The organism is Pseudoalteromonas rubra (assembly GCF_005887115.1).
Classification (GTDB): Bacteria; Pseudomonadota; Gammaproteobacteria; order Enterobacterales; family Alteromonadaceae; genus Pseudoalteromonas; species Pseudoalteromonas rubra_F.
This window is the reverse complement of record NZ_PNCJ01000014.1, coordinates 1-57,671: the sequence shown is the minus strand read 5'-3', so window position 1 is coordinate 57,671 and position 57,671 is coordinate 1. Positions and strand designations below refer to the sequence as shown.

The following is a 57,671-nucleotide window of genomic DNA, read 5'->3' as shown; positions in this document are numbered from 1 at the left end:
AGGCATCGAACGTAGTGTCGGGAAGCCCATGGGCAATTGCAACAACATGGTAGGCAAAAAAATCCTGAACTTTGTGCAATACCTGAAAGTGCAGGTGTACCACTTCACACCCCAGTAACTCAAATAATACCTTCAGTCTCATAGCCAGCACACTGCTGCTATCAATAATCAATACCTTGTTGTTTTCCATAACTAAACCCTGTTTTGGTAAACCAATTTACCGGAGCAATTTCGTCATTCAATGCATTCAGTTTAGCCAATAAATACCAGTACGATACTCTGTACGCTTGAATCACGCTGCTCAACGGATAAACTGTGAACTGAACATCGTCGTACCGCGTATACACAGTCATTGAATTTAAAACAGTTTCAGGGAGTCCCCAATGATAAAACCGTTAATGATCTCTTTAGCTCTGCTCACCAGCGCCAGCATTCATGCCAGTGATGCCCCTAATTTCTCAAAGAGCACAGCATGCGATGACTTCACGGGCTATGAGTTTAGAAAGTTGAGGTCGAAAGACACGGTTGACTTGTGTGCCTTCAAAGGCAAACCCTTGTTGGTGGTTAATACCGCCAGTAATTGCGGTTTCACGGGTCAGTTTGACGGCCTGGAAAAACTACACAAAGCCTATGCAGATAAAGGCCTGGTTGTACTAGGATTTCCTTCGGATGATTTTTTCCAAGAAGAGAATGACGAAAAAGACACAGCCGAAGTATGCTTTATAAACTACGGTGTTACCTTTACCATGATGGCAACCGGCGCGGTCCGAGGCAGTGATGCCAACCCTGTCTTCCAGCATCTCGGTGAACAAAGCGGGGCACCTATGTGGAACTTTTATAAGTATTTGATTTCCGCTGATCGCAAGACAATTCAACAGTTCAATAGCAGAACCAAGCCTATGTCAGAGCCGCTTATTGCCGCGATTGAAAAAGAACTTGATCTTAAATAATGCGCTTTAAATCCAATTATATTAGAATAATGTATGAGCATTAATTAACCACCCATGGAGAGACAATGACACTAGCCAGCGCAAGACATATTTTAGTCGATAACGAAGCCCAATGCCTTGAACTCAAGCAACGCATTGCATCAGGCGAAGACTTTGCCGACATTGCCAAACAGTATTCAAGTTGTCCGTCCGGTCAGGATGGAGGAGAGCTGGGCGAGTTTGGACCAGGCATGATGGTCCCCGAGTTCGACAAGGTGGTTTTTTCTGCACCGATCAACGAAGTACAAGGGCCAGTTCAAACTCAGTTCGGTTACCATCTGCTTGAAGTAACAAGCCGAGTAGATTAAGCCTCTTGAGCTACCGACAGTGTAACTGCATCGGTAGCTTCTCCTGTCTCAACCGGAATCTACCTTCTCTGTTTCTACCCACATAAAAGTAGTGCTATAGTCATTGCGCATCCAACTAAAACATAAGGATTGAGTGATGATCTTATACGGCTCAGATACGTCTCCGTACGTCAGGCGCATTCGCATCTACTGCCTTCGCCATGACATTACCCTGGACTATCGAAAACTGGATATCTTCAGTGAAGAAGGCAGAGCAACGCTTCACCAATACAACCCGGCACGAAAACTACCGTTTCTGCTGGCTGACGATCAGGCGGTATTAGACTCAAATGTCATTGCCCGTTACTTACAACAGAAATTTTCCCTTCCCCACCTCAACTGGTCGCAGGAAAATCTCTTAACGATCCTTAATGCCTGTAACGATTCTCTGGTAGAGCTTTTACTATGCCAGCGTTCAGAGTTTGATACCAACGAAGACAGACTATTCTTTAACCTCCAACGTGGCAGAATAGCTGAAACTCTAAAAGTATTAGATCAGCGTTGCCAGGAAAACGTATTTTTAAACTGCGAGTATCTTCAGATCAGTTTATACTGCCTGCTGGATTGGATCCGCTTCAGAGACTTGTTCGACTTAACTGCGTACAGTGCCCTGGAGCAGTTTTATGACCAATGGCGGTCTCTTGATGAGATACGTCTTACAGATCCCAGAGCATAAGCTCGATAACTTTGGAAATACACCATGAGTGACATCGAAATAGAATCGGAAGTAGTCAGTTTTGTCGTAACAGCGAAAGAACAGGAGCAAGTTTGGGCATTGGGCTCAGAGGATGGCGGCCTGGTTGTCGTTGACTCTAACCAGTTTGAAGAATCAGACGTGTTACTGCTGTGGGATAACGAAGAAAACGCGCAAGCACAATGTCGTGATGAATGGGCTGATTTTAAACCTATTGCTATTGGCCTGAACGAACTGCTTGACGAGTGGATTGAAGACCTGCGCGACGATAATGCACTGCTCGGCCTTAACTGGAACGATGACAACGTCTGTACAGAAATAGAGCCTGTAGGCCTTGCCCGGGCGCTATCTGAGTAATCTCGCTTAATCGGCGCACACTAAGGCAACAAGCGTGCCTTCTATTGAGCGCACATATGCCTGTGTGTGCTCTCCTTTTTGACAGGGCGGCGACAAAGGCTCAGCGCCTGCCTCAACCGCTCTGTCATAGCTTTTTGCAACATTATCACAACCCAATGTCAATTCGAACCCCAGTGCGGGCTGCTTTGGTTGGCTACGAATATAGCTTTGCTTGAACTGCGCCTGAGCGACAGGATGTGTGGCGAAAGCCAGCAGAACTTCACCTGTATCCAGTTCACCATAATCCCCGTCCTCGCTGAGACCACAGGCACTCAGACCAAATGCCTGATAATAAAAATCCAGTACCTCTTCAACGCTGTCAACGTAGATCACGGTTTTCAGAAACTGCATGGCTAATATTCGTGCTAAATAAATATAAATAAAGCATATTTTTCGTTCAGCGTAAACCGGTTTAGCAGCAGATGAAAATTAGATGGGCAGTAAAAAGGGCGCCATTTGCGCCCTTTCTCAAGCAATTACTGCTTGTTTTTTTGTTCTTTGGTAAACGCTCTGAGCTTACGTTTTTGCGACAAAGTCATTTTATTGGTACGGCCAGCGTATGGGTTATCCCCTTCGCGGAACTCAATCTTAATAGGTGTACCCATAATATTTAGCGCTTTGCGATAGTAATTCATCAGATAACGCTTATAGCTATCTGGCAGATCATGTACCTGGTTGCCATGAATCACGATGCGCGGTGGGTTATAACCCCCAGCATGCGCATATTTCAGCTTAACACGACGGCCTCGCACCAGAGGTGGCTGGTGATCGGCCTGAGCCATGTCCATGATACGTCTGAGCATTGCGGTACTGACACGCTTAGTCGCCGACTCATAGGCTTCTTCAACCGATTCAAATAAGTGACCCACGCCAGTGCCATGTAATGCTGAAATAAAATGCAGGCGCGCAAAATCGATAAAGCCAAGACGGCGATCCAATTCAGATTTAATGCGCTCTTTTACGTAGTCATCCAGACCATCCCATTTGTTCACCGCAATCACTAGAGAGCGACCCGCATTCAGTGCAAAACCCAGCAGGCTGAGATCCTGGTCAGAGATACCATCACGGGCATCGATCACCAATAAAATAACATTGGCGTCTTCAATCGCTTGTAGTGTTTTAATTACTGAAAACTTTTCTACTACATCACTGACCTTCTTACGTTTACGAACACCTGCAGTGTCGATCAGTACATAATCGCGTTCATTACGGGTCATCGGGATATAGATGGAATCCCGTGTGGTGCCCGGCATATCGTACACAATGACCCGCTCTTCACCGAGAATACGGTTGGTAAGTGTTGACTTACCAACATTAGGACGACCAATAATGGCAAGCTTAATGGGCTTGTCTTCAAAACCGGTTTTACCGTCTTCCGGGGCTTCTTCCCCTTCCAGATAAAGCTCGGTTAGCAGTTCATCGTCTTGCTCAATTTCATCTTCTTCCCCTGCCAGCTCGGCAATCACCGGGCCTAATGTGGCTTCAAGGAGTTGTGTCACGCCACGACCATGCGCTGCGGCAATATGGTATACCTCTCCCAGTGCAAGCTGGTAAAACTCAGCACAGTTAGAATCAGCATCAATACCGTCTGTTTTATTGGCAACAACAAAACTCTTCTTTTGTTGCTTGCGTAAATGCTGCGCAATGGCTTGGTCGGCTGCGGTCATGCCAGCACGGGCATCAACCAGAAACAGCACCACGTCGGCTTCTTCAATGGCCAGCAAAGACTGCTCTGCCATTTCCGTTTCGATACCTTCTTCACTGCCATCAATACCGCCGGTATCGACCACGATAAACTCATAGCCATCATAGTTTGCCTGGCCATATTTACGGTCACGTGTTAGGCCCGGAAAGTCCGCCACCAACGCGTCACGCGTGCGGGTCAGACGGTTAAATAAAGTGGATTTACCCACATTGGGTCGCCCGACGAGAGCGATCACAGGAAGCATAGACTACCTCTTTTAAAAACAACAAAAGGCTTCGCACCGCGAAGCCTTACTTCTATTTATACCGTGTAGAATGATTACGGAATTTTTACCGCACTGACTTCACCATCACGGGTGTACAGGATCAGTTTGTCGTCTACCACGATTGGCTCGACGAAAAAGCCTGAACTATCAAATTCTTCGCGAGAAACCAGTTCACCAGTTTGTTTATCTAACCAATGCAGGTTTCCTTCCTGATCTCCAACCACCAGATAGTTTCCTGCTACTGCTGGGGTAGTCAGGTACCAGCCACGTAGCGCAGACTGACTCCAGCGCTCGATACCTGACTCTCTATCTAGAGCATAGAGTACGCCCTCACTATCTACCAAATAAATGGTATTCAGTTCAATACTCAGGTCTCGGTAACTGCTATATTCCCGGTCCCAGATCACATTACCGTTGCGCACATCTAATGCCGCTAGTTTACCATTATATGCGATGGTATACACGGTACTCCCAATCACAATAGGCTTAGTATCTACATCAACCAGACGCTCAAACTCAGAAGCCCCTTTTGCGAGGGCAATATCTGAACTCCAGGCCATAAACCCGTTTTCTGCAATCAATACTGACAGTTTGCCGTTTTCTTCACCGACTAGCACACCGCCATTCGCTGATGTGGGTGAACTCAAGCCACGCAACGTCAGTGCTGGGACTTCCTGCTCAAACTGCCAACGTTCTTCACCCGTATCAGGGTGCAATGCCAGCAATTTACCTGACCCCAGATTTACGTATACCAGACCGTCTCCGGCAGCAGGTGTAGAAAGGGCTTCACCGGGGACTGACTTTCGCCACACTACATCACCGGTTTCGCGATCAAGAGCAACAACTTCGCCATGTTCTGAGCCGATATATAACTTGCCATAGGCCTGCAAAATACCACCGGATAATTTTGCACTGTCATCATCTTCCCAGGGCCAAAAAGCAGGGTCTTCACGGGTATCAATTTCCCATAGCGTATCACCACTACTGACATCCAGTGCAGCAACAAGGCCATTTCGCTCTGCCACGTACACCGTATTTTGGTAAAAAGTAGGGGTCAAACGAGAGAAATAATGCTCAACGCCATTACCCACAGACTCCTGCCAAACAACGTCCGTTTCGAACTGATTTACAATCTCTGGTAACACCAACTCTTCTTCTTCATCATCACTTGAGGAGCACCCAAGCAATGACGCCATACACAGCGCCAAAGTGGCCATAGTCAACTTCTTCATGGCTACTCCTTACAGTGCTGCTGTGCCAGCCAGGTCGTCCAGTTTAATTTGTAACAGTGGATTATTATCGCTGCCACCGGCTGTCACGGCCTTTTGATATTCATCGCGCGCGGCATCTTTTTTGCCTTGTGCTAAAAGAATATCACCTTTCACTTCAGCCAGCTGAGCAGCAAAACTTGCAGGCATTTGATTGCCTAATGTGGCCATTGCTGCACTGTAATCTTGTTGTGCTGCCTGAACACGTGCTAAGCGCAGATAAGCGGTAGCTTTTAGTTCTGGTGCTTTCACTGTGTTTGCTGCAAAGACTAGTTTTTCTTGTGCAACATCCAGTTTGCCCTGCTCTACCGCTTCTTTTGCTGCAACAAATGCCGCTAATACTGCGTAGCTAGACTCACCATTGCTTGTTAAAAACTCATCGCTTTTGGTCAGAACGTCACCACTATCAACCAATTGATTGTAGGCTTCAGAACCTGCTTCTGCGCTATCGATTTGATGCTGATTATAAGCTTTCCAACCATACAGACCGCCCAGGCCCAGCACCGCGCCGATAATCAAAGATGTTCCATTTTCGCGGAAAAATCGCTTTATTGCTTCGGCTTGTTGTTCTTCTGTTGAATAAATTTCCATTCTGACCTCTTTATTAATAGCGTAAAGCCAGTACCCAACCTTAGAGTAACCCGGCTTTACTGCGCATCAGCGCTTATTCCACCAACGTTGACAACAGGCTCATTGCCTCTGCCAGTGTCAGGGTAACTTGTTCTTTATGCTCACGGAGATACTTTACGGTTACCTTACCCTCGGCCAATTCATCTTCGCCAAAAATCAGAGCAACCTGGGCATCACTTTTGTCCGCACGTTTTAATTGTTTCTTGAAGTTGCCACCACCGGCATTGACCAGTACACGCAGACCCGGGATTTCACTGCGTAGTTGTTGCGCAATGACCGGAGCCTGAATGCTAGCCTGCTCGCCCATAGCTGCAACGAACACATCGGCATTACGGCGTAATGTGCCGATACGCTCAAGCTCTTGTAACATCAGTACAAGACGCTCCATACCCATTGCAAAGCCAACAGCCGGTGTTGCTTTACCACCGACTTGCTCCACCAAGCCATCATAACGCCCACCGGCACACACCGTACCTTGAGCGCCTAAGCTATCCGTTACCCATTCGAATACGGTGCGATTATAATAGTCCAGGCCGCGTACCAGTTTTTCATTAACCTGGTATTCGACGCCAGCAGCGTCCAAACGTTCACATAAATTTGCAAAATGTTGACGCGACTCTTCGTCCAGGTATTCAGACAGTTTTGGCGCATCAACTAAAATGGCCTGCACGTCAGGGTTTTTGCTATCCAGAACGCGTAACGGGTTGCTGTGCATACGACGTTTAGAATCTTCGTCAAGGTGTGACTCGTGCTGCTCCAGGAACGCAATGAGTGCATCACGATAGGTTGCACGCGCTTCGTTTGAGCCTAAGGAGTTGAGTTCCAGACGAACAAATTCACTGATCCCAAACTGCTGCCACAAACGGGCTGTCATCAGGATCACTTCAGCATCCATGTCAGCACTGGCTACACCAAAGGTTTCCACGCCAAACTGGTGGAACTGACGGTAGCGGCCCTTTTGCGGACGCTCGTGACGAAACATAGGCCCCATATACCACAAACGCTGTTCCTGATTATACAGCAAGCCGTTCTGGTTACCGGCTCGCACACAGACGGCTGTCCCTTCAGGGCGCAAAGTCAGGAAATCTCCATTGCGGTCTTCAAAGGTATACATTTCTTTTTCAACGATGTCAGTGACTTCGCCAATCGAGCGTTTAAACAGCTCGGTGGACTCCACGATAGGGAAGCGGATCTCCTGATATCCAAAAGATGCCACTGTGTCACGTAAGATAGATTCTACCTTCTGCCAGACTTGCGTATCACCCGGCAGACAATCGTTCATACCTCGAATTGCCTGAATTTGTTTTGCCACTGAAAATCCTAGTAATCTAATTTTTTACACGAAATGGGTGGCTATGCCTGATGGCTTAGCCATTCCTGATAAACCCGTTATTATACCCAGCTAGGCTAAAACGTAAACGCTTAGTTTGCCTAGTCTGTACCGGTTATTCGACTATCTTGACATCGATTTTGGGTTCGTTTTGTTGTTTTTCAACATAACTGCGCACCTGCTCTTCCAGCTGCTCGACGATATGATCGTTATCAATACGCAGTTTCTGGCGCTCGCCATTGATGTATAAACCCGAGCGACGGTTTGCTCCGGCCAGACCCAAATCGCTCACCAAGGCTTCACCCGGACCGTTCACCACACAGCCAATCACAGAAACAGAAATGGGCGCAGTAATATCCTCGAGGCGCTCTTCCAGCTGGTTCATCGTATTAACCACATCGAATTCCTGCCGAGAGCAGCTTGGACAAGCAATAAAGTTGATACCGCGTGAACGGATCCGCAAAGACTTCAGAATATCAAAGCCCACTTTGACCTCCTGAACAGGATCGGCCGCTAAAGATACACGCAGCGTATCACCAATCCCCTCTGCCAATAGCATTCCCAGGCCCACAGCAGATTTGACCGAGCCCGCACGCATCCCGCCAGCTTCGGTGATCCCCAGGTGCAGAGGCTGATCAATCTCTTTTGCCAGCAGACGATAGGCACCCACAGCTAAAAATACATCTGAGGCTTTAACCGAGACTTTAAACTGGTCAAAGTCGAGTCGCTGGAGGATTTCGACATGCCGCATAGCCGATTCAAGCAAAGCTTCTGGCGTCGGTTCGCCATACTTTTCCTGTAAATCACGCTCCAGTGATCCACCATTGACGCCGATACGAATGGGAATATTTTTATCCCTTGCGGCATCGACTACAGCACGAATACGCTCTTCGTTACCAATATTTCCAGGATTGATGCGCAGGCAATCCACGCCATATTCCGCTACTTTCAGGGCAATACGGTAATCAAAGTGGATATCCGCGACCAACGGAATGTCGGATTGCTCTTTGATACTCTTAAACGCTTCTGCGGCTTCCATGGTTGGCACGGATACTCGCACAATGTCTGCGCCGGCATCGGCAATCGCCCGGATCTGAGCCACAGTGGCATCTACGTCCAGGGTGTTGGTGTTGGTCATCGACTGCACGGCGATCGGTGCGCCATCCCCGATTGGGACATTACCCACATTAATGCGCGTGGATTTTCTACGTTTTATCGGTGATTCTGAAAACATGACGATTACTCTGCTAACGGTAAATTAAATTTGGCTAAACGGTTGCGCGGCAGCCCTGAAATATCCACGGCTTCGCCATCAAGTGTGATGCTCACAGCACGATGTTTGCCCAATACGACTGAAAACGGGGCTACACCACTGACGGTCATGGTATACCCTGCTTTTTTAACGCCAAACGCAACCCGTTCCTGGCTGGCGTCAAAGATCTCAACCCAGCTGTCTTCTTTAAACACCATCACTATGGTGCTCTGTGATAATTCGCTTTGTGTCTTGTCAGGCTCTGGGGCTGTTACGGGGGCTGACGAAAACTCAGTTGCAGCAGTGTTTTGTGATTCTTCCGTGTCCACCTGTGCAGCCTCGTTTTCAGGTGCAGCCGATGCCAATTGAGGTTGTGCCGCGCTGACATCACCTGACTGCACAGCTGGCTCTGCGGTAGAGTTCAACTCACCGCCCTCGCTCATATCCTCACTTGGCGTATTCTCTTGTGCGCTTTCATTTGGTGCCTCATTTGGCACACTGTTGACTGGCGCACTGACCTGAGGAATATCCAGCGCATCTCCTGGCGTGATCTCGTTTTGTGTGCTGATAGTTTGCCAGAACCAAATTGCTGAGCTACCGATAACCAGTGCCAGGACTGCGTAACTAAACCACATCAGACGATTATCATGCGCTTCTTTTTCGGTTCGACGCGAAAAGCTCTTCATCTTTCCTTTTTGCTCAGGTACGACTGGGGACTCATATAACCTTAGGGTTTCCTGTGCATCCAGGCCCAGTAAGCCACAGTAGCTTTTAATATACCCTTTCACAAAAGTTTCTGGGCCCAGCTTGTGATAGTCGTCCTGTTCCAGCTTGTTGATCTGGGATTCACTGAGCTTCAGCCGTGCGGTGATCTCCTCAAAGCTGACGCCTTTGTCGTGTCTGGCCTTTGCCAGTGTTTGTCCGAGCGACAATACGTCGCTGCTGGTATCTGTGTCTAATTCTGCTTCGTTCATAAAGTATAGTTATCTGGATCCACGATTAAGAGATGTCGTCCTGGTTTTAAGACGATACCCGGTGTCAATTTGTTCCACCGCATCAGGTCGTCAATCTGTAAATTATATTCCATTGCAATGTCGAACAGTGACTGGCCTTCACCAATAGCGTGAACGATTTTAGGGTCATTTAAATACACCACCTGGCCAATCGAGAGTTTGTCTGACTCGCGTAAATTATTCCATGCCATCAGTTTTTCTAACCTTAGGTTGTACTTCACTGACACACTAAACAGGTTTTCTCCCAACCTAATCGTATGCTGAGGGATGCTGGGAAGCATAATATCTGTGTTCAATAAGCCACCTACAACGCGATTCGATGTCCCTGCGGAAACAGGTTCATCCGGCAGTTGTGCCAACCAACTGTCTTCAGGCTCCGCCTTTGGGCGGGATGAAGACGCTGAAAATGAAATATCCTCAGGGTCAGGCTCATAAAACACCACTTTCCCTTGCTGCGTTGAAGTCACAGGCTTAACCACAGTCGAGGTCGCTTTTTGCGGTGTTGTCGCGGCGCTCACTGTAGCCTGTGCAGGTGAATTCTGGGTGAATTGCTGAGTACGCAACGAACGTGCAGGCGCTTTTATCTGCGACTGCTGAGACACAACAGAAGATAACTCTGGCACCTCAACGCGAGTGTTGGCTGCCTCCACTTTCCGGCGTACCTTGATCTTAGGCTCTGCCACTAAATGGGTCGGCGATTTATGAGTAATCTTAGTTAACTGGGCTTGACGGTATTGCTCCTTAAGACGTTCAAATTCGCTGTCTTTCAAGCGCTGTTGGATCACCAATGCAGCCTGAGGAGACTCAGGGTAAGTTTGCAATAACAAGGTGGCCGTTTCTTCCGCTTGTTGCAAATGACCTTTGCGTAACTCCAGTAGATGAGACAGCAATAACCCACGTGCCGAAACAAAACCCCGATCACCGTAGACCTGAAGTACTTCCTCTGCTCTATGCAGTTCACTCTTTGCATAGTGTAAGCCAGCCATTAATAATAAGGTCGACTGACGCTGACCATTGTGTTTCTCAGCACTACCCAGGTACTCGAGCGCTAACTCGAAATTATCCTGACGCAATGCACACAGGGCTAAGTTTTCATAGCTTTGTGCCACACGAATGTAGCTTGGGATCTCTATGGCTTTAAACAGCTGTTCCGTCGCTTCATCATATTTGCCGATACGGCATAAAAAGGTGCCATAGTTATTGAGCGTGTTTGGGTCTTTCGGCGCAAGTGCCAGTGCTTTTTGATAAGCCTGCTCAGCACGGGCATTCTCGCCTACCTGCTCGTAGTAATATGCCAGAGAATAGTGGGCTTCGGGGAGTTGCGGCGCCAATGTCAATGCGCGCTCAAGATTATACTTGGCCTGGGTGTTATTGCCGTTAGCCAGGTATTGCAGGGCCAGCGAGATGCGGGTTTTAGCCGCGTCTTCGCGACTTGCCTTGCTTTGCACGACGGGCTTATCGCTGTTGGCATAGCGGGTTTCGGTCACACAGCCACTAAGCACCACGCCCATTATCATCAGCAACCCGGCTCTAACAGCCACAGTGCGCTTTGAGACCTCAAAGGAGAAACTTTTTACCAATGAAAACATAGCTAAACTAAACACTTTAGTTAAAAGCGCGCACTGACAGGTGACAGTCGGCGCAAGGCCGCAGGCATAGCTCACCAGAGCGCTGTTGATCTATGCCCATATATTACCCGAATGCGTTCGAGTTTCACCCTTTTTTTAGCCAACCTTCACCGCTATCGCGTTGTCTTCCAGCTGCTTTTTCTTCGCCAGACGCTTGGTTCTGTCGACCACGTCTCCTACCAACTGACCACACGCGGCATCAATATCATCACCTCGGGTACGGCGCACGATACAGGTTAACCCGGCTGCCTGAAGTACTTTAGAGAAACGGTCGATACGACTGTTGCTCGAACGTCCATACTCGTTGCCCGGGAACGGGTTGAATGGGATCAGGTTGATTTTAGACGGCGTACCTTTCAATACCTGAACCAGCTCATGGGCATGGTCGGTGCTGTCGTTCACGCCTTGCAACATCACATACTCAATGGTGACGTCTTTATTGGCCTTTGAGCCATCGATATAACGACGACAGGCCGCCAGGAACTCTTCAATCGGGTACTTTTTATTGATAGGCACCAGCTCATCACGCAGCGGATTGTTTGGCGCATGCAAGGAAATCGCCAGTGCGACGTCAATTTTTTCTTTCAGGATATCCAATGCTGGTACCACGCCCGAGGTACTCAAAGTAACACGACGCTTAGACAGGCCGAATGCCCAGTCATCCATCATCAGTTCCATCGCAGGCACTACGTTATTGATGTTAAGCAACGGCTCACCCATGCCCATCATCACCACATTGGTGATGGGACGCTTAGTGCTGTCACCATCATGCAAGCCGATGTCTTTGGCTACGCGCCACACCTGGCCGATGATCTCACTGACTTTCAGGTTACGGTTAAAGCCCTGTTGGGCTGTTGAGCAGAAGGTACATTCCAGTGCACAACCCACCTGAGAAGACACACACAAAGTGGCGCGGTCTTTTTCCGGGATCCATACGGTTTCTACTTCCTGTCCGCCATCCAGCACAAGGGCGTACTTGATGGTGCCATCGCTGGCCTGCTGGCGTACCGAGATTTCCGGTGCACGGATCTCACACTCCGCCTGCAGCTTAGCGCGCAGCTTTTTATTGATGTTGCTCATATCATCGAAGTTATCGATGCCGAAGTGGTAAATCCATTTCATGACCTGATCGGCGCGAAACGGCTTTTCACCGTATGATGCAAACAACTCGCGCATCCCCTCGCGATTTAAATCAAGTAAGTTAATTTTTTTCTCAGTCGTAGTCATGAAACAACCCCAGATCAGATGACGGCCAGTGCAAATTTAATAAAACGCCGAATTGTACAAAATTTAATCGGCGCTTTCAAATCTGAATACTTTGCTAAGCCTGCTGTCTGTCGCATTCAGGCTTAGCAAAGTGCATCAGGGACGAAAAAAGGGCGCTAAGGCCCTTCTTTGATGTCACCGTGCTCGAATTAACGAGTACGTGCGCACAGCTCTTCTTCAGTGAAGAAGTAAGCGATTTCACGTGCAGCAGACTCTGGAGCGTCTGAACCGTGTACCGCATTTTCGTCGATGCTGTCAGCGTAATCAGCACGTAGCGTACCCGCTAGCGCTTCAGCTGGGTTAGTTGCACCCATGATTTCACGGTTTTTACGGATTGCGTCTTCGCCTTCAAGAACCTGAACCATTACTGGACCAGAAGTCATGAACTCAACCAAAGCACCGAAGAAAGGACGCTCTTTGTGCTCTGCGTAGAAACCTTCCGCCTTCTCTTGAGAAAGGTGGATCATTTTAGCTGCAACGATCTTCAGACCAGCAGACTCGAAACGGTTGTAGATTGCACCGATGTGGTTTTTAGCGACCGCATCAGGCTTAACGATTGAAAAAGTACGCTCTAAAGCCATCTTTTTTGCTCCAAAATGAAATTAATGAATTTATACGGGCGCGAATTATACGCGTTTTAGATGTAAAAACCTACTATTTCTGTCCCGCGATGATTTTGTGTGAAACCTGGCCTTATGGGACCGCAGATTGGGCAATTTGTCAGGGACCCCACAAAACCTGATCCAAGTCAAAAAACACCTCGGCGGCTTGCCCTATACTGCGCCGCTTTTTGATTTAACCCAATCGTCCGGTTCACTGCAATGCAGGTCGCGCAGACGATTGATTTACCCCAACAGCTGACCCGTAATCAGTTCAATGTATGAGGTTTTTGAGATGTTTGTACCTGAGCTCCTTTCACCCGCCGGTAGTTTAAAGAATATGCGTTACGCTTTTGCGTACGGTGCCGATGCCGTGTACGCCGGCCAGCCGCGCTACAGCCTGCGCGTGCGCAACAATGAATTCGATCTGGCCAACCTCGAAATTGGCATTAACGAAGCCCACCAGCAAAATAAAAAGCTGTATGTGGTGTCTAACATTGCGCCGCATAACGGCAAGGTCAAAACTTACCTGCGCGATATTGAGCCGGTTATTGCTATGCAACCGGACGCGCTGATCATGTCCGACCCGGGCCTAATTATGCTGGTGCGTGAAAAGTGGCCAGATATGCCCATTCACCTGTCTGTTCAGGCCAACGCGGTAAACTATGCAGCGGTGCAGTTTTGGGCAAAGCAAGGCATAGAGCGGGTGATCCTGTCGCGGGAGCTGTCGCTGGAAGAAATTGCCGAGATCCGCACTTTGTGTCCGGATACTGAGCTGGAAGTGTTCGTGCATGGTGCGCTGTGTATGGCCTACTCAGGGCGCTGTCTGCTCTCTGGCTACATCAATAAGCGCGACCCGAACCAGGGCACCTGCACCAATGCCTGTCGCTGGAGCTACGACGTTAAACCGGGAGAAGAAAACGCCACAGGCGATGTGGTGCACAAAATTGACCCGCAACAGGTGATCCCAACGCTCGGCGACGGGCAACCGACCGATCAGGTGTTTATGCTCGAAGAACAAGGCCGCCCGGGTGAGTATATGCCGGCCTTTGAAGATGAGCATGGCACTTACATTATGAATTCCAAAGACCTGCGTGCCGTACAATACGTGGATCAGCTGACCAAGATGGGCGTGCACAGCCTGAAAATTGAAGGCCGGACTAAGTCTTTTTACTATGTTGCCAGAACTGCGCAGGTTTATCGCCGTGCCATTGACGATGCCGTCGCCGGTAAACCCTTCGATCCCTCACTGATGCGGACGCTGGAAAACCTGGCGCACCGAGGCTACACCGAAGGCTTCCTCAAGCGTCATGCCCATCAGGAATACCAGAACTATGAGTACGGTCATTCCGTATCTGATCAACAACAGTTTGTTGGTGAAATTTTGGGTCGCCACGACAATGGCCTGGTGGAAATTGATGTCAAAAACAAGTTCTGTACCGGCCACAGCCTGGAGTTGATGACCCCACAGGGTAATATCAGCTTTAACCTTGAGCACATGGAGAACAAAAAAGGCGAGCAGATCAGCGATGCCAAAGGCTCAGGACACATTGTTAAGATCCCACTGCCCGAAGACATTGACCTGAGCCACGCTATTTTGATGCGTAATCTGGGCGCACAGGAAGACACCCGCAATCCGTTTAAAAAAGCCTGAACCGGCCAGAGCGGAGCGTAAACTATGGCGTTACTGATCAATAGTAAATGTATTAACTGCGATATGTGCGACCCGGAATGCCCCAATCAGGCAATCTATATGGGTGAGAAAATCTATGAGATAGACCCGGATAAGTGCACAGAATGTGTCGGCCACTACGACCAGCCAACCTGTGTCAGTGTCTGCCCGATTGACTGTATTAAACCAGACCCCGCACACCGCGAGAGCCTGGATACGCTGGCTGAGAAGTTTCTCAAACTCACAGGCCAGAGCTAGTCTCTGTTTAAAGCGCCCACGGGCGCTTTTTCTGTTTATTATTATCCGGATATCATCTATATAAAGTAAACTTCAACTCGACTCTCCAACGTATCATTCCCTTGTAAACCTGCCACAGTTCGATTGCAAAACCCTTGGGCTGTGCCAGACTTGTTAAGGCGTCTAACTTTTAAACAGGGAGTCTCTATGCCTGGCTGCAAAACTTGTCGTTGCCACACCGATTACAAAATGGACATCACTATGGCCATGCAACCAATCGTGGACCTGCGCACCCGACAAGTCTATGCCTATGAAGCACTAGTCAGAGGCACTCAGGGGCAGTCGGCCGGACAGGTACTCGCTCAGGTCACAGAAGACAACAAATATTATTTCGACCAGCTGTGTCGCACCACCGCCATTGAAATGATGGCCGGACTCAGCGATACCGCTAAGCTGTCGATCAACTTTTTACCCAACGCCATTTACGACCCCCAAACCTGCTTGCGCAAAACCCTCGAAGCCGCCGATAAATTCAACCTGGCAAAGGAACGTATTATTTTTGAGGTCTCTGAACAGGAGCACCTCACCGACTCCGACAAACTCATCGACATCGCCAATACGTATAACAACAATGGTCTCAAGGTAGCGTTAGACGATTTTGGTGCCGGTTACGCGGGTATAGAAGTGCTGCATCGCTTCCAGCCCGATATCATTAAGCTCGATATTTCACTGATAAACGGCATTGCACTGGACCCGGTCAAACAGGCCATTGTCGACGGTATTTGCCTGATGACACGCCGACTGGACATAGATTTGGTAGTCGAAGGGGTTGAAACCCAGGCGGATTACCACTGTCTGTGCGATTTAGGCGTTTATTTAATGCAGGGCTATCTGTTTGCCAAACCTGTGATTGCAACTCTGCCCACCCCCAGCTTTCCCGCGGAGCCTGCCGAGCACCCCGAGTAAGGACAACCACCATGGAATCCAACAGTTTTGAGTCATTTTTTCATGACGCCTATATGCCACACGGGCACTGTTATTTATGGCAACCCCACCTGCTGTGGGGCAATGTTATCTCGGATTTACTCATTGCCACCGCCTACTTCTCTATCCCCATTGCCATTATGATATTTGCCAAAAAACGGCCCGATGTCGGCGGACACTGGCTGTTTGTGTTGTTTTCAAGCTTTATCTTGTTGTGTGGACTGACTCATTTGATAGGGATTTACACCGTCTGGCAAGGTGCCTATGGCATGCATGCGCTGGCCAAAATGGCCACCGCTCTGGTCTCAATCACCACAGCGGTGTACATGTTCCGCCTGATTCCCAGCGCCATTGCCATTCCCACCCCGAATCAATTTCAGGGGGTGTCACGCAAACTCGACAAGGTCACACAGGAAAAACACCAGCTGGATTCAAAGCTGGCTGAGCATGAGCTAACCCACTTTATTCTCAACACCCTGCCCGCCAGTATCGTGGTACTCGATAACACCTTTAAAATCACTCAATGCAACCCGCACTTTCTTAGGACCTTGGATCTTTGCGACACCCAACTCAATGGCCAGTCTCTGAACGGGCTGATTGAATTCAGCGACCCCTTTACCACCATAGATACGCTGGCACACAAACTGAGCAATGCCGAATCGGCGGAGCTGTCAACTCTATGCCATGTTACGACACAAGCCAATTCCACCATTCCAATGGAAATGAAGCTGGTTAAGGCCCAGTTTGAAGGACAAAGTGTGGTGCTAGCGCTGTTTAATAACCTAAGTACGCTTAAAAACACCGAGCGAGCACTCAAAGAGTCAGATAAAAAAATGCGCCGCGCCATCAATGCCACTGCTGACGGCATCTGGGAGTGGAATGTTGTCACTGGTGAGGTCAGTTACTCGCCTCGCCTTATGGCGATGATAGGCAAAGCCAATATAGAGCATCCTGGTTATGAGGACTGGTTTGAACATATTCACCCTGAGCACCGTCAGCGTGTAGAACAAGCCATTGAACAGCACTTTAAAAGTAAGGAACAATACCAGGTGGAGTATCAGGGCCGCAACGAACACGGCGAGTACAGTTGGTTTATGGCAGTAGGTAATAGCCAGTTTGATGAGCAGGGCAAACCTCTGCTGATGTCTGGCGCGCTGCGCAACATAGACTCCAGCAAAATGCTGGAGCGTAAAGTCAGTGAAAAAACCAACATCTTAAACGCAATCTATAATGGCGCCAGCCAGGCCATCTGGCTATTGCAGGTAGAAGAAGACGGCGATTTTACTTTCCTGGAATTTAATCCCACCGCCTGCCAGCGTGCATCCATCAAGCTTGAGGACATTCAGTTCAAACGTTTGTCCGAGTTGCGCGGAAAAATGTTTGACGACCAAATTCTCAACCATATTCAGGATAACTACCAGACCTGCTGCGAGCTCAAAAAGCCGTTGGAGTATATCGAAATGCTGCCAACCCATGGTCAGGAATTATGGTATCAAACAACATTGTATCCTTTGCTCGATAGTCACGGTAACGTGAAGCAACTGGTTGGAACCGCTATTGACATCACAGCTCGGAAATACGCGGAGGCCGAATTACGAGACAGCCAACAATTTTTGCAACGCATCATAGACTCTGCCGTCTGCGGTTTGTACTTGTTTGATCTGACACAGCAGACCAACGTGAAAATAAACCGCAGATACACACATCTGCTCGGGTATACACTGCAGGAACTGGAAAACTGCAATCTGATGGAGCTGTTTCACCCACAGGAGCGCCCCTTGTTAGATGCTCATATGAAAGAAGTCGTTAGCAGTCAGAGCGGTGATTTAATCCCATTAAAGTACCGCTTCAAGCATAAGCAGGGACACTGGGTCTGGTGTTATTCGCTGGATACAATAGTCACCCGAGATGAGCAGGGTAACCCGGAGCTGATGTTGGGGACGTTTGTCGATATCACGGAACAAACCAACCTGCTGCGTGAATTACAGGAATCCAATGCCAGCCTCGAGCATTTTGCCTTCATTGCCTCTCATGACTTACAGGAGCCACTGCGTAAAATCTCCGCCTTTTCCGACAGCTTGTCATTACGACTGGCTCCAGCCCTGAAAGAGGACGATAAAGCCTGCTTTGAAATGGACAGGCTACTGGATGCAACGCAGCGCATGCGCACCATGATCCAGGACCTACTCAAGCTTTCCAGACTAAATGCGCACCAATTAAAACTAACCCGAGTATCACTCAATAGCCTGATTACTGAAGCGTGCGATCAACTGAGCTTTATAATTGAGGAAAGTCACGCCCAAATAGAATGTGATAACCCGGATTGCGAACTGGAAGTGGATGCCTCTTTGTTTATTCAAGTCTGGCAGAACCTGATTGCTAACAGTATTAAGTTCTGTGCCGACGACAAGGCACCCTGCGTGCGGATCACTATCCAGCGTGAGGGCACGACGCTAATGTTGCACTATCAAGACAATGGTATCGGTGTACCTGAGCAGTTCAGGCAACAGATTTTTGAACCCTTCAGACGTTTACATGGCGACAGCCACAAAGGCAGCGGGATTGGTCTATCCTTATGTAAGAAGATAGTTGACCTGCATGGTGGGCAAATTACCTGTATCGACAGCGAACACGCTGGTGCACACTTTGTAATCACGCTAAAACAACGGGAGCTATGATGGAAATCGTATTGGTTGAAGACGACCCGGATGACATTTATTTCTTTCGGCAAGCTTGTGCAGAACTTCCTCAGGAGCCCAAAGTCACCGTGTTAAACAACGGCATTGAGTTTATCTCTCATGTGCAGCAAAGCGATAACCAAATGCCCGTTTACCTGCTGGATTTAAACATGCCACACAAGGGCGGGCTGGAAGCACTGGAAGAGCTGCAACAGTTGGGCTTGGTAAACTCCTTGTTGGTTATCTGCTACACCACATCGGACAGCCCCAAAGATATCGCCAAAGCCTATCACCTGGGTGCCAAATCCTATCTAACCAAACCGAACCGCCTGACAGAGCTGACCGAGCTGGTCCAAACGCTCATTAAATATTGGTTTCAATACAATCAAAAACGCAAAGGATAAGGTATGAATGCCAGGTTAATCTATTTACTCGAGGACAATCAGGATGACATCTACCTGGTGAAAGAACTGCTAAGCCAGCACCATGGTAAGCACCATTATGCCGTCAATGCCTTTGAAACCATAGAGTCGCTGCGTGATGCAGTCGCCCAGCTTAATCCCGAAGCCATTTTAATGGACCTTAACCTGCCACAAAGCCGGGGGCTGGAAACCTTGCTGCGGGTTAAAGACTTTGCCGCACACATCCCCATCATAGTGTTGACGGGCATGTCCGACGAAATGTTTGGCGAGAAAGCCATTCAGCTTGGCGCGCAGGACTATATACCAAAGCACGAGCTCAGCGCTCATTTACTCAGGCGCACCATCGTGTTTTCTAAAGAGCGTTTTGATATGCAGCGTAACCTGGAAAACCTCGTCAGCCTGGACAGACTTACCATGCTCAACAACCGCGGCGCACTGGATACACACTTACATACCCAGGTTCAGGATGCCCGGCGTTATGGTAAGCAGTTTGCCATGTTGTTTATCGACCTTGATAATTTTAAAACCATTAACGATGAGTTAGGCCATCAGGCAGGCGACCAGCTGCTCAGGCTGCTTGCGTCTAAACTCAAAATGTACAAACGCAGCTCAGATTTTGTGGCGCGCTATGGCGGCGATGAATTTGTGGTGATTGCCCCCAACATAGATAACCCTGGCCAGCTGGAACTATTTACCCGTTACAAGCATAACCTGCTGGCCGACAATTACTGCCTGCAAGATCAGCAAGGCAATATGCGCGAAGTCACACTGGATCTTAGTATCGGTGCCGTGCTGTTTCCGGATCATGGTGATGGACCAACTGAATTATTGAGTTGTGCAGATAAAACTATGTACCAGGCGAAAACTCAGTCATTACCCTTTCTGCTGGCCGAGCCAAAGCGTAACTCAGCGTAATCTCAGGGCCTGATGGCCAGTGCCCCATCAGGCCTGTCTGCAATCATATTACTGTACTTATTAGCCCTTCTGAAACACCCGACGTTCGCCCGGTTTAAACCTGGTTCAACGTCCTTTGTTGTGATACCAGTCGTCAGCCAAATTGCAAACTCAAATGAAACAAAAATGTAAACATTAAGAAACAAAAACAAATTACAGAGTAAAAACTCAAATTGTACATTTATTCAACAAGAGGATATACCTGATTGGGAACTCACCTTAATGAGGATACAACATGAAAACACTACACTACGCTTTACTGGCAGTTGGGCTTGGCAGCGCACAACTACATGCACAGGGCCAGCACCATGATGCCACGGCTTACCAGCTACCTGATGATGCACTGACGCAACATGCGCTTTCTCCGTTGCTCAACATTGACCCACAACATTTTCTGTTCAGTAACCCGTTACAACAAACAGACTGGGAAGCCCTGCTTGCAAGTCATGCTCCCCACCTGTTACCTCAGCTTGAAACTCTGCTGCACTGGGCAGGTCATGCCAGCATTAACCCTAAGCTGTTATTAGCGCTGATGGAACAACAGAGTCAGCTGCTCACCGCGCCCTCTGCCAAAGCGTTAGAACGGCCATTTGGCTCGTTAGTCTCGCAGTCCGGTTTTTCGGCGCAACTGGCAGCAATTACTACAGCACTGTCGCAACGCTATTACGCTTTTGAACAGCAGCAGGTTCAGCAATCAGAGGCATCGCATCAAGCCCCCAACACAGCCCGCTCAATCAGCCCGGCAACTTTTGCATTGAACGCGTTACTGGACGATCAAAGCGATGTTGCCAAAGTAGCCAGACGCTTCCGGCAGCTGTTCGGTGATGCTCTGCTTAACCCACAAGCACACGTACAGACCTCCAATACAGAGTCCGTGACAGTGAGTAATAATTTTTATCTTAACTTTCCCTGGCCCTCTGGCTATGCCTGGTACAGTGGTGGCGCACACTCGAATACCGGCTCAGGTTACCCCTATTCATCGCTGGACTTTAATAACAACTCAGGCGGTTGGGGGTCGAATACGCCCTGGGTCCAGGCTGCCCACGGTGGAACCGTAACCCGCTACTCACGCTGTAATATCCGCGTTACACATCCCAGCGGTTACGCCACTCAGTATTATCATATGGACGCCTTGCAATATCAGACAGGGGACGTGATTGATGCGGGTGCCTGGCTGGGTCGCTATGCCAATGACTACAACACAGCGCTGTGTCAGGGTGGCCAATCCAGTGGGCCACACCTGCATTTTTCATTGCTTTATAACGGCCGCTTCGTGTCTCTTCACAACACTTATATCAGCGGCTACCGGGTGGATGTGGGTAACTATAATTACGACGACAACTGCAATCGCTTTTACTTTGAACGCAATGGCTATCGCACCTGTGCATGGCGAGCTCTCTACCGATAAATATCCAACCAACCGAGGTGGTCAGGCCAGCAACCTGGCCACCTGCTCACAGCTTTCCTGTAAGTGCCGCGTTATGCAGCCACTCCCGCTGTTACGCTTTGCATGACCAACTCATCATCACCCTACCGGCGATCAGGTGGAATGTTCCAATACGAGATACGGATCCGGTCAGTTCCAAAAATTGAAAATAAGTACTAAACATCCTGTAAAAAATATGTATATTTAAGTTAATGGAACAACAAAAGGACAGTCGAGAAAATGATGTATTCAGACAACCAAACGCGTGGTGCTCTGTTCGTCCTGACAGACCAAAAGACCAACACGCTAAGTCAGGATTTCCTCATGTTTGTCAAAATGCTTGAGGCTTGCGGTAACAATATCAAGGTCGATACCCGCCTGCCCGTCACTGAGCAACGATCACAGTATCAGCTGTTTCTGGTCGATGTCAGTCATCGCGAATGTCGCGATTTACTCAGCGCACAGCTCAGGGCGTTGGCACAACATCACAGCGTGTTGTTATTCAATGCCTGCCCGGATACGCTGAACGAACAAACCGCCCTGCTCGCCAATGTGAAAGGTGTGCTCTATCAGGGCGCTTCACCAGAAAGTCAGTTTAAGGGCATCCAGCGCGTACTCGGGGGTGAACTCTGGTTCGGCAGAGGCGCGATTTCACTGGCATTCAGCGCTCTGATGCAGCGCCTGCCGCAAACTCTGCCTGCGCTGTCAGACGAGCAGCGTGATATTACCCTGGCCTCGCTCACCAAACGCGAAAAATCCGTGATCCGACTACTGGCCGATGGGGCTAAAAACGACGATATTGCCGACTCTCTGAACATCAGCAGTCATACCGTCAAAACCCACATCTACAGCGCATTTAAAAAGACCAACTCTCGCAATCGAATTGAGTTGGCCAACTGGGCCCAGCAACATATTCCATTTGGCGGACTGGCCAATTAACCAGCCTGCTGAGGGGAAGGTTTTGCCGCCCAGACCCCTTTTTCGAGACCCTGATGAACTAATAGCGTCAGGGCTTTTTCTATCGCCTGAGTAACACATATGTGCATAGGCTCATTTTCACTGTATCCGGCTTCGGCCTCTGCGAGCCGTTTATAACTCACGTAGCGGAAAAACCCCGCACGCATTTCTTTAGACAATACTTTTTTACTGGTGGCGACCGACAATAAGACTTGTCCGGTACGAACATCGACCGCGCGCAGATAAATACTGATGGTGTCCTCACGGTACAATTCGGAGGCACCAATACCAAAGTACTCCATGCCCATCCCACCCGTTTTTATATTGGCATCATAGCTGATGATCCCCCCTTCAAAGATCAGCTTGGCATGGGTTAACGGCGGCAGGCTGTTGGCGTTATCTTTATCCTGCATCGCGGCGCGGGTGATCTTACGCTCGGTCAGCAGGTTTTGCAGCCCCTCACGCTCTATAGGAATAAACCAGTCGGTTTCATGCAGCGCCTGCATCAGAATTGAGTTGGCTCCCTGGGTCACCGCCGTTGAAAATGAGCTGACATTTTCCTGGGGCTTGTATTGTCCGGTTTGGTCGCGAAACGAATACACAGACACCGGGATAGGTCCACGCGGCGCTGGCAATGCCTTTAATTCACTAAATACTTCAGTGGCTGCCAGCGGCTCAGCCTTAGTCATAGGCGGCGGCAATACGGGCAGCGCGCTACAGGCACTCAACAGTAATATCACACAGGTAATACTCAGATACTTCATTAACCAAACCTCGGGACTTCCAGCGTTGTAATGTCTCCCGTAAGGGTATTTGTGATCTGAACTGTAATAGAATCAGGCGTACTGGTGATCACCTGAATTTCGTAATCACCACTCATAAAAGTCGAATCTTTATCAAAAATACTGTCCTCGACCTCATCGCCAAATGCGGTGGATGTGATTTCCCGCACCATGCGATTCAGATAAGTCCGCTCCAGCGATTCCTGAAAGCGGTCGCCATAGGACTTTTCAATCACAGGTGCGCGATGCTTGTTTTGTGCCTGTGCTTTGTTTAACAGCATATTGGCATTGAGAGGGTTACCGCCAAACGATGGGTTAATGGGTTTGTAGACCAATTCAGTGGCATGCAGCGACAAACTGCATAGCGCCCCAAAGCAGCATATTATTGTTGTTTTCATTGTTACCACCCGCTTGTTGCTAAATCTGGAGAGTGTTGCTGATGCTGTGCACTGGCCATGGCGTCCATAATGGCAAACAAGGCTGCCTCAACGCGCGACTTAAGTGGTCCACCACGACGCCCCATGGCGGTGGCATACACCAGCTGGTTGTTCATAAATACCTGTAACCGGGTGCCAGCGCGCGGCAGCACGGTTTCTTTAATGGTGATATTCACACCTGCTGTCGTCGGTACATCGCGCCACAGCTGTGAAAAGTCAAAATAAAACTGATAGCCAAAACGGCTAATGCTCTGATCAATGACCAGCCCACCCAGTTCGACCTCTTCGTCGGCCCCCTGGCTATATGGTATAAAGCTGACAAGCCATACACCCAAAATAAATAGGTAAATCTTCATGGCATTTAACTTGGCCACAAAACCACTTGGTTTTGTGGCCATTGTGGTTACTGCTGAGTCACAGTCGCGACATTGTAGTCACCGACCTGAGTGATGTTGATAGTCTGGCCACTGCCGTTAACCCCACCCTCAACCAGGTTGCCAAAGCCATCCTGATTGATCTGGATATTGTTATCGCTGCCATTCACAACAAATGCACCTGAGCCCACACCGGCAACAAAGTTCGCTCCGCCAGTTTGTTCAATCGCAATGTCGTTACCATTGCCCTCAAGCATCAGATCGATAGCATTAAGCTCGCCGTTTTGGACCAGATCAAGTTGATTCAATCCGCTTTCAGTCACAGACGCCAGCGTAACTGACACGCCATTGCTGTCACCCGTTTGCGCAACATTTAGCATATTGTTATTGCTGGTCAGCGAGTTATCAGGATGCGATGATTGCAACACAACCTCATTATTATCGCCATTTTGGATAACACCCACTTCACTGCCATTACTATTAAATTTCGCAATATGTAGCTGGTTGTTGTCACCTAATTGTAAGGTGCTGTATTCATTGTCATTGCCCGCAGCGCCCAGATATGCCTGGTTATCATTACCACGTTGCTGCGCGTCAAAGTCGTTGTCATTACCTACCACATCGAAGGTTGTCTGGTTGTTATCACCCAGCTGTGCCACCGTGACATAGTTGCTATCACCGCCAAACAGAGTCGACGTCATGCGGTTATCATTGCCTTCCTGCTCCAGATCAATCCGGTTACTCTCACCTTGCAGTTCGGCCATTTCAACTCGGTTACCATTGCCTGCACTTTGCTCTACCTGCAACTCGTTATCATTACCGGCTAGCGTATCAATGGTGAATTTGTTGTAGTTACCTTCCTGAGACAAGCTCAGATCATTATCATCCCCCTGCAGGCTCGCAAGGTTTAGTTCGTTATAGGTCCCATTCTGGTCAACCTCGATGCTGTTCTGATCGCCCTGTACACGGTCAATATTCACTTCACCCCAGGTTCCTTGCTGAACAGCCGTTACCTGGTTATTGTTGCCCTGCATATCGGTATTATAGAACCAATGACCGCCACTGCTCTGTTCAACATGAATACGGTTACCATCACCAGTAATATTATTGGTCACTTCGTTGTTGATCCCCAGGTAACCAACACCTCGCTGAGTGATGTTCAGATTGTTGTCGTTACCATTGAGCTCAGTCAGTGCACCATTTTGTTCACCGTCCTGGCTGTATTCCTGCGTATTGCCATCGCCCGCAGCGGTTACTTTGGTCAAATTGCCTGTACCAGCTTGCGCAACTGTGGTGATATTACCATCGCCCGCAATAGATACTTCGCTGACATTCGACTCGCCTTCTTGCGAGCTGGTGAGGACATTGCCTGCACCATTATTGGAACGCTGGGTCACCGTCAGCGTATTTCCCGTATTATCAATCTGGATAAGCTGTGCCAACTCAGACGTTGAAGCTGCTTTTGCTTCTGTGTCGGCAGCCTGAGCTGCGCTGACACCAGATAATGCTAATGCAATTGCACAGCAGGTCAGTGATTTTGAAAATTTCACCTGGTTCTCCTTAGAGTTATTAATCGTTATTTTGCAATTTCCTTCAACTCGCATTGCTTGCCTGCTGGTGTAAAACGTATCGTATTAACGGAGGTTGCCGGCTCCTGACGTACGCAAAGACAGACGCAATACAATGTTTAACCTGGGTTACCTTCAGCTTCGCTCGCCACAACCGTCATCCGACACCGGATACCGTTATTGAGCGTGGCCGCATTCATACTCGCTTAGTCATCAAAGCCTGAGTCCGGTGCCCAGCACCTGGCTGAGCAGTGTTTGCACGTTTTTTCGAACTCATATAGCCACTCTAGAGTGCTGTGTTAGAGAGGGAAATTAGAAATAATTTTGATTCTATTAATTCAATAAAATTCATACAGTTAAAGTAAAAACACTCAATTTACCGATATTAATACGAGACAATCTCACAAAATAGTATGAGTCAAAGAATAACCAGTTCAGGATAGTAAAACCCACAAAAAAGTATGATTAACACCTTATAAAAACCACTCAATTAGCAAAAAAGCTGTATTTTAACGACTTTTTTACATTTTAAAATTGCATCCGTAATTCAGGCTGTTTTAGCGTGACCTGAGTTGCCAAACCGAGTTATCGACCGTCGGCCTTAGGGCTTGGCGGATCACACATCATGCCCACTTAGTCGAGCACACACCATGACGTCATGGTTAATAAACCAACTTACTATCTAGGACAAATGATGAAATTAAAATTTTCAGCCCTAACACTGGCATTACTGCCACTTTTCAGCGGTGCAGCTCACGCTGCGGTACAGATCACAGCAACAGAAAAAACCAATGACAACAGCGTCATCGTGGTATTCAAAAAAGAGGCATCCAGCGCGTTGCGTGCTCAGGCTCGTAGCCTGGTAAAAGCGCGTATCTCGGATAACAATGCAGACGAAGTAGATGATCGTTATAAGCATGTACTGTCTGGCCGTCTTGCCAACTTCAAACTGGATGGGATCAGCAGCAAAGAGGCCATTGCCAAACTGGCTAAACACCCTGCAGTAGAATATGTCGAACCAGACTATCAGGTTAAGGCACTGGGCATTCCAGATGATGCACGCTTTGGTGAACTATGGGGTTTGCACAATACAGGACAAACTGGTGGTGTCGACGATGCCGACATCGATGCGCCTGAAGCCTGGGATATCAGCATCGGCTCACGAGACGTGATTGTTGGGGTTATCGACACAGGTGTGGACTACACACACCCGGATCTGGTCGCAAACATGTGGCAAAACCCGGGTGAGATCGCAGGCGATGGCATCGACAATGATAACAATGGCTTTGTTGATGATGTTTACGGTGTGAACACCATCACAGGATCTGGCGATCCAATGGATGATCAGGGCCATGGTACGCACGTATCAGGCACCATAGGCGCAACAGGTAACGATGCCACAGGCGTTGTGGGCGTGAACCATGAAGTATCGATTGTAGGCTGTAAGTTCTTAGACTCTTCAGGTAGCGGTTCAACCGCAGATGCCATCGAATGTATTGATTACATGGTATCTCTGAAACAGGCAGGCCATAACGTTCGCGTCCTGAACAATAGCTGGGGTGGCGGCGGTTTCAGCCAGGCATTGTCTGATGCAATCACAGCCAGTGAAAATGCAGATATCCTGTTTGTCGCGGCAGCCGGTAATGGTGCAGTCGACAACGACGCCAACCCACACTACCCTTCAAGCTATGAGCATGACAGTGTGTTCTCTATTGCTTCAACCACAGACAATGACACTATGTCTTCTTTCTCTCAATGGGGACTGACATCAGTGGACATGGGTGCACCGGGTAGCGCGATTCTTTCAACTGTACCGGGCGGCGGCTACAGCAGTTTCTCTGGTACTTCGATGGCAACTCCGCATGTGGCAGGTGCCGCGGCGCTGGTATTGTCGATTGACCCAACACTGGATACTCTGTCACTGAAAAACCTGCTGATGCAAAGCGGTGATGCAAATGCAGCACTGGATGGCAAAACTGTTGCAGGCACGCGTCTGAATGCGCACCAGGCACTGCTGGATGCCGATCCGGCACCAGGCTTCAGAGTCGGTGTCACACCTGGTACTCAGGAGATCACAGCAGGTGAAACGGCCAGCTATGAGTTCAACTTTACCTCAGTTGCCGACTGGCAAGGTGACATCGCATTGACGCTCGACAGCGCATTACCGGGGGCAGTACTATCGCAAAGCACCGTTACTCCGGGTAACACAGTGACTCTGACGGTGCCCACCACAGCAGATACTCAGTGGGGTGACTACAGCTTCACCGTTAACGCTACGTCTGGTGACCTGGCAGAAAGTAAAACCGTTAGCTTGTCTGTGCTGCCTCAAGGTCTGAGCGACTTCAGCTATGACAATACAACAGCGGTAGACATCCCGGACAATGATGCCACCGGGATCAGCTCTGTGATCACCGTTGCTGATGACATCACCATTTTCGACAGCAATACACTGGTGGACATCACTCACACTTATATTGGCGATCTGCTGGTCACCCTGACTTCTCCGGCGGGTACTTCTGTGACTCTGCACAACCGTGCCGGTGGCAGCGCAGACAACCTGGTTGACACCTTCAATTCTGCAGCCTTCAATGGCGAAGCGGCACGTGGTGACTGGACTCTGAATGTGTCCGATAACGCGGGTGTGGATACAGGGACACTGAACAACTGGACCCTGACACTCACAGGCCTTGGTGAAGTCTCTGCACAGCCTCCGGTTGCAGGTTTCAGCTTCGAGAAAGAGGGTCTGAGCGTTGCCTTTACTGACAGCAGCACCGATGCCAATAATGACATCGTCAGCTGGCAATGGGACTTCGGCGATGGTAACAGCAGCAGCGACGCGAGCCCGACGCATGTCTACACTGCATCGGGTACTTACTCTGCGACCCTCACTGTGACTGACAGCGAAGGCAACAGCAACAGTACTACGCAAGAAGTGACTGTCAGCTCTGATGATATCGCACTGGAAGTGGTACGCACGAACAAATCACGCCTTGGATTCTATCGCGTATCATTGTCATGGTCTGGCAGCAGTGCTGAGCAAGTCGATATTTACCGCGACGGCGCACTGCTACGTACAGTCAATAATTCAGGCCAGTTCCGTGATTTCGGTCGTGACCCAGCGGTTACCGGCTTCACCTACAAGATCTGTCAGGCAAGTGATATCTGTTCAAACGAAGTGAGTGTGAGTTTCCAGTAACCTGGTTTGATTAACTTCATTCCAGTAACCTGGTTTGATTAAGCAAATCAAAATTTAGTCACAATAAGGGCCGCATCACTAAGCGGCCCTGTTATTTATTGCTGTCGGCAGGTTTGTTTGATGATGTTTGTTTGTCGGGCAATTTCTTTGTCATTTTTATCGCCTTTGGCCACCGCCAGATCCACCTTCGCATTGTTGCATTTATCTCTGAGTTCCTTATCCATCAGGTAAATCTGATCCTGTTGTGCCTGAGCCAGACCTTCCACCCCATTGTATTCCTGACGTTCCTCAGGGGCCTTGTCTTTCTCATACGGCGCCGGCTGAGATACCTTACAACCGCTCAGTGCCAGCAGGCACAACCCTAAGAATAAGCTTTGTTTTTTCATATTATTACTTCCTGATATGACGAGATCCCGATGGTATCATACGGAATTAAAAAAGGAACAATCTGACACTCAACTCCTCGTCATGCAATTGCATTTCACCGGCCCGACATTTCATACAGCTCCAGGGGTAAACCATCCGGATCAGCAAAAAAGCAAAAACGCTGCTGGGTATAGGGATCAATGCGGATAGATTCACAGCTCACCCCCTTGGAAAGCAGCGCATTGCGTGCCGCTTCTATGTCGGTCACAGATAATGCCAGATGACGCAACCCCTGAGCTTCAGGGTAACTGGGTCGCACGGGTGCCGAGGCAAAGTGAAACAATTCAATCAGAGTACCGTCGGGCAATGACAAATCCAACTTATAACTCTCACGTCCGGGCTGATAATGCTCGGCGACGACTCGACAGCCAATAATATCGGTATAAAAAGCTTTCGATGTCGCATAATCTGAGCAAATAATCGCAACATGGTGAACACGCGTAATAAAATGAGCAAGCATAAGTGTTTACAGTAATCAGAAAACCCCTACTGTGCCTTAACCCTATTAGGGTGTCCACCACATATCTCCACACTTAACTCTGTCGTAATGCCTGTGCAGGCGGTGCTTTAATCTGCTGTGAGACCGGCAGCAAAGTGGCCAGCAGCACCAGCAAAATAATACATACAGGGATCCCCAGCAACGACCATATAAAGCTCTGAGCGCTGATGACCATTGCACCTTTGAGCAGTCCACTGATCCATAATGAGGCAAGCAACCCCACTATCAATCCCACCATCAGTTGCACAAGCGCCTGGCTGATAAGCAAACCAACCACTTGTTTATCCGGTGCGCCAAGGGCTCGCCGGGTGGCAATCTCCTGACTGCGCAGAGTAATACTGTTCGCTGACATCGCATAAATGCCACTGGCCGCTAAAAACAAGGCGACCAGCCCACCAACCAAGAACACCTGATTGAGTGATTCCATCAATAGCAGTGGCTGTTTAATTAAACTCTGATAACTCTGGATCTGGTGCACCGTTGCATCGGCATCCAGATCAATCATAATCTGCTGCAACGCAGCAATGGCCTCTGATTCATCGCCGCTATAATGTATGACTATATTCATCCACCATGACCGCAGATCCATCAGGCCATACCCGGTATACGCAGTACTGGTGGCATTCAGGGTTGGTCCATGAATGCTATCGGACACCACACCGACTATGGTCCGCCATTCCGTATGCCAGCCTTCTCCATCCAGCGTGCGAATACGTTGCCCCACAGCGCTCCCTTGTGGAAACAACTCACGTGCCATGGCTACGTTAATAATGACCGGCGATCCACTGTTACGCAGTTCACGACTGTCAATGGCCAGATCTGCCAGATTAAAATCTCGCCCTTCAAGCAGCTGCATACCAACCGTTCGCCACGCATCCCGACTGACCACCTCAAAGTTCCACATTGGGTTATCACTAAAAACCTCTGCCGCCTGTCCCTGGATCTCAAAATGTGAGGTGCCTCCGCCCGTCCCCGGCAGACTGCTGAAATAAGCAACACTGTGCACATTTGGACGCTGCTCCAGCTTGTCTTTAAGCCCGTAGTAAAAATCGTTGCGCTTTTTTCGCGCTTGTGGCTCACCCCCATTCCAGCGATAACTCCCCCACGCCAGACGCACCGACGCTGTCAGACGCTGCTCGGTTTGTACACCATAATCCGCCTGTTGCGCAGCCAAACTACTCCCCAGGAGCATTGCTGCAACCACCAGTACGACACAGGACAAAGCGATTTCGGTAATCACCAACACTTGATTCACTCTGCCCGCACGTTTACTGACAGCGCCCCGGGTACCGTCACGTAAAATGCCATTCATATCTCCTTGCAAAGCACGCCACGCCGGAATTAGCCCTGTGATGAGTATCATCATTAAAACAGCCCCAAGTAACATCCAGACTGAGTCCTGCGTTAAACTGATCGTCCACCAGAAAGGGCGTGCCCCGTTCAGGGCGAAGATCTCGTCTAATGCCTGATTGGTCAGTGTCATCCCCCATTGTGCCAGCCCCAACGCCAATATTCCGCCAAAACAACAAATCAAGGTGCTTTCCCACAGCATCTGCATAATTAAACGCCGCTGTGGCACACCCAAGGCAACCCGAATAGCCACATCACGGATCTGCTCATTCACCCTGGCAAGTAGTAAATTACCCACATTGATACAGGTCAGTAGTAAGATCAGTAACACCACCAACATCATGGCCACTAACACGGAATAGTGCTGATACAGCACATCAACGCTGAGTTTAAATGGCACCGCTTGCAGATAACCCCCCGCCACATCGGAGCGCCAGGCAAACTCCTGCGGCAGGGCCTGGATTTGGCGCCGCAACAAAGTGGCCAGCTCATGTTGAAACTGTGCCAGAGAAACATCAGGCTTCAGCCTGGCGATTGCCCGCAACCCTCCCCGGTTCGACGGGCTGGCAGGCACCAGCCGGGTCTGAGTCATAATTTGCCAGACCTGAGCCTGAGTTGGAAAAGCAAATCCTGGCGGCATGACACCTATCACTTGGACAGGGATAGCCTCAACCTGAACCATCTGGCCAATAATATCCTCATTGCCATCGAAGACCCGTTGCCAGATATCATGGCTCAGTACCACTGCTGACTGCGTTTCATTTTGCTGGTCAGACGGGCCAAAGCTGCGGCCCAGCAGAGGCTGCACACCCGCTACCTCAAATATATCCCACTGCACGTAGGTCAGATGCACTTTTTGCGACATGGCTTCATTGCCTAGCCTGCCCACGGTGCGCACTGCTGACTGATACAGACTCATACTCTGTAATAACGTACTGTGCGCCTGAATTCGATTCAGATGATAGGGGTCAACACGCTGGCGGACACCATGGGCAGCCTTAAATTCACCCGCAATGGCGATAAGCTGCGTATCCTGACCTAAGGTCAGGGGCTTAAATACCAACTGCTGCATCAACGCAAAGGTGTACAAAGTCAGTGCCAGTCCCACGGTCACAATGGCGGTGGTGGTCAGGGTAAACAGGGGCTTTTTCAGCAGCAGTCGAACTGCATATCGGATATCTATCCAGACAGGCATACTCTTTTCCTCTTCAGCCAATTAGCACTTACACTGCAATGGCAGCACGGGCAGACGTGGGGCTGTCCGACACAATTGCGCCGTCTTTCATTTCGATGATCCGCCCGGTACGTAATGCCGACGACATATCGTGGGTTACCATGCAAATCGTCGCGCCGTTATCGTGCAAGGTATCTAGCAATGACATCACAGCTGCGGCATTTTTGGAATCCAGGTTGCCCGTTGGCTCATCCGCTAAAATAATCGCAGGCTCCCCGGCAATGGCCCGCGCGATGGCCACCCGTTGCTGTTGCCCCCCAGATAACTGAGCGGGAAAATGGCTGGCGCGATGGGCCATCTCCACTTGCTCAAGTGCCGCAGCGACACGTGTACGTCGCTGCTCTCGGTTCAGGTCCTGTCTATATGTCAGTGGTAAGGCGACGTTATCCGCGACACTCAAATCACTGATTAGATTAAATGCCTGAAAAATAAATCCAATTTCCTTATTTCGGATCCGTGCACTTTCATTTTTATCTATTCGTGCGGCATCATGCCCCGCCAGCCAATAGGTGCCATCGGTCGCGGTATCCAATAAGCCCAGCTGAGCAAGCAAGGTCGACTTACCGCAGCCAGAAGGTCCTGTGATGGCAAGATACTCCCCTTTCGAGATCCGCAAATTGATGTTGTTCAGTGCCCAGGTTTCGACATCATCGCTGACAAAGACTTTATTCAACTGGTTTAGCTCAACCAGCATTTCATGGTTTGGGTGTTGAGTTGACATACTCAGTACTCCTGTGTAGTGAGGGCTAATATTGCGCGGAAAACGGCTGACTAAAACGCACGTCGCTATGCTGCCAGTGCGACGTATCCGACAAAATGATGCGCGTGCCGACTGTGGCACCATGTTCAATTTCAATGTACTGGCTGGACATATGACCAAATGTCAAAGGCTGACGGCTAGCCTGCTCGCCAGACTGGTCTAGCAGGTAGAGGCTGGCCTGACTAAATCCACTGGCCATGACCGGGCGTTTAACAAACAAGGTATCGGCAAGCGTTGCAATCTCAATGACCCCATCCACGCTTAAGGCCGGGCGAACTTCTTTCGGCAATTCCCCGCTGAGCGCAACCTCCACCAGCACCGCACTATCGCTGACAGCTGGGTCAATACGTTTTACAGACCCGTTAATCTGACTTGCCCGGGTATCCAGCACAACAGCCTGGCCAATCTGCACATCTTTGATCTGGCTTTCCGGTATGCGCAGCTGGGCAACAAACTGGTCATTTCTGGCAAGCATGGCAAGGTTACTCCCGGCACGGATCTGCTGCCCGGGCTCCAATGGCATGGCCTGCACAATACTGTCCATGGTGGCGATTACTGTGAGCCCGTTCACTTGGTGTTCAATGCGCTCGACCTGCTTGCGCACGCTGTTAAGCCTCGCGTTACCAGCGCGTAATTGCGCAGCCAGGTTTTCGCGTCGTTTATCAAGGCGCTGCTGCTCCAGTAAAAAACGCTGGCGAAATTGGGCAACATTGATTTTGACTTCTTCAAAGTCAATCTTAGAGACAGCAACGATCCCCTGGGCCAGTAGCTTTTCCTGGGCAGCCAGGGTCAGTTCGGCACGTTCAAGATTCAGCTTTTCATCAACTACGGCAATTTCCTGGTCAAGCAAAGCAGACTCCAGTGTCACCTGCTCCGCATGGATCTCTGCCTCAAGCGCCTGTAACTGCCAACGCGCCTGATCAAGAGACTCTTTCAGTTCAGGATTGCTCAGTTGCAGCAGTACATCCCCCTGCTTTACCTGTGCGCCGGCTTTCTTAAATACCTGTTCCACCCGGCCATCTACCGGAGTCGTTATCCAACGGATCTGAGCAGGTACCAGCACGCCGCTGCCTCGTACCGTGACTTTTAGCTCGCCCCGGCGAACGGTATCAATCAACAACGGGGCTTTATCTACCAGGTTGGTCGCGCTAGTATGGCGGTTAAAAAACACAGCCAAGCAGGTCATCACAACCAAGCCCAGTGCACTCATCGCTTTGCCTTTATGTCTTAACAGGGGGCTTTTTTTCGTTCTCACTATATCCATGGTGACTTCTCCAACGGGACGATGCAGTCTACTTTAGAGGGCGTATGGGCGTGACAACAGGCAAGCTATGTAAAATAAAACGGCGCAGGTTTTACAAAAGTTTACGTGCACTTTGGCGCCGGGCCAGCTAGATTTTTCACATCACTGGCCGCGACTAAAAAGGGAATAACAACAAGATGAAACCCACCCTGCTGATCGTAGAAGATGAACCAGCCATCCTGCGTGGTCTGACCGATTTATTTGTTTTTCATGGCTATGACGTCGACAGTGAAATAGACGGCGTACAAGGTCTTAAACGAGCACAACAGAACGACTATGCCTGTATTTTGTTGGATGTCATGTTGCCATCTATGAGCGGCTTTGAGATCTGCGAAGTGCTCAGACAAACCTCTGCAACTCAACCCATTATGATGTTGACGGCCAAAAGCACCGAGCAGGACATTATCAATGGCCTGAGCCTCGGCGCCGATGACTATGTGGCCAAGCCCTTTTCAACCTCGGAACTGGTATTGCGCGTCAATGCGCTGGTACGCCGCTCGGGCTGGAACCAGCATGAAGAAGCGCTGATCCTGAGCAAAAACGTCAGTGTTTGTCCGCACACACTGACCGGAACCTCTTATCAGCTGCCCGTCAAATACACGCGTCGTGAGGTCAGTTTATTGAGTTACCTGCTACGTCAGAACAAACCCGTCAGTCGTGATGAGCTATTACATCAGGTTTGGGGCTATAAAACCGTAGGGGACATAGATACGCGCACGGTCGATATTCATATTGCCAAGTTGCGCAAAAAAATAGAGCAGGATCCTAAGTCACCACGCCATCTGGTCACCCATCGTGGTGAAGGCTATCAGTTATACACTCAGTAACGGCATCACTATGTGGTTTAAAGATAATCAACTTATGAGCTATGCACAACGCAGACAACGACTGCGTTGGCAAGCCTGTACCTTTTTATTTTGCCTGTTAGTACCACTAAGCATTTTGCTCTACTTTGGTTTTGCACAGCTTAAACAGAACCAACTGAACACCTATCAGGAACAGGCTCGTCACTTGATATTACAAATTGACCGTAAGATGTTTAAACGCCGGCTACTGACCGATGCGCTGCCAGTCAACGCATTTGACTACTATCAGGCGGTGTATAACCCACTCACCGACGAAACCCTGCAGATGCCCTCCGTACTGTCACATCTGGATCCTGCCAGACCAACGGCCACCCGCCCTATTCAGGGGCTGGTCGGTTATTTTCAGTTTGATGCACAGGGTCGGTTCAATAGTCCAATCTGGCCAGAGCCCCTGTCGAATAAGGACATTGCTAATCCAGATTCAGAGCGAAAGAAAGCCTCACCTGAGTTACAACAACGTTACGATCAGGCAAAATTCATATACCAGATCCTGTCTAAATCCGAGGCATTGCAGAGCAAGCTGTCGCAGGGGTTAAGCAAAGAAAGCGGCCTGTACCAGCTGTGGTTTGATGTGCCAGGCTACTTTATTTTCTACCGCCTGCCCAAAATCGGCACGCAGCGAAAGTTGCAAGGTTATCTGGTCAGGCGAGACCCGTATTTACTGAGCCTTGTCAGTGAGTATCTGAGCCAAAGTCAGTTTGACCTCCCGGTTTTACTGACGCTGGATGCAGATAGTTCAAGCGGCTCTAACACATTGTATAAAGCAATGACCGCTCTGCCGGAGCCAGTGCATTTTTTACGTACCCATTCACAGTCGCCTGCACGTCGCCTGGCACAGACCGACATTCCCACTGACCTGCGTGAGCAATTCTTATATAGCGACACCCTGCGCTGGCCATTTAACAACTACACATTACACTTTACGACCCATACTCTGCCCATGAGTCCGACCATGTTGTACAGCAGTGTGTTTGCCCTGTTGCTGATATTGACAATTCTGGGTGCCTGCTACGGATTTTATCGGCTGAGTGTTAAACAGCTGGCGCTCGCAGAGCAGAGAATGAATTTTGTGTCTTCGGTCAGCCATGAACTGAAAACACCGCTGACCGCCATTCGTATGTATGCCGAAATGCTGCGTTCAGGTACTGTGGTCTCGACGGATGCCCGGCAAGACTATTACGGCTTTATTCACAGTGAAAGTGAGCGGCTAAGCCGTCTGATCGACAATATCCTGCTCCTGACACGGTTAAATCATCATGATCACGACGGACTGAGTCAGGTTAATCCCGAATACGTGCCAGTCACTATGCTGGCCGATATTATTCGTTCAAAGACATCAACCTTGTTAAGTAAACACGCCTTTACCCTGAATATGGCCATTGGGCCCACTTTAACTGACGAAACCGCAGTATTCGTTGATCAGGATGCGTTTGCGCAGGTGGTGATTAACATTACCGAAAACGCCGTCAAGTTCTTCGCCGCCGAGGGCATCACCGATCCGGCACGCAGACAGCTCGACATTACCTTTAGACGCAACGACCACAATCGCGACCAACTAGAACTGGAGATCCGCGATTACGGTCCCGGTGTGTCGCAACAACAATGCGATAAGCTATTTGAGTTATTCTATCGGGGCGGCAGTGAACTAACCCGCACGACTCAGGGAACCGGGATTGGACTTGCGCTGGTCGCACAACTGGTCAGTGCTCAGCAAGGCCAGATAACAGCCCACAGGATGACACCGGGGCTGGCGCTAAGGCTCACCTTACATACGCAACATCTTAGTCAAGCGATGCCCGAGTCGATGACTCAGGCATAGGCGTATCGCACAGTTATGCGGTCCAGCAGTAGGTTTTTGTCCAGCACACCGGGTAACTGTGGCAGACAATGGGGTTGCTGGCACTGGGGCCATTACCACCGGCGATAGCCTGAGTGTTGTGCGTATCCAGCGTTTTGTGACTGAGGTTTTTAACTGGTGATTTTTTTAGTTTGAGTTGCATAGCTTGTCCTTACATGTGTTTTTTGAGTTGGTCAGTGCCTTACTCCAGCACCAACAGAGTACACACTCAGACAACAGCATCCGAATGTGTGGTCAAAATTCAACCACACCGTTAGCAATAGTCAATCTCATTTCCTTCAACTTAACCTACTTTACGGACGAGTCGGTCATACTGAACTACACTAAGTAAACACAAGATTAATAACATGATTCTGAATGATAAAAATGAAGCTGCGTGGTGTCAGTCAGCCCCTATTGTTACTCTGCGTATGGAAATTTGCTACCAGCATACAGGCGGCTGAAAACGCCGATCTGTTTGAAATGAGCCTGGATGAGCTACTTAACGTGAACCTGACAGGCTCCGCGGTGCGTGATCTTAATCTGGAAACCACCCCTGTCAGCGCTAACCCATTCAACATGAGCGCACTGCACCTGCCCTTCAGCATAGATGTGATTGAGCGCAAAACCATGCGTGCACGCGGCCTGACCTCAGTGACCAGTGCCGTTGAAAATCTGGTGGGCGTTATATCGGGTGAGTCACCCGCAGAGCCTTCCAGTTTTGCTATGCGGGGCTTTATTCGCGACTCCGTATCGGTTTTACGAGACGGCATTAAACTGGGCCCGGCGTCCATGACGATGCGGCCACACAATACCTTTACTCTGCAACAAATAGAGGTCATCAAAGGACCCGCCACATTGCAGTATGGTCAGGGAACGGCGTCTGGCGTCATCAATATGGTGACCAGAAATCCACAGCTGGACGCACCCACCAGCACGGAAGCCTTTGTCTCGCAGTCTCGCTTCGATACCCGAGAATGGGGTATCGGCATTAACCTTCCCGTTTCAGCACAAAGTGCAGCACGGGTCGACATAAACAAAGCACAGTCAGACGGCTGGGTTGACCAAACGCATTCCCACTCCTTAAATGCGACCACTTCCCTGCTCTGGCAATCTTCCCCTGACCTGAGCTGGTTGCTCAGTTTTGATTACCTAGAAGATGACCTGCCAGCTTATTGGGGCACGCCTTTTGTTCCAGCACAGTCCGCGCAGCAACCAATGGACGACATAGTCGCTACCAACGACAGCCGGGTGCTGGATCAACATACCCGCTACCTCAACTATAACGTTGAAGACAGCCGTTCAGACTCGGAACATTTATGGTCTCGTCTGCGTATAAACTGGCAGCCAACTGACACACTCTCGCTGACCAATACCTTGTTTCACTTCAAAGCAGACCGCGCCTGGCAAAACGCTGAAAGCTATGTATTTAACCCCGTAACAGGCCTAGTCGACCGGGACCGTTTTTTTGTCTTCCACGACCATACCTTTTATGGCAATCAGTTCGAAGGGGTTTATCGTCATCAGATTGGCAGGATGCAGCATCAACTGACCTTTGGCGCAGAGTTTAAAGCCACCGACTTTAGCCGGGAACGGGGGTTTCCCGCAGGAGACAGCGTCTCGTTATTTGAGCCTGTGGCTGGTCAGTTCGGCGCTTTAGACAAACACCTCAGTCCAACCGACATCCGGCAATGGGGTGTGTATGTTAATAACACACTGTCGGTGACCCCGAACTGGCGTTTGTTTGGCGGACTGCGGCGCGACCATATTAAACTGGACAGAGACAACTATGATAACTCAGGTGCATTCCTAGTCGATGAAAGTTTTGAGCGTACCTTTACCCCGCTTGCCTATCAGTTAGGTACGACCTATCAATTCAATGAGTCACTCAGCCTGTATACGCACTGGAGTACTGGGCATGACCCGGTCGGATCCAATATTTATCTGGTCAACGCCAATGAAAACTTCGACTTTACAGATATTCGTCAGTACGAAATGGGTATAAAAGCCATCCTGCCGGACTGGCACAGTGAATTGACCGCGGCCTGGTATGACATCGCACGCCGTAACATCCTGCTGCTGACATCTCATGATACGGTAGGTAACTCAGGGACCCATGTTGCGCGGGGGCTGGAACTGGCAATCACCAGTCAGCCAACGCCCCATTTTCGTATCGGCGGCAACATTGCCTACACAAAGGCCAGTTATGAGTCTTTTGTCGACCCGGATTTTGGCGTGAATGCCAGTGGTCACACCCCACCGAATGTGCCTGAAATTGTTGCCAATGCCTGGTTTAGCTGGGATCAGGTATTGTCATTGCCTCTGGAAATTGGCGGAGGTATACGTCATGTCAGTGACCGCTACGCCAATTTTCAAAATTCAATTACCTTCAAACGGTATGAGACGCTTACCCTGTTTGCCGCCTATCAGCTTAAACACACCCGCTTTAATCTCAGCGTACGCAATCTTTTGAACGAAGAGTACGTACCGTGGGCCGATATTTTCTATCCCGAGCAGGCTGTTATTGCCGCCCCCAGAACAGTCGAGTTGAGTGTACATATCAGTTACTAAACAGCTGACGGCTTCTTACTTATCAAAAACTTAAAATCTGTATAAACAGTGCCTGCGTATTATCTTATGTTCGTCCGGATCTGCCGGTAAAGCTCCCTTATACGCTCCTGTGTTCTATTCCAACCACACCTGTTGCACTAGCCCTGCGCTTTAAAAAACACAGCGGATGTATACATTCGCAAATTTTTCTTATTTTTTATCAGTGCATTTTTCACACTATTCAAATTCTTCACTAGCTGATGGTTACATATGATTAATTCATTCACCTTTTAACAATCCGCATCGCTGACGCGCTGTGTCGTAACCTGGTTTGAAAACAGTTCAAATAGCTTTAAAAATATTTCCTTTTTTTCCAATGAGTAAAAAATATCTCGAATTACTTTGCTGGCATATTTCAGTAAAACACTTAACTCATACTCAAACAAATTTGGCCAGTTGTTGAGTAATCACTCACCAAAAAGCAATAATTTACAAAATTAAAACAGTAAAGCACGACAAAGCAAAACACATCGTTGATCTTTTGGTAACAAATAAATACATTACCAGCTCCTAAAAAAGGACCAAGAAGACAACAGGAAAATAACAATGAAAATAAAAACGCTCTCTATGGCCATACTGGCCCTCTCGGCACATACGGCACTGGCTCAAAGTCAGCAGGTGGATGAATATGGTCTGGTAATCGACGCATCTCATACCATTTCACTGTTTGGCAGCGAGCACAGTAACCACAAAACAACCGCTGAACGCCTGGTGACTCCATTAAAGCCAGGCTTTGCGCAGAACATGGTTACTACAAGTAGTAGCTACGGTAACACCTGGTATGTGCAATCTCTCGAAACTGTCCGTGTTTGTGAATGGTGGGATGGCGAGGACCCACGCGGTGTTGATTTACCAGAGATCATGGGCAATGAAACACAGGCCCTAAACACTCAGCCCGCTGCGGAAGGGTTTGTGGCTGCACCGCAGCGCACCTGCCGTCTGTGGACCGAATACCCAAGGCATTTCTATGGTACCGCTGATGTCTATATGGGTAATGACAATGTGCTGGATAAACCAGTCGTTGTCGTTCAGCCCTACCACGTAGATGTTGAAGGTTCGGCTTACACCAAACAAGCATTTTACGAAGACGTAAATCAGGGTGGCCTGATGAGTAGCCTTAGAAGGCAGGGATATGACGTGATCTTGTATCGCTACAGAAATCAGGACAATGGTATCGAGTTCAATGCTGATGGTGTGAAAAGATTACTCGACATTATCAACACCAAACCCGGTATCTCTTCAACCTCTTTCGTAGGCCTGTCTATGGGTGGGGTTGTTACTCGTTTTGCACTGCGTGAAATCGAAAAAACAGGGTCTCTGAACAAGGTTGCGACCTTTATTTCATTCGATGCTCCCCACTATGGTGCAAACTTCCCACGCTCCATATTAGACAACACAAACCGCTTACTTGATAAAGTCGACGTTGTTGCCTGTGGTGAAATACCTAAGTGCAGCTCTGCACGTAAAAAGCTTCGAGCGATTAAAGACCGACTGGAAACCAAAACCTTTAAAGAGCTGATTATCAACACGCCATCAGGCTCAAGTGAACGAAGCGCTCTGCTATCCAAACTGGCAAGCTTAGGGCACGTTCAGACAGTACCCACTCTGGCTATCACTAACGGCGCGCAAAGCCGAACACAGGGTGCACCGAGTTCAAAAATGACCTCACACTTTAAACTGCACCGCCCATGGTATCTGGGTGGCAGCAAATACTTCAAAGTCTATACTCAGCCAAGTGTCGACAATGTGGCAGGGGGCTATGCTGATTTCTACCAGGTATTCTCTGATCTCATCGAAGATCAACCACACCCAATCACTTCCTATGTAACTCTTGGGCAACAGCACTCGTTTGTTTCAACTCTCTCTGCACTTGCTGGCAGCGCCAACAACTGGGATGAAGTTGCGGCTTACCCAAGCTACAACGAACAACATATGACTCTGACCTACACCAAGGCACGAAAAATCCTGGATTGGTTAAACAGATATCAAAACTAACTTCAGAGCGATACGCTGTGTTGACCTAATTTGCTTAAGCTTCGGACTTAGTATGGTGATATACAGCGTGTCAAACTGAATACGAATAAGGCAGAGCACCCAGTGTTCTGCCTTTACACCATTATTCCACTGTGCAAACGACCTCCCCGGGCGGGTAGGCCACTCCCTGACTTCCCATTGCTATATTGACTCTGTCATCGCCGAACATATCCAAAACCATAAATCGGCTGAGACATCACCCTTACAGTAACAATAGGAAGGAACATCATATGAAATCACTTAAAGCACTGAGTGTTGCACTTGCCAGTGTTCTGGCCTACTCAGCCCCCGCCAGTGCCTACTGGACTGAGATCCTGGTATGTCCCAAGAAAAAGGTCACAGTCAATCATATCGCCTATCAATGTACCTACAGCGGCACCTTGCTGAGCACAATTAACCATTCTGATTCAATTCACACCAGCATTGGCCAATACGTCAATGGCAGAAACTGTAGCAGTCAAACTTTCATTGGAAACCACTACGAGCGAGGAGTGAGTTACTCCGGGTACTTATCGCTGACCGGTATCACCGACCTCAGTTACACCGAAGTGAAGTGGGTAGACGACCCGGCGAATTGTGAATTGAAAACCGTCTGGGTAGATGATATGGACAAAGAATGTATCCGTAACAACAATTGCCCGGGTGACTAATTTCAGCCCAGGCCTGCGGTAAGCGCGCTGTACTTTGCCCAACGTGATAGCCAGCAAAGGCTACGTTGTACTTGCACGCTTAATCAAAACCAACCGTGATTGCCCATCAAGGCCGCTGAATTAAAGCCAGGACAACCTGGCTTTTCATCTATCCCCCTGAAAGCGAACGCAGCTGCTTTATCCCTAAAAGTAACGCATATGGTATAGTTTATGAGTCGCAATGGCTTAAAAACTAAAAGGAATAACCAATGCCTGATTCCCACTCTCAGATCGCAGCACTGAAACAAGACGTTGACCAGATACTTAAAGGCCAGGCTGAGCTCCCAGGCTTTGAACCGCTAAAACAACTGCACGATAAACTGACCAATAAGCACCTGTTTGATCAGGCACGCCTGCTACTCTCATATGCCCTGAATGAACCACACACTTTTACGCCAGAGCAACAACTTACGCTGGGCCAGAAGCAGGTTATCGCCACCTATAAAGATAAAACCCTCAACCGCTCTATCCGCCTTGAGCAAGCTCGGGATTTACTGACTGAAATAGACCCCCCTGACAGCAGCGATAACAGTGAAACACTGGGCATTGCCGGCGCCATTCACAAACGGATATTTGAACGAGACAATGATGTCAGCCAGTTAGCACATGCCCGCGCCTATTACCAGCAAGGCTACCAGCTTAGCGCAGCCAAAGGCTGGTCGGATAAGGGTTATTGTGCAATTAATTTTGCGTATGTATTGGATCAACTGGCATTGATAGCGCAAAGCCCCATTGCGACGGACGCTCGGCACGCTTCTGACGGCGATATGGCAACCCAAGTACGAAAGGAGATCATTGCCCACCTGGTTGACGGTAAGCAAGTGCACGGCTATCCGATCATAGATTATAATGAGCAATCCCAAAACTGGTGGTTCTTGGTGACCCTTGCTGAGGCCTATCTGGGGTTGGGAGACTATGACAAAGCCTATACCCAGCTGCAAAAAGCCATCAACCTGGAAGCGATGCAAAGTTGGCAAAGGGAATCCGCGGCTAAGCAATTTGCCAGGCTTCTTCACCTGCGTAAAAATGGCAAAATAGTCAGACAGCAAAACCGCACTGTGGCGCAATCAGAGCAGCAAATGCATGACCTTTCCCAATCTGAGCTACGTCTGATTGCATTATTTTTTAATCCAGCCACAGCAGATACTCCTACTGAGCCTATGCCGCAAGTGACTGCTATTATGCAAGGGAAAACAGGCCTGGCCCTGTCCGGTGGTGGATTTAGAGCATCTCTTTATCATATTGGTGTGCTGGCCGCACTGGCTGAACAAGATCAGCTTCGCCATATCGAAGTCATCTCCTGTGTATCGGGGGGCTCAATCATAGGTATGCATTATTATCTGGCGCTCAAGGCATTGCTTGAAAGCAAGCCGGATAAGCAGATCAGCCAACAGGACTACATCAAGCTGGTCAATCAGATAGAAACGGACTTTCTTCGCGGCGTGCAGCGTAATATTCGCACCCGGGCGCTAAGGAACCCGTTGTCGTTACTCAAAATGGCATTCAAAGGCACTTACTCTCTCACCAAACGCATCGGCGAGCTTTATGTTCAGGAGTTATATAGCAGATTAGACACTGACAAACCTTTGCCAACGTTTATGGATCAACTGCCTATTTATCCATGCGTTGCTGAGAAGCAACAGGACATGGACTTTCACCCACAGCAAGGCAACTGGCAGCGCAGTGCTAAGGTACCGGTACTGGTGATCAATGCCACAACGGTTAATACAGGCCATAACTGGCAGTTTACCGCTACCTGGATGGGAGAGCCGCCTGAGGTAATAGACCAAAGGCACGATACCAACTACCGTTTACGACGCATGTATTATGACACGTCCAATCCCAATTTACGGGTGACTATAGGCGATGCGGTGGCTGCGTCTTCCTGTGTGCCCGGACTCTTTCCCCCTTTGCAACTGCAAACTTTGTACGAGGGAGAGCAGGTTACACTGGTAGACGGCGGCGTGTTTGACAATCAGGGAACCGCCAGCCTGCTCGAGCAAGACTGTGACAGCATACTCACCAGTGATGCGAGTGGCCAGCTGGAAGCACACACGCAACCCTCACAGGGGCGCTTTGCTACAACCATGCGCACCAGTGAAATCCTTCAGGCCCGGCTAAGATCCGCCCAACACAGAGAGTTAAAAGCCCGTACTCAATCGGGACAACTCAACAGCCTGATGTACATCCATCTGAAACAAGACCTGTGTAGCACAGATAAAGACTGGATTGGTGCGCCCTCTTCCTCACCTGCACAAACGCCAACCACGGCGACCGAGTATGGCATTCAGAGGGACTACCAGCAGGCCATTGCCAGTTTGAGAACCGATCTGGATTCATTTAGCGACAATGAAGCCTTTGCCCTGATGTACAGTGGATATTGCATGACCCGAACGCATTTTAAGCAATCCACAACCCCCACAGATAACCCCAACAAGTGGCGCTTCAAGGCCAGCTGTATTGCCAAAGATATGGTCCAACCTGAACCAAAGCCCGCGTTACTCAAACAACTGAAGGTTGGCAGCAAACTCTTTTTTAAAGCCTGGTATCTGAGCAAGCCCTTAAAGTACACGTTCGTATTCGTATTCCCACTGTGTATAGCATTACTAAGCTTTCCTACCCTGTTCAACTGGGTGAAAGAATGGCAACCTAGCTGGTTGTCGTCTTTGAAAGACGCAGCAAGCTTTCTGTTTTACGCTATACTCACAGGCGTCCTGGGGACCACAGCACTGACAATACTTCATTTATTGGTGTTTGATAGAGTATTTTTACGTAAGGGTCGTGACAGGCCGCGTGACAAGGATAGTACACAATGAACATGCCCCCCCTAACTAAAGAGCAATCTGCACGATTACTCGAACAGATCATTCACGAGTTGCAGGGCAAAGCCCGCCCCAAGTGCTGGATGAGTGCCTCAGCTCTAGCCAGAGTGCTCCTATCTGAATGGCCTGCTTTGACAGAAGCGCAACTGACAGCACAGATCAATACCCTGCTGCGCGAACATGCGAGCCAGGAAGGCAGAAAGTTGCGCTGGTGCTGGTACCCAAGCCCCAGAACGCTGGAAATGCTCTGGGGGCATATCAAGGTGGTTGGAGAAAAAGCAGTCCCCTCCTATGAATTACAAACACAGCCACTGTCGCCACTTGCAACCTGCCAGGCACTCCCTGACGATGCGCCAACATGGTTTATCTCCCATAACAGCCAGGATCAGGCACTTTGTGTTGCACTGTGTGAAGCGCTAGCCTCGGTGCAGGTCAATAGCTGGCTCTGTGAATTTGCCATTGCCTATCAGGAAAATATCTCGGATGCCATTGTGGATGGCCTGCAACGTGCTCACGGGGTATTACTGGTGTTGAGCGAGCGCTCACTCAAATCAACCTGGGTCAATAAAGAGTACCAACAGGTCAACGGACTCCCCTGTATTATTGTGATCCCTAAAGACGATAAATTACTCTCCGTGGAGACACAGCCACCACCGCGTACGTTTAAACAGCTCATTGAAATAAAACCTGAGTTGTTCACACAAGAACAATATGAATGTTGGTATCACCTTGGCTTCACTCAACAAACTGACCACCCGGTTTATTTCTGGGAAGAAGCTGGTAATAATCAGGCCCTGCTTGAAGTCATTAAAAATATCCCCAATAACAACAAATAAGCAAGCCAAACGCGCCACATTAACAGCTTAAAAAGGACAGCACTTTATGTCGAACGCACTGTGTTTTGTACTCATGCCATTTGGCATCAAATCGACCCAACAAGGTACCCGGGTAGATTTTGATGCGGTATACCAACAACTTATCAAGCCTGCCATTGAAGATGCGGGCATGCAGCCGATCCGCGCGGATGAAGAGAAGTACGGTGGGGTAATAGATAAGGCCATGTATGAGCGCCTGCTATTGTGTGACTATGCGGTGGCCGATCTGACGACAGCCAATGCCAATGTGTTTTACGAGCTGGGGATCCGCCATGCGCATCGCCGTGCCAGTACCACCTTGTTATTTGCGCAAAAATCAGACGACACCAGTTGTGCCAATTTGCCGTTTGATGTAAACAGCTTACGGGCATTGCCCTACCAGCTCGATAGCCATGGCAAGCCGCTTAATCCGGCACAAAACAAAGCAGCACTCGCCCAGCAATTGCAACACTGCCGGGCGCAGGCAAACGAAGATGTGAAAGACAGTCCGCTGTTTCAACTGCTACAGGACTACCCGGATATTCAGCATCGTAAAACAGACGTTTTTCGTGATCAGGCCCGCTACAGTGAATCACTTAAAGAAAAGTTTGCACAAGCCCGCGCTCTGAGTAACAAAGCACAGGCCGCAGAGCAGCTTAAACAATTGCAACACACATTTCCTAATCTGGCCGAGGTCGAGCCTGGTGTACTGATTGATCTGATGTTGTCTTATCGGGCTGTGGAAGCTTGGGATTGCATGATAAATCTGATTGAACACCTGCCGGAGCTGCTGGCACAAACAGTGATGGTGCAAGAACAATACGGCTTTGCCCTGAACCGTGATGGCGACAGCGACAAAGCAGAGCGGGTGTTAAAAGCGGTGATAAAACGCTACGGGCCATCCAGTGAAACCCTTGGAATTCTCGGGCGTGTATACAAAGATCGCTGGCAAGCAGCACAAAGTGCCGGCAAAGACATTCAGGCAAAACGCTTTTTAACGAAAGCTATCAATAGTTATCTCGATGGCTTTAACAGTGACTGGCGAGATGCCTACCCGGGCGTCAATGCTGTCACCCTTATGGAAGCCATGGATCCACCGGATCCCCGTCGCGATCAGCTTTTACCTGTAGTACGTTATGCGGTAGAGCGAAAAATTGAATCCGGCAGTGGCGACTTCTGGGACCATATGACCCTGGCAGAACTGGCCGTGATTGGCAGCGACCCCGGTGCGGCGCAAGCGCATCTGGATGACGCGATCAGTTGTGACTATGAAAACTGGAACCCCAAGAGTACGGCTAAAAATTTCGACATAATTTACCAAAAACGACACGCACAGGGTCAGCAAGTGGACTGGCTGAAGGAACTGGTTGAGCAGCTAAAAGTGCTTGACGTCTAGCGCACCGCTCACCGCTTTTTTGTAAGATAAAATCAGCTCAGGACTGCCAGTTCACGTTAGTTCGGCATCACTGACGCAGCAAGTAAAAGTTGCGTCAGTTATTTTTCTACCGATTACCCCAATTTGCTTAAATGAGTAAAATGGCTATTATCCAAACACACAGCGAAAGCACGCCCCCTGAGGCTTGCGGATATAAATAAGATCGCCACCATGACTGACCATGATCTGCCGCGACAGACTGAGACCTATGCCCGAGCCCTGTTGTTTGGTCGTAAAGAAAGGCACAAACATCATGTCAATGACGTGAGGCTCAACGCCTGGCCCGTTATCCTGGATCTCAACATACACTTGCTGCGCCTCGTTTTGCGCCAGTGTAAGCACGATAACCGGTGCCTCAATACTTTGAGGTTGCAATGCCTGACTTTGCTCAATCGCCTGGATTGCATTGGTAAACAGGTTGATCAGCACCTGTTCCACCTGGCCTGCGTCCAGCATCACCAGCAGATGAGTTGAGACCTCAAGCTCACAGCGGATCCCTGCTTGCTCCAGCTGGCGCTGATGGAGTGTCACTAACCGCTCTAATATCGGTGCCAATGCGGTGGCATTCAGACTGGGCCGCGGTAAGCTACTGATTGCTCTGAATCGGGTAATAAATTCACCAAGATGTTCGGTGCGTGCAGCCAGCGTATCCAGCGCCAAAAGCAGATCGTCTTTGTCATCTTCATCATCAAAACACAAACTCTCCGGTAATAACCCCCGGCAAGACTGCGCAATCGACGACAAAGGTGTGATGGAATTCGCGACTTCATGAGTCAACACCTGAGTCAGGCGTTTGTAGGCCTGCTGTTCCTTGTTGATCAAAGCATTGTGGATCGACGTCAGGGTGATCACCTTACGGATCTGCCCCTGGATCTGTGCCACGCTTATCTGTACTGACAGCGTATCCTGCTGCTCGCCGTGCTGCCAGGGCGCACTGCTTTTGAGATGCGTGTCACAGCTTAAGATTAGCTCGCCAAGATGCTCAAGCTCACTCACACTACTAATTGGCTTGCCCAGCAAACGCGACACCGCCGGGTTAGACTCTATCACCTGACCTTCACTGTCACAGACCAGTACAGCCAGATCAATATGCAGTAACAAGGCCTGAAAAAACTGCGCCTGTTGCTCAGCTTTAAAGCGTGCCGCCTGCAGGGTATGGCGGATCTCGTCATATTCCTGGTGTAACGGATGACTGGGACTCAGCCGCAATGAGCTGTCTCCATTGACCAATGCCCGGATCACCGCGGTGCTTTGCTTTTGCTGCTGCACAAACAAGGAAAACACCGCACCACCACACACCGCAATTATCAGCACCAGTAACAACCAGGTTGCGCTGATCCCGCTTTGCAGATAATGTCCGGTTGCAACACTGGCGAGCATGCACAACACACCCAGCTGTAAAGCGAGTAACCAACGCGGATGACGTTTCAGATAAGACATAGCCGCTCCCTACAGCCCATATTTTTCCAGCCGCCGATACATGGCTCCCCGGGTCAGCCCCAGCGCTTTGGCGGCATGACTGACATTACCCTGATAGTGTTTCAGGGCGGCGCGGATCGCTCTTTGCTCCAGTACTTCCAGATCAAAGGTATCGTAACTGGCACAGATCCTCTCGCCTGTATTTCCCTCAGGTGCAAGCGCCTGCGCGGTGGTGCCAACGACGGAGCTGACATCCAGCATGTCACCGTCGGATAAAATCACGGCGCGCTCTATGGCATGGGCCAGTTCCCGGACATTACCGGGCCAATGGTACGCACACAAAGCGGCCATATCTTGCGGTGCAATATCCAGCGAGCGCTTATATCTTTGCGCAAAATGCGTCAGATAATAGTTCACCAGCAAAGGAATATCCTCGCTGCGCTCACGCAATGGCGGTAAACGGATCTCCACCGTATTAATGCGGTACAATAAATCCTGCCTGAAACGCCCTTCATTGACTGCCTGCTGCAGGTTGTCGTTGGTTGCGCAGATCAGACGAATGTCCACCTCCACCGGTTTGGTGCCGCCCACCGGCGTAATACAGCGATTTTGCAGCGCCGCCAGCAGCGTTGCCTGATGCGTTAACGGCAAATTACCCAGCTCATCAAGAAACAGCGACCCACCACTGGCCAGCTCAAAGCGTCCAATCTTATCGGTTTTAGCATCGGTAAAAGCCCCTTTCTTATGACCAAACAGCTCACTTTCGAACAGGCTTTCGGAAATTGCCCCCATATCCAGGCTGATCATAGGCTGGGCTGCGCGCAAACTGGCACGGTGAATGGCATGCGCTGCCAGCTCTTTACCTGTACCACTTTCCCCGGTGATCAATATATTGGCATCAGACTGAGCGGCTTTGTCTATGGTAGCGAACACCTGCTGCATGGCCGCGCTCTGGCCCAGAAAGTCAAAAGCAGGACCCGTGGATGACTCACTCAAAGCCTGATTAAGCCCTTGTGTCTGACGGGTCAGCTTACCAAGCTGCTGTTTGTCTTTGGCATGGGCAAACGCCGCTGCGACCGCCCCTAACAGTTGCTCGTTTTGCCAGGGTTTGGCAATAAAATCTGCAGCCCCGGCCTTAATGGCATCCACCGCCAGCTGAATGTCGCCATAGGCAGTCATCAGCAGCACCACCATACTGGGATCCTGACTGATGATTTTCTTCAGCCAGTAAAACCCTTCCTGACCACTGATGGCATCGCGGTTAAAATTCATATCCAGCAGGATCACTTCAATGCCGTGGGCTTTGACTAGGTCTTCGATATCAAACGGGTTATCGGTGGTTTTAACCAGCTGATAGTGTTGTTTGAGCAGCAACCTCGCTGCAATCAGAATATCCGGATTGTCATCCACCACTAAAATGGCCCCGGGCTGTTTTGCGCTCACTGTCTGTCCCTGTTTTATTTTTTATGGGTGTATTAGCTTAGCTTACTTCGCAAGGATGTGTCCATTTATGGGCAGTTGCCCTGCCCACACTGTGCTATAAGCGGACACCTTCTCCCACAACACTAGCGAAAAACACACTAAGCAACTGTATTTTATAAACTTTTATTCTTGGCATGATGATTGATTTATTTAGCGCATCAGCCAACACAACATGGCTCAACACAGTCTGACAACGGGAGTTGCACATGGATAAAAAAATCGAACGCTCAGGACTAAAGAAGCATTTTAAAGCAGGCGTGGTTGCCGCTGTGTTAGCAACGACCATGGCGTATGCCTTTACTCATCAAGGCAGTAACGGACGCAGCCAGAATGTGCCACTGGACAGCCTGACCATCAGCACAGTAACACAGGGTCCGTTTATTGATGCATTGAGCCTGCGTGGTCAGGTGGTGCCAAAAACCACCATTTATCTGGATACTGTCTCCGGTGGCCGGGTCGAAGAGCGGCTGGTTGAACAGGGGGAGTATGTCGAGAAAGGCCAGCCGCTGGTGCGCCTGAGCAATACCAACCTGCAACTGGATGTGATGAGCCGCGAGGCCCAGGTGACTGAGCAACTCAACTTTTTACGTAACACACAAATGAACATGGAAACCAGCCGCCTGAATCTGCGCCGCGACCTGCTGGAAATTGAACGTCAGATCACCCACCTGAACAGGCGTTATACGCAGTCTGTGCTGCTTGCTAAAAAAGGCGTGCTGGCGCAGGACACACTCGACGAAATCAAAGATGATCTGGCCTACTACAAAGCACGCAAAGCGCTGACAAAGGAGCGCCAGAAGCAGGAAAATACCATTCGTGAAGTGCAAGTTGCCCAGCTGGAAGACAGCGCCGACATGCTGCAAAAAAACCTGCAATTTGCCCGTCATAATCTGGACAATCTGCTCGTCAAAGCCCCAGTCTCTGGCTATCTGAGTGAGCTGGATGTTGAAATGGGTGAATCCAAAGAACGTGGCGCACGACTGGGCCAGATAGATATGCCCAATGAATTCAAACTCATCGTCCGGCTGGATGAGTTTTATCTGAACCAGGTGCACACAGGTATGGCGGTGCAGGTATCACTGGGAACTGAGCAAGTCAGCGCAGAAGTCAGCAAAATCGACAGCCGGGTTACCAACGCGCAATTTCAGGTTGAGGTGGCACTGCCCGCCGGACTGCAAGAGATAAAACGGGGTCAGAACCTGGATGTGGCGCTGTTACTGGGAGATAGCAAAAATAACGCCCTGTTGATCAACCGCGGTGCCTTTTACACCAGCAGTGGCGGCAACTGGGTCTATGTGGTCTCAGGCGACACTGCCGTGCGCAAAGATGTCGTGCTGGGTAAGAAAAACCGTGACTACTTTGAAGTATTAGACGGACTGGCACCCGGCGATCAAGTGGTCACCTCGGGTTACGGCCACTTTGATAAAGCACAGACATTAAAACTGAACTAGCCCAAAAGCACAGAACAAGAATAACCGAATTGAGGAAGCAAAGATGATTAAACTGACGAACCTAAGCCGCGTATTTCGTACGGAAGATGTCGAAACCACCGCACTGAGTGACATTAACTTGCAGGTCAGTGAAGGAGAATTCCTGGCCATCATGGGCCCGTCGGGGTGCGGTAAATCAACGCTGCTTTCTATTCTGGGCATGCTCGACTCGCCAACCTCCGGCCGCTTTGAATTCGCCGGTACCGACATAGCCGGATACAGTGAAAAACGCCTCGCTGAACTGCGCAAAGCCTCCATCGGCTTTGTATTTCAGAGCTTTAACCTGATTGACGAGCTTACAGTATTCGAAAATGTTGAGCTGCCATTGCAGTACCAGAGCATCTCTAAAGCAGAACGCAAACAACGGGTTGAGGCAATTTTAAAACGGGTTGCCATTGACCATCGCGCCGACCACCTGCCGCAGCAATTATCGGGCGGTCAACAACAGCGGGTGGCGGTTGCCAGAGCCCTGGTGATCAACCCCAAACTGATCCTGGCAGATGAGCCAACGGGTAATCTCGACTCCAGAAACGGCGAAGAGGTGATGGCCATGTTACGCGAGCTAAACCGCGAAGGCACCACGGTCATTGTGGTGACCCACTCGGAAAAAGAAGGTGCTTATGCCGATCGTCTGGTGCGTCTGCTGGATGGTCAGATCATGCTGGATAAAGCCAACTGTGTTTCGCCAGCGGCTTAAACGAGCCCATCTCGTGATACCCAGAATAAGAAGGAAGTACCCGCAATGATAGTGAATTATTTTAAAACCACGCTCAGGGCCATACAAAACGATCCTCGTCATTTTGCCCTTAATCTGGCTGGCTTTAGTATCGGTCTGGCAGCGGCCATTATGGTGGCCTTATTCGCGGCATATGAGCTGTCTTTTGACAAACAACACCCCAACGCTGAGCGCGTTTACCGTGTTCATACCGATTATCGGGCATGGGGCCTGCAACTGATCGCAGCGTCTGATTCACAACATGCGCTGAACATGCAAAACCATGTCCAGGTTGAGGATGTCATGATGCTGGTTTCGACCGACAACCTGGCTTACTCTGCCGAGCCAATGGCACTGGACGTCAACGTGGCAGGGCAGCAAGTCCGTCTGAGCAAAGTGTACCTGGCCACAGCCAATCTGCCGGATTTCATCACGATGACAGTACTGCATGGCGATCTCAACAGCGCTCTAAGCCGACCGGGTCTGCTGGCCATCAGCCGACGCGAGGCAACTCGCCTGTTTGGCAGCGAAGACGCCGTAGGAAAAACCCTGTCGTACGAGCAAGGCCAATACGAAATAGCCGCCGTGTTTGAAGATTTACCGGACAACACCCACTTTGTGTTCGAAACCTTAACCGCTTTGCCCAAAGCCACCAAGATGCCATTCATTGGCTATGTGTATATGCGCCTGACTGAGGGTGCGGATGCCGCACTGCTGGCACAGCAGATGACGGATACCATGCGAGAGCAATCGACCGGCCGCCGCAAACTTCGTGCGCTGGAATTAAGTCGTCTGTCGGATCTTCACTTTAACAGCAGTGGTCCGTTTGAGATGAAACAAGGGGGCTCGCGCCTGGTGATGCAGGTCTGTATCGCACTGACGGTTTTGCTGCTGGTCATCGCCAGTGTGAACTTTATCAACCTCAACATTGCCGGTGCGGCAAAACGCGCCAAAGAAGTGGGGGTGCGCAAGGCGCTGGGTGCCAGTAAACCTCAGCTTATCACCCAGTTTTTAACCGAGTCTTTGTTTATTGTCATGATTGCAGCACTGGTTGCACTGGCCCTGGTGGAAATGATGATCCCCTATGCTAATCAGCTGCTGGAGCGCAGCCTGTCTTTGAGCTTCTCACCGGTGTTTTTGGTTGCTGTGATGGCAGTGGTTGCGCTGATCGGGGTGATATCAGGTTTATACCCGGCACTGTTTATTGCTTCTTTCAGTGCCAAACGCGTACTCAGTGGCGATCTGCAGCGGGGTAAAACCGCCATCTGGGTACGTAAACTCACGCTGGGCCTGCAAGGTGCCCTGTCTGTGGCGCTGATTGTCGCGGCGGCTGTGGTCTACAAACAAATGGCCTTAATCAATGATCTGCCCGTAGGGTATGCCAAGAATGACCGACTGATCATCAAAAACCTGCCTGCAGAAGCCATTTACCAGCAAGCCGAGCCTCATGTATTGCGGCGCCTGAAATCATTGCAAGGGGTCGCTCAGGTCACTCAGTCAGACACTTTACTGACCAATGATATGACTTCAGAGCTGTTTTTGGTGTTCCCGAACGGAGAGCGCCTTGAAGGCACGCAACCTACCATAGCCGCCGGCTTCCATGCCGTTGAGACGCTGGGGCTGGCGCTGGTCGCGGGGCGTGATTTTTCTCCTCAGTTTGCCGGAGACTGGATCCAAGTCAGCGATGACAACATCCGATCATTTTCCGTGTTGCTGTCACAAAGTCTGGCAAAACAAGCCGGATATGACGACCCTAGCGTGCTGCTTGGCCAGACCCTGAGCTCACATGATGGTAGCGCCCGTGCCACTGTGGTCGGCATTGTACAAGACATAAAAATCGGCTCAGCGCGTCAGCAACAATTGCCTGTTTTACTCACCGCAGGCGATATCAACGTGGCGATAGGCACTTTGGTCATAAAGCTGCATCCGGGGGCAAATAAAGCGCAAGTGATGCGCCAGGCCGAGCAAGTCATTCAAAATGAACTGGCCATGCCTGAGGTCGAGATCAGTCTGATTGAAGACGACTATCAGCGTGCCCATATCAACGAGTTCAGAATGCAGCAGCTGGTGTTGTTATTCAGTACGCTGTCCATTGTGTTGACCTGTATGGGGATTTTAGGACTGGCCTCGTTCGCCACTATTCGCCGCCAAAAAGAAGTAGCCGTACGCAAGGTGCTGGGCGCCTCACGTATCAGCATAGTCACGATTTTATCCAGGGAGTTCATCACCATTGTAGGCGCAGGCTCTTTGCTGGCGATCCCTGTGAGTTACTGGCTCATGAACCTCTGGCTGAACAACTTCAATGACCGTATTGAGCAAGCGACCTGGATGTATGCTGCTGCCACACTGGGTGTGCTGGCCATTACCTGGCTGACCGTCGCTTGTCTGGCCTTTAAAGCGGCTAGCACCCGTCCTTCGCTGATACTCAGATATGAGTAACCGCGCCCGTTAGTCACAACCAGGCGGCACCCTGTGTATTACGGGTGCCGCTTTTTCTTATTGTGATGCAAACAAGCGCTTTAATAACACTTCCCGTGCTGTGCGAGGCATTGCCATAGCTCGATCGATGTCGGCCTGTGTCAACACTCGGCCATGATGCGAAGACACATACTGAGCGACTTTTATGCCCTGCTGCGTGAGTCTGTCCACCAGAGCGTCGAGACGATAGTAGGTGTCGAGATCCGGCCAGCGAGCAGGCGAGTGCAGCGCATGCTCAAAGCTGCTGCCGAACATATCCTCCGTTAGCAGGATCTGCGATTCAGGCAGATACACTACTAGGTTATGCGCAGCATGGCTGTTGGGTACATCCAGCAGGCGAATTTTCCCCCCGGCCAAAGTGTAAGATGTAGGGATCGGCTCAATCTTAACCTGTGTGCCCAATTCATCGGCGACCGCATTTCTGTCTGCCGGATGCACCAGTAAAGTGGTATGTTCCGCTACTGTGTCTGCCAGCCCTCTCAGATGGTCGGTATGATGATGCGTGACAATATGGTATTTCACGGGTTTATCCAGCGATTTGCTTTGCCTTAATTCTGCCAGTGCTTTTGCCCAGGCTCCGGCCTGCTGGTTCATCTGCCAGGTCCCCGCCGACACCAGATACTCACCCGCATCAATGAATAATGTATATCCCCAGTCTTGCCCCACAAAGTACACGCCGTCTGCCAGTGTGCGTACTGTCAGTTTGGAGACATCATAAGGCCTGAGCTCAGGTGCTCGCTGATAACCGGCTGGAATATGAAACGACTGCTCGGCAGGTCGCGCCACCTTAACGGTGCGCGATTTACTGTGATACTGCGGCCCCTGTGCCGTGCTGACCAACACCTCAGACGCCCAGCGCACAGCCTGTGTGGTACGGTGCACCATAAAATCATAAAAGCGCTTTTGACCTTGCTGCTCAGTCATCATACGGCTTAATAAACCACTATGCTGATTCAGATAAAGCGTGTGCTTTGTCTCCGGGTTATTATCCAAAGGGGCTGTGATCACATCATGAGGCATACCCGCAATGTATGCCTCTCCCAGCCACTGGCTGGCTTGTTTATGCTGCGCCAGCTTACGAACGACCAGAGTGTCCAGCATGGCTTCAAACCCCAAAGTGGTATTGTCAAAAGTGATCCGTGAACCGGGCTGGTAGCGCTTAAGAGCATGGTCCACGCTTGTACCCTGGTCACTGATATACAGACGATGGAGCACTTCTGGCACATCGCTGCCATGACTGCCCACCCGCCTCGAGTTTGCCTGCTTAAAGACCTTACGCTTACCCGCAAAATCGATGCGGTAGTCGTTTTGCAGTTCACTCAGATAAGTGACCATAGAGCCCTGACGAGCATCACCACTGAGCCACTGCGAATAGTGAGAGAGGCGTTCATTGACCAGCAGCCCAGGCATTGTTAGCAAGTGCTCACCACCATAAGCCTGAACCGAACGCTCAATGATCTGAGCTTCGCGCGATTGCGCATGAGACAATGGACATACCCCCATCATGGCAATGGCAAAAATCAGCGCCAGAACGAATGGGTGCCCGGTTAAAAGTACCAGCCCTGGCTTAAGGCAGGCTGCCACATTGGCGAAATGCTTGAAGAAATGTCCAGCAGGATAAGTAAAGCGTTTGTTATTGTCATAGTACATAGGCTTAGCGCTCTGTTGTTTTTACTTGACGCCATTGAACGTAAACACGCAAAACAAGGCCACAAAGCCACCCTAATGAAAAGCTGATGAATTACTGAGGACTGCAAATTACCGTCTGGATTTTTAGTGAATACATATAACGAACTGAATTTATTGGATATATTTTATATATGCCGTTTTCTCAAAATCCATCTTCCCGCCTTTTTCTCCGTCACCCCGTGTGCCTTTCTCCAATATTCGTTGTCTCTTTCTCCGTCATCCCGGCCCCTTTCTCCGTCATCCCGGCCCTTCTCTCCGTCATCCCGGCCCTTCTCTCCGTCATCCCGGCCCCCGAGCCGGGATCTACTCACCAGCTACACAAAAGGTCAGTTCACTCAGATACATGCAGCCTCATATTACTTTCCTCAGCAGTTGAGCCGTGTTTTGGATGGTTCCCGGCTCGGGGGCCGGGATGACAAAGGGCTCGCAGGCCGGGATGACAGGGGGTACAGTCGAGATGAGGCGGCATAGCTGACAAAGGGAGCCCTGATCAGGGAGAGGCGGCACAGCCAGGTTATTTCACTCTGGCACATACAGCCTCGTATTACTTTCCTTAGCTGTTGAGCCGTGTTTTGGATGGTTCCCGGCTCGCAGGCCGGGATGACAGGGG

48 protein-coding genes (1 of these 48 running past the window's edge) are annotated in these 57,671 nt (G+C 49.7%); 24 read left to right on the top strand and 24 right to left on the bottom strand.

Annotation, left to right across the window (positions count from 1 at the left end):
* On the bottom strand, positions 1-190 hold the beginning of the coding sequence (locus CWB98_RS09720) for a sensor histidine kinase (protein ID WP_138544697.1). 1,766 nt of this gene lie to the left of the window's left edge; the window shows 190 of its 1,956 coding nt (coding positions 1-190); its start codon is at positions 188-190; the stop codon falls past the left edge of the window.
* A 193-nt stretch (positions 191-383) separates the two neighbouring features.
* On the opposite strand from CWB98_RS09720, the gene CWB98_RS09715 reads away from it, so the two are divergent.
* From CWB98_RS09715 to CWB98_RS09700, 4 genes are all read left to right on the top strand, one after another.
* Complete coding sequence (locus CWB98_RS09715; protein WP_138544696.1) at positions 384-950, top strand: glutathione peroxidase; 567 nt, start codon at positions 384-386, stop codon at positions 948-950.
* Between the two features lie 65 nt (positions 951-1,015).
* Positions 1,016-1,297, top strand: a complete 282-nt coding sequence (locus CWB98_RS09710; RefSeq protein ID WP_054015990.1) for a peptidylprolyl isomerase — start codon at positions 1,016-1,018, stop codon at positions 1,295-1,297.
* A 136-nt stretch (positions 1,298-1,433) separates the two neighbouring features.
* The gene (locus CWB98_RS09705; protein WP_138544695.1) at positions 1,434-2,012 is read left to right on the top strand and encodes a glutathione S-transferase family protein; all 579 of its coding nucleotides are present in this window, start codon (positions 1,434-1,436) and stop codon (positions 2,010-2,012) included.
* A gap of 24 nt (positions 2,013-2,036) precedes the next feature.
* The gene (locus CWB98_RS09700) at positions 2,037-2,387 is read left to right on the top strand and encodes a DUF2750 domain-containing protein (protein ID WP_138544694.1); all 351 of its coding nucleotides are present in this window, start codon (positions 2,037-2,039) and stop codon (positions 2,385-2,387) included.
* Between the two features lie 6 nt (positions 2,388-2,393).
* Here the strand turns inward: CWB98_RS09700 and CWB98_RS09695 are convergent, their stop codons facing one another.
* The 10 genes from CWB98_RS09695 to ndk all read right to left on the bottom strand — a co-directional run bounded on the left by CWB98_RS09695 (position 2,394) and on the right by ndk (position 13,364).
* Positions 2,394-2,777: a VOC family protein gene (locus tag CWB98_RS09695; protein WP_138544693.1), complete on the bottom strand. Its 384-nt coding sequence runs from the start codon at positions 2,775-2,777 to the stop codon at positions 2,394-2,396.
* A gap of 125 nt (positions 2,778-2,902) precedes the next feature.
* A complete protein-coding gene (gene der, locus CWB98_RS09690) occupies positions 2,903-4,375 on the bottom strand; it encodes a ribosome biogenesis GTPase Der (protein ID WP_138544692.1) in 1,473 nt (490 codons plus the stop codon).
* A gap of 74 nt (positions 4,376-4,449) precedes the next feature.
* On the bottom strand, positions 4,450-5,628 hold the full coding sequence (bamB, locus tag CWB98_RS09685; RefSeq protein WP_138544691.1) for an outer membrane protein assembly factor BamB: 1,179 nt from the start codon (positions 5,626-5,628) through the stop codon (positions 4,450-4,452).
* Positions 5,629-5,637: 9 nt separating this feature from the next.
* Positions 5,638-6,255: a YfgM family protein gene (locus tag CWB98_RS09680; protein ID WP_138544690.1), complete on the bottom strand. Its 618-nt coding sequence runs from the start codon at positions 6,253-6,255 to the stop codon at positions 5,638-5,640.
* Between the two features lie 73 nt (positions 6,256-6,328).
* Entirely contained in the window at positions 6,329-7,606 is a 1,278-nt protein-coding gene (hisS, locus tag CWB98_RS09675; RefSeq protein ID WP_138544689.1) for a histidine--tRNA ligase, read from the bottom strand.
* A 133-nt stretch (positions 7,607-7,739) separates the two neighbouring features.
* Positions 7,740-8,858, bottom strand: a complete 1,119-nt coding sequence (gene ispG, locus CWB98_RS09670) for a flavodoxin-dependent (E)-4-hydroxy-3-methylbut-2-enyl-diphosphate synthase (protein ID WP_138544688.1) — start codon at positions 8,856-8,858, stop codon at positions 7,740-7,742.
* A 5-nt stretch (positions 8,859-8,863) separates the two neighbouring features.
* The gene (locus CWB98_RS09665; RefSeq protein WP_138544687.1) at positions 8,864-9,850 is read right to left on the bottom strand and encodes a RodZ domain-containing protein; all 987 of its coding nucleotides are present in this window, start codon (positions 9,848-9,850) and stop codon (positions 8,864-8,866) included.
* On the bottom strand, positions 9,847-11,478 hold the full coding sequence (gene pilW / locus CWB98_RS09660) for a type IV pilus biogenesis/stability protein PilW (RefSeq protein WP_138544686.1): 1,632 nt from the start codon (positions 11,476-11,478) through the stop codon (positions 9,847-9,849). The genes CWB98_RS09665 and pilW overlap by 4 nt, the downstream gene beginning before the upstream one ends.
* A 135-nt stretch (positions 11,479-11,613) precedes the next feature.
* Entirely contained in the window at positions 11,614-12,744 is a 1,131-nt protein-coding gene (locus CWB98_RS09655; protein WP_010383939.1) for a bifunctional tRNA (adenosine(37)-C2)-methyltransferase TrmG/ribosomal RNA large subunit methyltransferase RlmN, read from the bottom strand.
* A 188-nt stretch (positions 12,745-12,932) separates the two neighbouring features.
* A complete protein-coding gene (ndk, locus tag CWB98_RS09650; RefSeq protein WP_010383936.1) occupies positions 12,933-13,364 on the bottom strand; it encodes a nucleoside-diphosphate kinase in 432 nt (143 codons plus the stop codon).
* 313 nt (positions 13,365-13,677) lie between these two features.
* On the opposite strand from ndk, the gene yegQ reads away from it, so the two are divergent.
* From yegQ to CWB98_RS09610, 8 genes are all read left to right on the top strand, one after another.
* Positions 13,678-15,036 carry a tRNA 5-hydroxyuridine modification protein YegQ gene (gene yegQ, locus CWB98_RS09645; protein WP_046005114.1) on the top strand — a complete coding sequence of 453 codons (1,359 nt, stop codon included), beginning with the start codon at positions 13,678-13,680 and terminating at the stop codon, positions 15,034-15,036.
* 24 nt (positions 15,037-15,060) lie between these two features.
* Positions 15,061-15,312, top strand: coding sequence for a YfhL family 4Fe-4S dicluster ferredoxin (locus CWB98_RS09640; RefSeq protein ID WP_046005076.1), 252 nt, complete (start codon positions 15,061-15,063; stop codon positions 15,310-15,312).
* 186 nt (positions 15,313-15,498) lie between these two features.
* Positions 15,499-16,257, top strand: coding sequence for an EAL domain-containing protein (locus CWB98_RS09635; protein WP_138544685.1), 759 nt, complete (start codon positions 15,499-15,501; stop codon positions 16,255-16,257).
* A gap of 11 nt (positions 16,258-16,268) precedes the next feature.
* Complete coding sequence (locus tag CWB98_RS09630; RefSeq protein ID WP_138544684.1) at positions 16,269-18,953, top strand: PAS domain-containing protein; 2,685 nt, start codon at positions 16,269-16,271, stop codon at positions 18,951-18,953.
* Complete coding sequence (locus CWB98_RS09625; protein WP_138544683.1) at positions 18,950-19,357, top strand: response regulator; 408 nt, start codon at positions 18,950-18,952, stop codon at positions 19,355-19,357. The genes CWB98_RS09630 and CWB98_RS09625 overlap by 4 nt, the downstream gene beginning before the upstream one ends.
* Before the next feature lie 3 nt (positions 19,358-19,360).
* Positions 19,361-20,290, top strand: a complete 930-nt coding sequence (locus CWB98_RS09620) for a GGDEF domain-containing protein (RefSeq protein ID WP_138544682.1) — start codon at positions 19,361-19,363, stop codon at positions 20,288-20,290.
* Positions 20,291-20,564: 274 nt separating this feature from the next.
* Positions 20,565-21,737 (top strand): M23 family metallopeptidase, encoded by a 1,173-nt coding sequence (locus CWB98_RS09615; RefSeq protein WP_138544681.1) that lies wholly within the window; start codon positions 20,565-20,567, stop codon positions 21,735-21,737.
* Between the two features lie 258 nt (positions 21,738-21,995).
* Positions 21,996-22,694: a helix-turn-helix transcriptional regulator gene (locus CWB98_RS09610; RefSeq protein WP_054016008.1), complete on the top strand. Its 699-nt coding sequence runs from the start codon at positions 21,996-21,998 to the stop codon at positions 22,692-22,694.
* Here the strand turns inward: CWB98_RS09610 and CWB98_RS09605 are convergent.
* From CWB98_RS09605 to CWB98_RS09590, 4 genes are read right to left on the bottom strand one after another with little or no spacing between them, the layout of a single operon-like run.
* On the bottom strand, positions 22,691-23,476 hold the full coding sequence (locus tag CWB98_RS09605; RefSeq protein WP_138544680.1) for a CsgG/HfaB family protein: 786 nt from the start codon (positions 23,474-23,476) through the stop codon (positions 22,691-22,693). The two genes, CWB98_RS09610 and CWB98_RS09605, sit on opposite strands and share 4 nt — an antisense overlap.
* A complete protein-coding gene (locus CWB98_RS09600) occupies positions 23,476-23,892 on the bottom strand; it encodes a curli assembly protein CsgF (RefSeq protein ID WP_138544679.1) in 417 nt (138 codons plus the stop codon). Before CWB98_RS09600 ends, CWB98_RS09605 begins: the two co-directional genes overlap by 1 nt.
* 2 nt (positions 23,893-23,894) lie before the next feature.
* Positions 23,895-24,329: a CsgE family curli-type amyloid fiber assembly protein gene (locus CWB98_RS09595; protein WP_283241202.1), complete on the bottom strand. Its 435-nt coding sequence runs from the start codon at positions 24,327-24,329 to the stop codon at positions 23,895-23,897.
* A 5-nt stretch (positions 24,330-24,334) separates the two neighbouring features.
* Positions 24,335-25,855: a curlin gene (locus CWB98_RS09590; protein WP_138544678.1), complete on the bottom strand. Its 1,521-nt coding sequence runs from the start codon at positions 25,853-25,855 to the stop codon at positions 24,335-24,337.
* Positions 25,856-26,567: 712 nt separating this feature from the next.
* Between CWB98_RS09590 and CWB98_RS09585 the strand changes: the two genes are divergently transcribed.
* The gene (locus tag CWB98_RS09585) at positions 26,568-29,069 is read left to right on the top strand and encodes a S8 family serine peptidase (RefSeq protein WP_138544677.1); all 2,502 of its coding nucleotides are present in this window, start codon (positions 26,568-26,570) and stop codon (positions 29,067-29,069) included.
* A gap of 95 nt (positions 29,070-29,164) precedes the next feature.
* Here the strand turns inward: CWB98_RS09585 and CWB98_RS09580 are convergent, their stop codons facing one another.
* From CWB98_RS09580 to CWB98_RS09560, 5 genes are all read right to left on the bottom strand, one after another.
* Positions 29,165-29,455: a hypothetical protein gene (locus CWB98_RS09580; RefSeq protein ID WP_138544676.1), complete on the bottom strand. Its 291-nt coding sequence runs from the start codon at positions 29,453-29,455 to the stop codon at positions 29,165-29,167.
* A gap of 95 nt (positions 29,456-29,550) precedes the next feature.
* Positions 29,551-29,955: an SMU1112c/YaeR family gloxylase I-like metalloprotein gene (gloA2, locus tag CWB98_RS09575; RefSeq protein ID WP_138544675.1), complete on the bottom strand. Its 405-nt coding sequence runs from the start codon at positions 29,953-29,955 to the stop codon at positions 29,551-29,553.
* 73 nt (positions 29,956-30,028) lie between these two features.
* On the bottom strand, positions 30,029-32,539 hold the full coding sequence (locus CWB98_RS09570) for an FtsX-like permease family protein (RefSeq protein WP_138544674.1): 2,511 nt from the start codon (positions 32,537-32,539) through the stop codon (positions 30,029-30,031).
* Between the two features lie 28 nt (positions 32,540-32,567).
* A complete protein-coding gene (locus tag CWB98_RS09565; protein WP_138544673.1) occupies positions 32,568-33,299 on the bottom strand; it encodes an ABC transporter ATP-binding protein in 732 nt (243 codons plus the stop codon).
* 25 nt (positions 33,300-33,324) lie between these two features.
* A complete protein-coding gene (locus CWB98_RS09560) occupies positions 33,325-34,602 on the bottom strand; it encodes an HlyD family secretion protein (RefSeq protein ID WP_138544672.1) in 1,278 nt (425 codons plus the stop codon).
* Between the two features lie 176 nt (positions 34,603-34,778).
* Between CWB98_RS09560 and CWB98_RS09555 the strand changes: the two genes are divergently transcribed.
* Together CWB98_RS09555 and CWB98_RS09550 are read left to right on the top strand one after the other, a co-directional pair.
* Positions 34,779-35,468 (top strand): response regulator transcription factor, encoded by a 690-nt coding sequence (locus CWB98_RS09555; RefSeq protein WP_138544671.1) that lies wholly within the window; start codon positions 34,779-34,781, stop codon positions 35,466-35,468.
* Positions 35,469-35,478: 10 nt separating this feature from the next.
* A complete protein-coding gene (locus CWB98_RS09550) occupies positions 35,479-37,326 on the top strand; it encodes a sensor histidine kinase (protein ID WP_138544670.1) in 1,848 nt (615 codons plus the stop codon).
* A gap of 13 nt (positions 37,327-37,339) precedes the next feature.
* Here CWB98_RS09550 and CWB98_RS23945 read toward each other — a convergent pair whose 3' ends face one another.
* Positions 37,340-37,507, bottom strand: coding sequence for a hypothetical protein (locus CWB98_RS23945; RefSeq protein WP_160317388.1), 168 nt, complete (start codon positions 37,505-37,507; stop codon positions 37,340-37,342).
* A 215-nt stretch (positions 37,508-37,722) separates the two neighbouring features.
* Between CWB98_RS23945 and CWB98_RS09545 the strand changes: the two genes are divergently transcribed.
* The 6 genes from CWB98_RS09545 to CWB98_RS09520 all read left to right on the top strand — a co-directional run bounded on the left by CWB98_RS09545 (position 37,723) and on the right by CWB98_RS09520 (position 47,749).
* Positions 37,723-39,915 (top strand): TonB-dependent receptor, encoded by a 2,193-nt coding sequence (locus CWB98_RS09545; RefSeq protein WP_138544669.1) that lies wholly within the window; start codon positions 37,723-37,725, stop codon positions 39,913-39,915.
* Between the two features lie 585 nt (positions 39,916-40,500).
* Complete coding sequence (locus CWB98_RS09540) at positions 40,501-41,949, top strand: esterase/lipase family protein (protein ID WP_138544668.1); 1,449 nt, start codon at positions 40,501-40,503, stop codon at positions 41,947-41,949.
* Between the two features lie 269 nt (positions 41,950-42,218).
* Positions 42,219-42,638 carry a hypothetical protein gene (locus CWB98_RS09535; protein WP_138544667.1) on the top strand — a complete coding sequence of 140 codons (420 nt, stop codon included), beginning with the start codon at positions 42,219-42,221 and terminating at the stop codon, positions 42,636-42,638.
* 248 nt (positions 42,639-42,886) lie between these two features.
* Positions 42,887-45,493, top strand: coding sequence for a patatin-like phospholipase family protein (locus CWB98_RS09530; RefSeq protein WP_138544666.1), 2,607 nt, complete (start codon positions 42,887-42,889; stop codon positions 45,491-45,493).
* A complete protein-coding gene (locus CWB98_RS09525) occupies positions 45,490-46,335 on the top strand; it encodes a toll/interleukin-1 receptor domain-containing protein (RefSeq protein ID WP_138544665.1) in 846 nt (281 codons plus the stop codon). Before CWB98_RS09530 ends, CWB98_RS09525 begins: the two co-directional genes overlap by 4 nt.
* Before the next feature lie 46 nt (positions 46,336-46,381).
* The gene (locus CWB98_RS09520) at positions 46,382-47,749 is read left to right on the top strand and encodes a TRAFs-binding domain-containing protein (RefSeq protein WP_138544664.1); all 1,368 of its coding nucleotides are present in this window, start codon (positions 46,382-46,384) and stop codon (positions 47,747-47,749) included.
* A gap of 147 nt (positions 47,750-47,896) precedes the next feature.
* On the opposite strand, the gene CWB98_RS09515 is transcribed toward CWB98_RS09520, so the two are convergent.
* Positions 47,897-49,228 carry a sensor histidine kinase gene (locus CWB98_RS09515; protein WP_138544663.1) on the bottom strand — a complete coding sequence of 444 codons (1,332 nt, stop codon included), beginning with the start codon at positions 49,226-49,228 and terminating at the stop codon, positions 47,897-47,899.
* A gap of 9 nt (positions 49,229-49,237) precedes the next feature.
* Complete coding sequence (locus CWB98_RS09510; protein ID WP_138544662.1) at positions 49,238-50,650, bottom strand: sigma-54-dependent transcriptional regulator; 1,413 nt, start codon at positions 50,648-50,650, stop codon at positions 49,238-49,240.
* Positions 50,651-50,895: 245 nt separating this feature from the next.
* On the opposite strand from CWB98_RS09510, the gene CWB98_RS09505 reads away from it, so the two are divergent.
* From CWB98_RS09505 to CWB98_RS09495, 3 genes are read left to right on the top strand one after another with little or no spacing between them, the layout of a single operon-like run.
* Positions 50,896-52,140 carry an efflux RND transporter periplasmic adaptor subunit gene (locus tag CWB98_RS09505; protein ID WP_138544661.1) on the top strand — a complete coding sequence of 415 codons (1,245 nt, stop codon included), beginning with the start codon at positions 50,896-50,898 and terminating at the stop codon, positions 52,138-52,140.
* Positions 52,141-52,183: 43 nt separating this feature from the next.
* Positions 52,184-52,876, top strand: a complete 693-nt coding sequence (locus CWB98_RS09500; RefSeq protein ID WP_138544660.1) for an ABC transporter ATP-binding protein — start codon at positions 52,184-52,186, stop codon at positions 52,874-52,876.
* A 45-nt stretch (positions 52,877-52,921) separates the two neighbouring features.
* Positions 52,922-55,333: an ABC transporter permease gene (locus CWB98_RS09495; RefSeq protein WP_138544659.1), complete on the top strand. Its 2,412-nt coding sequence runs from the start codon at positions 52,922-52,924 to the stop codon at positions 55,331-55,333.
* 57 nt (positions 55,334-55,390) lie between these two features.
* Here the strand turns inward: CWB98_RS09495 and CWB98_RS09490 are convergent, their stop codons facing one another.
* Positions 55,391-57,022: an MBL fold metallo-hydrolase gene (locus CWB98_RS09490; RefSeq protein WP_138544658.1), complete on the bottom strand. Its 1,632-nt coding sequence runs from the start codon at positions 57,020-57,022 to the stop codon at positions 55,391-55,393.
* Between the last annotated feature and the right edge of the window lie 649 nt (positions 57,023-57,671).

Bases quoted from the DNA above. Each gene is read 5' to 3' on its own strand.
- CWB98_RS09715 (WP_138544696.1), top strand. From the start codon at position 384: ATGATAAAACCGTTAATGATCTCTTTAGCTCTGCTCACCAGCGCCAGC.
- CWB98_RS09710 (WP_054015990.1), top strand. From the start codon at position 1,016: ATGACACTAGCCAGCGCAAGACATATTTTAGTCGATAACGAAGCCCAA.
- CWB98_RS09705 (WP_138544695.1), top strand. From the start codon at position 1,434: ATGATCTTATACGGCTCAGATACGTCTCCGTACGTCAGGCGCATTCGC.
- CWB98_RS09700 (WP_138544694.1), top strand. From the start codon at position 2,037: ATGAGTGACATCGAAATAGAATCGGAAGTAGTCAGTTTTGTCGTAACA.
- CWB98_RS09695 (WP_138544693.1), bottom strand. From the start codon at position 2,777: ATGCAGTTTCTGAAAACCGTGATCTACGTTGACAGCGTTGAAGAGGTA.
- der (WP_138544692.1), bottom strand. From the start codon at position 4,375: ATGCTTCCTGTGATCGCTCTCGTCGGGCGACCCAATGTGGGTAAATCC.
- bamB (WP_138544691.1), bottom strand. From the start codon at position 5,628: ATGAAGAAGTTGACTATGGCCACTTTGGCGCTGTGTATGGCGTCATTG.
- CWB98_RS09680 (WP_138544690.1), bottom strand. From the start codon at position 6,255: ATGGAAATTTATTCAACAGAAGAACAACAAGCCGAAGCAATAAAGCGA.
- ispG (WP_138544688.1), bottom strand. From the start codon at position 8,858: ATGTTTTCAGAATCACCGATAAAACGTAGAAAATCCACGCGCATTAAT.
- CWB98_RS09665 (WP_138544687.1), bottom strand. From the start codon at position 9,850: ATGAACGAAGCAGAATTAGACACAGATACCAGCAGCGACGTATTGTCG.
- pilW (WP_138544686.1), bottom strand. From the start codon at position 11,478: ATGTTTTCATTGGTAAAAAGTTTCTCCTTTGAGGTCTCAAAGCGCACT.
- CWB98_RS09655 (WP_010383939.1), bottom strand. From the start codon at position 12,744: ATGACTACGACTGAGAAAAAAATTAACTTACTTGATTTAAATCGCGAG.
- ndk (WP_010383936.1), bottom strand. From the start codon at position 13,364: ATGGCTTTAGAGCGTACTTTTTCAATCGTTAAGCCTGATGCGGTCGCT.
- yegQ (WP_046005114.1), top strand. From the start codon at position 13,678: ATGTTTGTACCTGAGCTCCTTTCACCCGCCGGTAGTTTAAAGAATATG.
- CWB98_RS09640 (WP_046005076.1), top strand. From the start codon at position 15,061: ATGGCGTTACTGATCAATAGTAAATGTATTAACTGCGATATGTGCGAC.
- CWB98_RS09635 (WP_138544685.1), top strand. From the start codon at position 15,499: ATGCCTGGCTGCAAAACTTGTCGTTGCCACACCGATTACAAAATGGAC.
- CWB98_RS09630 (WP_138544684.1), top strand. From the start codon at position 16,269: ATGGAATCCAACAGTTTTGAGTCATTTTTTCATGACGCCTATATGCCA.
- CWB98_RS09625 (WP_138544683.1), top strand. From the start codon at position 18,950: ATGATGGAAATCGTATTGGTTGAAGACGACCCGGATGACATTTATTTC.
- CWB98_RS09620 (WP_138544682.1), top strand. From the start codon at position 19,361: ATGAATGCCAGGTTAATCTATTTACTCGAGGACAATCAGGATGACATC.
- CWB98_RS09615 (WP_138544681.1), top strand. From the start codon at position 20,565: ATGAAAACACTACACTACGCTTTACTGGCAGTTGGGCTTGGCAGCGCA.
- CWB98_RS09610 (WP_054016008.1), top strand. From the start codon at position 21,996: ATGATGTATTCAGACAACCAAACGCGTGGTGCTCTGTTCGTCCTGACA.
- CWB98_RS09605 (WP_138544680.1), bottom strand. From the start codon at position 23,476: ATGAAGTATCTGAGTATTACCTGTGTGATATTACTGTTGAGTGCCTGT.
- CWB98_RS09600 (WP_138544679.1), bottom strand. From the start codon at position 23,892: ATGAAAACAACAATAATATGCTGCTTTGGGGCGCTATGCAGTTTGTCG.
- CWB98_RS09595 (WP_283241202.1), bottom strand. From the start codon at position 24,329: ATGGCCACAAAACCAAGTGGTTTTGTGGCCAAGTTAAATGCCATGAAG.
- CWB98_RS09585 (WP_138544677.1), top strand. From the start codon at position 26,568: ATGAAATTAAAATTTTCAGCCCTAACACTGGCATTACTGCCACTTTTC.
- CWB98_RS09580 (WP_138544676.1), bottom strand. From the start codon at position 29,455: ATGAAAAAACAAAGCTTATTCTTAGGGTTGTGCCTGCTGGCACTGAGC.
- gloA2 (WP_138544675.1), bottom strand. From the start codon at position 29,955: ATGCTTGCTCATTTTATTACGCGTGTTCACCATGTTGCGATTATTTGC.
- CWB98_RS09570 (WP_138544674.1), bottom strand. From the start codon at position 32,539: ATGCCTGTCTGGATAGATATCCGATATGCAGTTCGACTGCTGCTGAAA.
- CWB98_RS09565 (WP_138544673.1), bottom strand. From the start codon at position 33,299: ATGTCAACTCAACACCCAAACCATGAAATGCTGGTTGAGCTAAACCAG.
- CWB98_RS09560 (WP_138544672.1), bottom strand. From the start codon at position 34,602: ATGGATATAGTGAGAACGAAAAAAAGCCCCCTGTTAAGACATAAAGGC.
- CWB98_RS09555 (WP_138544671.1), top strand. From the start codon at position 34,779: ATGAAACCCACCCTGCTGATCGTAGAAGATGAACCAGCCATCCTGCGT.
- CWB98_RS09550 (WP_138544670.1), top strand. From the start codon at position 35,479: ATGTGGTTTAAAGATAATCAACTTATGAGCTATGCACAACGCAGACAA.
- CWB98_RS23945 (WP_160317388.1), bottom strand. From the start codon at position 37,507: ATGCAACTCAAACTAAAAAAATCACCAGTTAAAAACCTCAGTCACAAA.
- CWB98_RS09545 (WP_138544669.1), top strand. From the start codon at position 37,723: ATGATAAAAATGAAGCTGCGTGGTGTCAGTCAGCCCCTATTGTTACTC.
- CWB98_RS09540 (WP_138544668.1), top strand. From the start codon at position 40,501: ATGAAAATAAAAACGCTCTCTATGGCCATACTGGCCCTCTCGGCACAT.
- CWB98_RS09535 (WP_138544667.1), top strand. From the start codon at position 42,219: ATGAAATCACTTAAAGCACTGAGTGTTGCACTTGCCAGTGTTCTGGCC.
- CWB98_RS09530 (WP_138544666.1), top strand. From the start codon at position 42,887: ATGCCTGATTCCCACTCTCAGATCGCAGCACTGAAACAAGACGTTGAC.
- CWB98_RS09525 (WP_138544665.1), top strand. From the start codon at position 45,490: ATGAACATGCCCCCCCTAACTAAAGAGCAATCTGCACGATTACTCGAA.
- CWB98_RS09520 (WP_138544664.1), top strand. From the start codon at position 46,382: ATGTCGAACGCACTGTGTTTTGTACTCATGCCATTTGGCATCAAATCG.
- CWB98_RS09515 (WP_138544663.1), bottom strand. From the start codon at position 49,228: ATGTCTTATCTGAAACGTCATCCGCGTTGGTTACTCGCTTTACAGCTG.
- CWB98_RS09505 (WP_138544661.1), top strand. From the start codon at position 50,896: ATGGATAAAAAAATCGAACGCTCAGGACTAAAGAAGCATTTTAAAGCA.
- CWB98_RS09500 (WP_138544660.1), top strand. From the start codon at position 52,184: ATGATTAAACTGACGAACCTAAGCCGCGTATTTCGTACGGAAGATGTC.
- CWB98_RS09495 (WP_138544659.1), top strand. From the start codon at position 52,922: ATGATAGTGAATTATTTTAAAACCACGCTCAGGGCCATACAAAACGAT.
- CWB98_RS09490 (WP_138544658.1), bottom strand. From the start codon at position 57,022: ATGTACTATGACAATAACAAACGCTTTACTTATCCTGCTGGACATTTC.